Origin of the sequence: Janthinobacterium longum (assembly GCF_051380735.1) — a bacterium.
Taxonomy (GTDB): domain Bacteria; phylum Pseudomonadota; class Gammaproteobacteria; order Burkholderiales; family Burkholderiaceae_D; genus Janthinobacterium.
This window is the reverse complement of the sequence record NZ_JBNYXQ010000002.1, coordinates 57,180-113,126: the sequence shown is the minus strand read 5'-3', so window position 1 is coordinate 113,126 and position 55,947 is coordinate 57,180. Positions and strand designations below refer to the sequence as shown.

At 60.5% G+C, this 55,947-nt stretch carries 55 protein-coding genes and 1 pseudogene (2 of these 56 running past the window's edge); 19 read left to right on the top strand and 37 right to left on the bottom strand.

Annotation, left to right across the window (positions count from 1 at the left end):
- Positions 1–197: the 3' portion of a DUF6650 family protein gene (locus tag ACQ4WM_RS08760; protein WP_436546322.1), read on the top strand. Its footprint begins 295 nt before the window's first position; only the last 197 of its 492 coding nucleotides appear in the window; its start codon lies beyond the left edge, outside the window; its stop codon occupies positions 195–197.
- Positions 198–238: 41 nt separating this feature from the next.
- Here the strand turns inward: ACQ4WM_RS08760 and ACQ4WM_RS08755 are convergent, their stop codons facing one another.
- From ACQ4WM_RS08755 to ACQ4WM_RS08725, 6 genes and pseudogenes are all read right to left on the bottom strand, one after another.
- Positions 239–673, bottom strand: coding sequence for a hypothetical protein (locus tag ACQ4WM_RS08755; protein ID WP_436546321.1), 435 nt, complete (start codon positions 671–673; stop codon positions 239–241).
- Positions 674–1,614: 941 nt separating this feature from the next.
- A pseudogene (locus ACQ4WM_RS08750) lies at positions 1,615–1,941 on the bottom strand (helix-turn-helix domain-containing protein); the annotation flags it as partial.
- Positions 1,942–2,233: 292 nt separating this feature from the next.
- Positions 2,234–2,749 (bottom strand): hypothetical protein, encoded by a 516-nt coding sequence (locus tag ACQ4WM_RS08745; RefSeq protein WP_436546320.1) that lies wholly within the window; start codon positions 2,747–2,749, stop codon positions 2,234–2,236.
- A gap of 569 nt (positions 2,750–3,318) precedes the next feature.
- Positions 3,319–3,561 carry a hypothetical protein gene (locus tag ACQ4WM_RS08740; protein WP_436546319.1) on the bottom strand — a complete coding sequence of 81 codons (243 nt, stop codon included), beginning with the start codon at positions 3,559–3,561 and terminating at the stop codon, positions 3,319–3,321.
- Between the two features lie 558 nt (positions 3,562–4,119).
- Positions 4,120–5,517 (bottom strand): UvrD-helicase domain-containing protein, encoded by a 1,398-nt coding sequence (locus tag ACQ4WM_RS08730; protein WP_436546318.1) that lies wholly within the window; start codon positions 5,515–5,517, stop codon positions 4,120–4,122.
- Positions 5,510–7,243 (bottom strand): ATP-dependent nuclease, encoded by a 1,734-nt coding sequence (locus tag ACQ4WM_RS08725; RefSeq protein WP_436546317.1) that lies wholly within the window; start codon positions 7,241–7,243, stop codon positions 5,510–5,512. The genes ACQ4WM_RS08730 and ACQ4WM_RS08725 overlap by 8 nt, the downstream gene beginning before the upstream one ends.
- Positions 7,244–7,801: 558 nt before the next feature.
- Between ACQ4WM_RS08725 and ACQ4WM_RS08720 the strand changes: the two genes are divergently transcribed.
- The 3 genes from ACQ4WM_RS08720 (at position 7,802) to ACQ4WM_RS08710 (ending at position 8,939) form a co-directional block, all read left to right on the top strand.
- Positions 7,802–8,083 (top strand): hypothetical protein, encoded by a 282-nt coding sequence (locus ACQ4WM_RS08720; protein WP_436546316.1) that lies wholly within the window; start codon positions 7,802–7,804, stop codon positions 8,081–8,083.
- A gap of 16 nt (positions 8,084–8,099) precedes the next feature.
- On the top strand, positions 8,100–8,324 hold the full coding sequence (locus tag ACQ4WM_RS08715) for a hypothetical protein (protein ID WP_436546315.1): 225 nt from the start codon (positions 8,100–8,102) through the stop codon (positions 8,322–8,324).
- 189 nt (positions 8,325–8,513) lie between these two features.
- On the top strand, positions 8,514–8,939 hold the full coding sequence (locus ACQ4WM_RS08710; protein ID WP_436546314.1) for a hypothetical protein: 426 nt from the start codon (positions 8,514–8,516) through the stop codon (positions 8,937–8,939).
- Between the two features lie 437 nt (positions 8,940–9,376).
- Here the strand turns inward: ACQ4WM_RS08710 and ACQ4WM_RS08705 are convergent, their stop codons facing one another.
- Positions 9,377–10,714: a tyrosine-type recombinase/integrase gene (locus tag ACQ4WM_RS08705; RefSeq protein WP_436546313.1), complete on the bottom strand. Its 1,338-nt coding sequence runs from the start codon at positions 10,712–10,714 to the stop codon at positions 9,377–9,379.
- Positions 10,715–10,857: 143 nt separating this feature from the next.
- Positions 10,858–11,160, bottom strand: a complete 303-nt coding sequence (locus tag ACQ4WM_RS08700; protein WP_436546312.1) for a hypothetical protein — start codon at positions 11,158–11,160, stop codon at positions 10,858–10,860.
- Between ACQ4WM_RS08700 and ACQ4WM_RS08695 the strand changes: the two genes are divergently transcribed.
- From ACQ4WM_RS08695 to ACQ4WM_RS08670, 6 genes are all read left to right on the top strand, one after another.
- Positions 11,141–11,404 carry a helix-turn-helix domain-containing protein gene (locus ACQ4WM_RS08695; RefSeq protein WP_436546311.1) on the top strand — a complete coding sequence of 88 codons (264 nt, stop codon included), beginning with the start codon at positions 11,141–11,143 and terminating at the stop codon, positions 11,402–11,404. The genes ACQ4WM_RS08700 and ACQ4WM_RS08695 overlap by 20 nt on opposite strands.
- Before the next feature lie 239 nt (positions 11,405–11,643).
- A complete protein-coding gene (locus ACQ4WM_RS08690; protein WP_436546310.1) occupies positions 11,644–13,662 on the top strand; it encodes a DKNYY domain-containing protein in 2,019 nt (672 codons plus the stop codon).
- Positions 13,663–13,785: 123 nt separating this feature from the next.
- Positions 13,786–14,637 (top strand): AraC family transcriptional regulator, encoded by an 852-nt coding sequence (locus ACQ4WM_RS08685; RefSeq protein ID WP_436546666.1) that lies wholly within the window; start codon positions 13,786–13,788, stop codon positions 14,635–14,637.
- Positions 14,638–15,040: 403 nt separating this feature from the next.
- Positions 15,041–17,119 (top strand): TonB-dependent siderophore receptor, encoded by a 2,079-nt coding sequence (locus tag ACQ4WM_RS08680; protein WP_436546309.1) that lies wholly within the window; start codon positions 15,041–15,043, stop codon positions 17,117–17,119.
- Positions 17,120–17,204: 85 nt separating this feature from the next.
- Entirely contained in the window at positions 17,205–17,618 is a 414-nt protein-coding gene (locus ACQ4WM_RS08675) for a hypothetical protein (protein ID WP_436546308.1), read from the top strand.
- The gene (locus ACQ4WM_RS08670; protein WP_436546307.1) at positions 17,605–17,997 is read left to right on the top strand and encodes a hypothetical protein; all 393 of its coding nucleotides are present in this window, start codon (positions 17,605–17,607) and stop codon (positions 17,995–17,997) included. Before ACQ4WM_RS08675 ends, ACQ4WM_RS08670 begins: the two co-directional genes overlap by 14 nt.
- A gap of 297 nt (positions 17,998–18,294) precedes the next feature.
- Here ACQ4WM_RS08670 and ACQ4WM_RS08665 read toward each other — a convergent pair whose 3' ends face one another.
- Entirely contained in the window at positions 18,295–18,423 is a 129-nt protein-coding gene (locus ACQ4WM_RS08665; RefSeq protein WP_436546306.1) for a hypothetical protein, read from the bottom strand.
- Between the two features lie 177 nt (positions 18,424–18,600).
- On the opposite strand from ACQ4WM_RS08665, the gene ACQ4WM_RS08660 reads away from it, so the two are divergent.
- Positions 18,601–19,419, top strand: coding sequence for a hypothetical protein (locus ACQ4WM_RS08660; protein WP_436546305.1), 819 nt, complete (start codon positions 18,601–18,603; stop codon positions 19,417–19,419).
- Positions 19,420–19,435: 16 nt separating this feature from the next.
- On the opposite strand, the gene ACQ4WM_RS08655 is transcribed toward ACQ4WM_RS08660, so the two are convergent.
- Positions 19,436–20,707 (bottom strand): cytochrome-c peroxidase, encoded by a 1,272-nt coding sequence (locus ACQ4WM_RS08655; RefSeq protein WP_436546665.1) that lies wholly within the window; start codon positions 20,705–20,707, stop codon positions 19,436–19,438.
- Positions 20,708–20,900: 193 nt separating this feature from the next.
- Here ACQ4WM_RS08655 and acpA point away from each other — a divergent pair, with 193 nt between their 5' ends.
- Positions 20,901–23,048 (top strand): acid phosphatase, encoded by a 2,148-nt coding sequence (gene acpA / locus ACQ4WM_RS08650; protein ID WP_436546304.1) that lies wholly within the window; start codon positions 20,901–20,903, stop codon positions 23,046–23,048.
- 3 nt (positions 23,049–23,051) lie between these two features.
- Here acpA and ACQ4WM_RS08645 read toward each other — a convergent pair whose 3' ends face one another.
- From ACQ4WM_RS08645 to ACQ4WM_RS08575, 15 genes are all read right to left on the bottom strand, one after another.
- Complete coding sequence (locus tag ACQ4WM_RS08645) at positions 23,052–23,351, bottom strand: hypothetical protein (RefSeq protein WP_436546303.1); 300 nt, start codon at positions 23,349–23,351, stop codon at positions 23,052–23,054.
- Positions 23,352–23,369: 18 nt separating this feature from the next.
- On the bottom strand, positions 23,370–23,993 hold the full coding sequence (locus tag ACQ4WM_RS08640; RefSeq protein ID WP_436546302.1) for a LytR C-terminal domain-containing protein: 624 nt from the start codon (positions 23,991–23,993) through the stop codon (positions 23,370–23,372).
- Positions 23,994–24,004: 11 nt separating this feature from the next.
- Positions 24,005–24,943 carry a type II secretion system F family protein gene (locus ACQ4WM_RS08635; protein ID WP_436546301.1) on the bottom strand — a complete coding sequence of 313 codons (939 nt, stop codon included), beginning with the start codon at positions 24,941–24,943 and terminating at the stop codon, positions 24,005–24,007.
- Positions 24,944–24,957: 14 nt separating this feature from the next.
- Positions 24,958–25,935, bottom strand: a complete 978-nt coding sequence (locus tag ACQ4WM_RS08630; RefSeq protein WP_436546300.1) for a type II secretion system F family protein — start codon at positions 25,933–25,935, stop codon at positions 24,958–24,960.
- Between the two features lie 8 nt (positions 25,936–25,943).
- Positions 25,944–27,290, bottom strand: a complete 1,347-nt coding sequence (locus ACQ4WM_RS08625; protein WP_436546299.1) for a TadA family conjugal transfer-associated ATPase — start codon at positions 27,288–27,290, stop codon at positions 25,944–25,946.
- 21 nt (positions 27,291–27,311) lie between these two features.
- On the bottom strand, positions 27,312–28,481 hold the full coding sequence (locus tag ACQ4WM_RS08620) for a CpaE/TadZ family protein (protein ID WP_436546664.1): 1,170 nt from the start codon (positions 28,479–28,481) through the stop codon (positions 27,312–27,314).
- A 29-nt stretch (positions 28,482–28,510) separates the two neighbouring features.
- Entirely contained in the window at positions 28,511–29,122 is a 612-nt protein-coding gene (locus ACQ4WM_RS08615; RefSeq protein WP_436546298.1) for a TadE/TadG family type IV pilus assembly protein, read from the bottom strand.
- The gene (locus ACQ4WM_RS08610) at positions 29,112–29,600 is read right to left on the bottom strand and encodes a TadE/TadG family type IV pilus assembly protein (RefSeq protein ID WP_436546297.1); all 489 of its coding nucleotides are present in this window, start codon (positions 29,598–29,600) and stop codon (positions 29,112–29,114) included. The genes ACQ4WM_RS08615 and ACQ4WM_RS08610 overlap by 11 nt, the downstream gene beginning before the upstream one ends.
- The gene (locus tag ACQ4WM_RS08605) at positions 29,597–31,006 is read right to left on the bottom strand and encodes a pilus assembly protein TadG-related protein (RefSeq protein ID WP_436546296.1); all 1,410 of its coding nucleotides are present in this window, start codon (positions 31,004–31,006) and stop codon (positions 29,597–29,599) included. Before ACQ4WM_RS08605 ends, ACQ4WM_RS08610 begins: the two co-directional genes overlap by 4 nt.
- Before the next feature lie 28 nt (positions 31,007–31,034).
- Positions 31,035–31,346 (bottom strand): hypothetical protein, encoded by a 312-nt coding sequence (locus ACQ4WM_RS08600; RefSeq protein WP_436546295.1) that lies wholly within the window; start codon positions 31,344–31,346, stop codon positions 31,035–31,037.
- 16 nt (positions 31,347–31,362) lie between these two features.
- Positions 31,363–32,781 (bottom strand): type II and III secretion system protein family protein, encoded by a 1,419-nt coding sequence (locus ACQ4WM_RS08595; protein WP_436546294.1) that lies wholly within the window; start codon positions 32,779–32,781, stop codon positions 31,363–31,365.
- Positions 32,782–32,811: 30 nt separating this feature from the next.
- Positions 32,812–33,672, bottom strand: a complete 861-nt coding sequence (gene cpaB, locus ACQ4WM_RS08590; RefSeq protein WP_436546293.1) for a Flp pilus assembly protein CpaB — start codon at positions 33,670–33,672, stop codon at positions 32,812–32,814.
- Positions 33,669–35,039, bottom strand: a complete 1,371-nt coding sequence (locus tag ACQ4WM_RS08585) for a DUF8689 domain-containing protein (RefSeq protein ID WP_436546292.1) — start codon at positions 35,037–35,039, stop codon at positions 33,669–33,671. Before ACQ4WM_RS08585 ends, cpaB begins: the two co-directional genes overlap by 4 nt.
- Before the next feature lie 94 nt (positions 35,040–35,133).
- Positions 35,134–35,637: an A24 family peptidase gene (locus tag ACQ4WM_RS08580; protein ID WP_436546291.1), complete on the bottom strand. Its 504-nt coding sequence runs from the start codon at positions 35,635–35,637 to the stop codon at positions 35,134–35,136.
- Positions 35,638–35,689: 52 nt separating this feature from the next.
- Positions 35,690–35,872, bottom strand: coding sequence for a Flp family type IVb pilin (locus ACQ4WM_RS08575; RefSeq protein WP_436546290.1), 183 nt, complete (start codon positions 35,870–35,872; stop codon positions 35,690–35,692).
- 447 nt (positions 35,873–36,319) lie between these two features.
- Here ACQ4WM_RS08575 and ACQ4WM_RS08570 point away from each other — a divergent pair, with 447 nt between their 5' ends.
- A complete protein-coding gene (locus ACQ4WM_RS08570; protein WP_436546289.1) occupies positions 36,320–37,366 on the top strand; it encodes a GGDEF domain-containing protein in 1,047 nt (348 codons plus the stop codon).
- Here the strand turns inward: ACQ4WM_RS08570 and ACQ4WM_RS08565 are convergent.
- Positions 37,363–38,589 (bottom strand): HD-GYP domain-containing protein, encoded by a 1,227-nt coding sequence (locus ACQ4WM_RS08565; protein ID WP_436546288.1) that lies wholly within the window; start codon positions 38,587–38,589, stop codon positions 37,363–37,365. The genes ACQ4WM_RS08570 and ACQ4WM_RS08565 overlap by 4 nt on opposite strands.
- 150 nt (positions 38,590–38,739) lie before the next feature.
- Here ACQ4WM_RS08565 and ACQ4WM_RS08560 point away from each other — a divergent pair, with 150 nt between their 5' ends.
- Both ACQ4WM_RS08560 and ACQ4WM_RS08555 read left to right on the top strand, forming a co-directional pair.
- Positions 38,740–39,681, top strand: a complete 942-nt coding sequence (locus ACQ4WM_RS08560; protein WP_436546287.1) for a LysR substrate-binding domain-containing protein — start codon at positions 38,740–38,742, stop codon at positions 39,679–39,681.
- A 163-nt stretch (positions 39,682–39,844) separates the two neighbouring features.
- Positions 39,845–43,432 carry an indolepyruvate ferredoxin oxidoreductase family protein gene (locus ACQ4WM_RS08555; RefSeq protein WP_436546286.1) on the top strand — a complete coding sequence of 1,196 codons (3,588 nt, stop codon included), beginning with the start codon at positions 39,845–39,847 and terminating at the stop codon, positions 43,430–43,432.
- A 37-nt stretch (positions 43,433–43,469) separates the two neighbouring features.
- Here the strand turns inward: ACQ4WM_RS08555 and ACQ4WM_RS08550 are convergent, their stop codons facing one another.
- The gene (locus ACQ4WM_RS08550) at positions 43,470–44,480 is read right to left on the bottom strand and encodes a substrate-binding domain-containing protein (protein ID WP_436546285.1); all 1,011 of its coding nucleotides are present in this window, start codon (positions 44,478–44,480) and stop codon (positions 43,470–43,472) included.
- A gap of 277 nt (positions 44,481–44,757) precedes the next feature.
- On the opposite strand from ACQ4WM_RS08550, the gene ACQ4WM_RS08545 reads away from it, so the two are divergent.
- A complete protein-coding gene (locus ACQ4WM_RS08545; RefSeq protein WP_436546284.1) occupies positions 44,758–45,087 on the top strand; it encodes a hypothetical protein in 330 nt (109 codons plus the stop codon).
- 25 nt (positions 45,088–45,112) lie between these two features.
- Here ACQ4WM_RS08545 and ACQ4WM_RS08540 read toward each other — a convergent pair whose 3' ends face one another.
- Positions 45,113–46,177: an MBL fold metallo-hydrolase gene (locus tag ACQ4WM_RS08540; protein ID WP_436546283.1), complete on the bottom strand. Its 1,065-nt coding sequence runs from the start codon at positions 46,175–46,177 to the stop codon at positions 45,113–45,115.
- Between the two features lie 150 nt (positions 46,178–46,327).
- Between ACQ4WM_RS08540 and ACQ4WM_RS08535 the strand changes: the two genes are divergently transcribed.
- The 3 genes from ACQ4WM_RS08535 (at position 46,328) to ACQ4WM_RS08525 (ending at position 47,669) form a co-directional block, all read left to right on the top strand.
- Positions 46,328–46,948, top strand: coding sequence for a TetR/AcrR family transcriptional regulator (locus tag ACQ4WM_RS08535; protein ID WP_436546282.1), 621 nt, complete (start codon positions 46,328–46,330; stop codon positions 46,946–46,948).
- Between the two features lie 13 nt (positions 46,949–46,961).
- The gene (locus tag ACQ4WM_RS08530) at positions 46,962–47,267 is read left to right on the top strand and encodes a hypothetical protein (RefSeq protein ID WP_436546281.1); all 306 of its coding nucleotides are present in this window, start codon (positions 46,962–46,964) and stop codon (positions 47,265–47,267) included.
- A gap of 63 nt (positions 47,268–47,330) precedes the next feature.
- Positions 47,331–47,669 carry a helix-turn-helix transcriptional regulator gene (locus ACQ4WM_RS08525; protein ID WP_436546280.1) on the top strand — a complete coding sequence of 113 codons (339 nt, stop codon included), beginning with the start codon at positions 47,331–47,333 and terminating at the stop codon, positions 47,667–47,669.
- Here the strand turns inward: ACQ4WM_RS08525 and ACQ4WM_RS08520 are convergent.
- The 9 genes from ACQ4WM_RS08520 to ACQ4WM_RS08480 all read right to left on the bottom strand — a co-directional run.
- Positions 47,635–47,916, bottom strand: a complete 282-nt coding sequence (locus ACQ4WM_RS08520; protein WP_436546279.1) for a 2Fe-2S iron-sulfur cluster-binding protein — start codon at positions 47,914–47,916, stop codon at positions 47,635–47,637. The genes ACQ4WM_RS08525 and ACQ4WM_RS08520 overlap by 35 nt on opposite strands.
- Before the next feature lie 18 nt (positions 47,917–47,934).
- Positions 47,935–49,083, bottom strand: coding sequence for a Gfo/Idh/MocA family protein (locus ACQ4WM_RS08515; protein ID WP_436546278.1), 1,149 nt, complete (start codon positions 49,081–49,083; stop codon positions 47,935–47,937).
- 1 nt (position 49,084) lies between these two features.
- Entirely contained in the window at positions 49,085–50,146 is a 1,062-nt protein-coding gene (locus ACQ4WM_RS08510) for a sugar phosphate isomerase/epimerase family protein (RefSeq protein WP_436546277.1), read from the bottom strand.
- 93 nt (positions 50,147–50,239) lie between these two features.
- Positions 50,240–51,178 (bottom strand): substrate-binding domain-containing protein, encoded by a 939-nt coding sequence (locus tag ACQ4WM_RS08505; protein ID WP_436546663.1) that lies wholly within the window; start codon positions 51,176–51,178, stop codon positions 50,240–50,242.
- A gap of 89 nt (positions 51,179–51,267) precedes the next feature.
- Complete coding sequence (locus ACQ4WM_RS08500) at positions 51,268–52,275, bottom strand: ABC transporter permease (protein WP_436546276.1); 1,008 nt, start codon at positions 52,273–52,275, stop codon at positions 51,268–51,270.
- Entirely contained in the window at positions 52,256–53,743 is a 1,488-nt protein-coding gene (locus ACQ4WM_RS08495; protein ID WP_436546275.1) for a sugar ABC transporter ATP-binding protein, read from the bottom strand. The genes ACQ4WM_RS08500 and ACQ4WM_RS08495 overlap by 20 nt, the downstream gene beginning before the upstream one ends.
- On the bottom strand, positions 53,743–54,771 hold the full coding sequence (locus ACQ4WM_RS08490; RefSeq protein ID WP_436546274.1) for a LacI family DNA-binding transcriptional regulator: 1,029 nt from the start codon (positions 54,769–54,771) through the stop codon (positions 53,743–53,745). Before ACQ4WM_RS08490 ends, ACQ4WM_RS08495 begins: the two co-directional genes overlap by 1 nt.
- Positions 54,772–54,893: 122 nt before the next feature.
- Positions 54,894–55,475 carry a hypothetical protein gene (locus tag ACQ4WM_RS08485; protein ID WP_436546273.1) on the bottom strand — a complete coding sequence of 194 codons (582 nt, stop codon included), beginning with the start codon at positions 55,473–55,475 and terminating at the stop codon, positions 54,894–54,896.
- Positions 55,476–55,610: 135 nt separating this feature from the next.
- A protein-coding gene (locus tag ACQ4WM_RS08480; RefSeq protein WP_436546272.1) for a glycerophosphodiester phosphodiesterase crosses the window boundary here: on the bottom strand, positions 55,611–55,947 show its 3' portion. 590 nt of this gene lie beyond the right edge of the window; 337 of the gene's 927 nt are visible here — the last part of the coding sequence; the start codon falls outside the window, past its right edge; the stop codon is at positions 55,611–55,613.

The following is a 55,947-nucleotide window of genomic DNA, read 5'->3' as shown; positions in this document are numbered from 1 at the left end:
TGAGCACAAAATTGCAAACCCTGCATGGCGTCGATGGCACACATGCACGCGGAAAATATCAGATGTACTTGGCATTGCAAAGCACGCGCTTCGAACTAGCGCGCGCGCTTGCAATGCTATGTGCGGCCTTTGAAATTGAGCCGAGCAGCCCAAAGATGAAATCGTTTGTCCTCGACTTCGCTGTTCGGCCGCGATGACGTGTACAGATCGACTTGCCGGCTTCTACGGCAGGTAAGCTCTATTTCTTTCGCTGCGATCCTGTGTCAATCAGAGCGTGGAGGTCGCGAGGGAGGAGTAGAAACGTATCAAGCTCATCGAACTGTTGTGCTCTGACTTTTTCAAGTTCTTCTTGGAGTGCTAGATTCTTGGCTTCCAATTCCGCTATTCGACTTTGCAAGATTGCGCGTGCAGAGGTGGCATATTTGGGGAGGCTCTCGTGCTGAAGTCGTTTCTGCACTTCCTTTGCTTGGCTAAAAGCTTCTGCGATCAGCCTCCGTCCGTTCCAGGACTTTTGGCTAAGTGTTTGACGGTTGAAGCTATGCCCGACTGTTCTCGTTGCGTGAGCCATGATGTTTTCCCAGGTCACGGCAATTCCGGTATCCGGCATACGAACAATCATTTTGGAAATTTGCTTGGCCATCCGTTCCGTCAGCAATTCTTTGCGACCTGGCATAGTCATTCTCCGTCATCATCATCAGCTTCAATCAGATATCGTTCATCTTGCAGGCCTAGGAAGGTCTGAGCGAATATAGGAAATTTTTCGACTAGTGCCCGCTCTTCATTACACACTTGCTCTCGCCCTCCGCGTGAGTCGAGGGCCATTTCTAGTCCAGGAGCGGCATGTTGCTTTGGATTGTGGTACTTCATCAGTGCTCCGGTTGCGACGTTGTCATTGTCGAGTAGTTTCACATAACTGCGTGCCACGAATGCTTCTTCCAAACGCTTGCGTAGTAACTTGTCTTTGATTTGATCCTTTACCTCATTGAAGTCATTGATCAAATGATCGGCCATCTGGTGCGGACATAACCCGCGCTCAATGAGCGCCGCGATGTGAGCGGCCAACGCATCCTGGCAATCGGCGACACCTCGATTGTGAGCAACCACCAGCGCTTCAACCTGACGCACGATCATAGATGCCAATAGTGTTTCGTCCTCGCGAATTGCATGGTTAGTTGGTAGATGGCCCTTCACACAAACATTTTCATTACATGTCAGACACCGCCCGTATCTTCTACATGGAGTCGTGTGATGTTGATGTAGACAGACACCATAGATACTGGGGTAGACAATGATAATTTGTTCGCTGGTCTTTGCAATTGGACGGTCGTCAACAGCATCGAGAACGCGTTGGAGACTGGTGACGCTAATTCCCGCGTCATGAACGACTACTATGTCAGTCTTTATACCGTAAGTTTCTTCGAGTTTTTGGGCTTGTGCCAGACCATTTGATAGATCCTTCAAATCCGAGATGTCAGGCATCTTCGAGAAAGTGGCAAGCTCCTCTTGGCTCCTGAAGTCATAGGACTTAAGCTGACTGAGTGATAAGCGATTTGCCCATTTATTGATGAGCACTGTTCGTTTGCTCGCAGAATTGACCCACTCTGTTTGACCCGCCTTCCACTGCCTGGCAAACGCTGCCACGCGGTCGTATGACCCTGCATAGCCCAGCTCTTTCAGGTCCTCATGGATCTGCTTCAAATTGCGCCGCTGCTTACGCGGCTTAGTCGTCTCGGCCTTGAGCCACCCAGATAGCTGCACTGAGTATTTGTCTAATCCGCTAACTGACCGCCGCTCCGCATAGGAGGGCTCAGTGGTTTCCGATCGCAGGTAGCGTCGGACGGTATTGCGCGAGATATCCAGTCGCCTGGCGATTTCTCGTATTGGGATCTGGTCACGAAGGTGCCAGCGTCGAATGATGCCGAGTAGAGCCACGTCGATCACTCCGATCTCCTGCCGATAAGACAGGTGGAATTGTGCTACTAACGTGGGTCAGATTCCATTGCAAATTCGTGGGGAAAGTGGGTCAATTTTCAATGCAACTTAACAACGCGGATTTTTTTACATCTTCGCTAGAAAACCGCCATTCCAGGCCCATCATGTGGGCCGTGGGGTGTTGCTGTGTGTTTTCCTATCGGTTATAGTTGCAGGCGTAGCGTTCACATATTGGTTTTGGCGGCTCTTGCGTAGTCTCAAGCTTTGCATAAAGATGGTCCTGAAGTAGCACCGGAATACTTTAAAAACCGATCCGAACCTGTTGATACATTGGCATCGCAAGCACTTCGCCCGTTGTCACATGCGCGATAAGTTTGTTCGCCGTCTCCATGATATTGACCAGTGACCATTCGATGACGGGTTGAGGCATATTGATAGCACCGAAAACGTCAGTTGGCGAAACCATTGACAAGCTTTTGCCATTGATCGAATAATGTTCGATAACGATATCGCTGGCTTGGCGCTTGGTAAGCTGTACCAGTTTCCCTTTTCTTGCTCCTAGACCTAAGAACTCTAAGAGCGCCCTGGCATGCAGAAAACCGATGTCGATCAACGGGTCTGCGAAAGTTGACAAGTTCAGATTCATTGCTGGCTTACCAGCAATGGTGATGCTGCTGGGCGTAGAGTCGTCGAATTCCTCACACAAATTTAGGACCGATAACGTTCCCTCGAGGGCATTGACCCGGCGGGGAAGCCAGACAGCTAAAACTTGGTCTAAGCTCAGAGGTTGACTGCGTAAGTCTTGGCGCGCTTCCATCGATATTCCTTGGTACGGCTTTCGCACGCGAAAGTAAATTTTTGCCGGCGCCGGACAGTTTCGCGCACCGCTAAGTCCCCACACTGCTTCCATCGTCTATTTTCCTCAGCCGCATCTGTCGGCGTCTTCGACCTAAAACGCTGTCAACGTGCGATTGCACCTTTCAAGAGCCACATTTTCTGCGCGACGACCAGCATTGGGGGCGCTGCTGAGTTTGGGATATGATCCAATTTCTTTGAAATATGAGACGCCTCTCTTGACGCATGCATCGACCGAGTCGCCGGAGGAATTGGATGCGTCTTGCGACTGAGCTTTTCTTCCCACGCCGCTCGACGGTACCGCTCCCTGCTTCTCTCCACACCCCGCGAGCGCAAGCGTCAATAGCCCTGGCACGAGATAGAATTTGATCTGCATATCTACGCTTCCTAATATTGTCCTAACGTTCTGGTCAAAGCCGACCAAGTTGAATATGCGCGCATTTTGGCCGGGGTCTCCCATGCGCAAAGTAATTCGAACCATTCCAAATCTCACCGATCCTTGCGCTGCAATCATCTCGAAGCACAGCCACCTTAGTATGGGTTGTCCTCACGCATGCGTTCCCGACATTGCTGTAAAGCACTGATGAGCATGTCGAGTTGGGACCGGCGCGTAGCAAGGGGGTACTCCGCTACTGCAGATCTCAAAATATCATGATGATCAATCCGCAACAGCCCATCAGTTTCGAGGAATTTCTGATACTCGTCATCTGACATTCGTGCCATGGTAGGGATGTCTACCGCCTCGATCTCGATAGTGCCTTTGTAGGTTGACATTGATGCCTTCGGTAGGTTGATTAAGAATCGCGAAAATAATATGTTTGCCTCGGCTTACGTTATTCGACTGTCTTATTGATTGTACTGTGCTTCCGCTTCGGTAGCGACGGGCGTCGTCGGCGCAGGAGCTTCGCTGGCCTCCGCATTACCGCCACCCTCAGGCTGGTTAGTCAGATACCACTGCGTGAACACCACCTTGAAGATGAACCACAAAGTGTAAAGTCCGACGAGGGTATGGCAGTTCGTAGATGTCGCTAGGCCGTGCGCGATGTCGTTTCTGAAGTCTGGACCGACCTGGGAGCACATCAGGGCGCGGATGCCGAATGTCAGGTTTTCCGATCAAGTGCGAGCGGCGCGCAGGGCTTCAATGGCTTTCTTTACGCCAGGTGCGTTCGGGTCCAGATTCCAGTCTTCTGTAGCGTTACTGTATTTTCCTCATTGGCCAAGCACAGCACTCGACCTTCTCATTGAACCTGGCCCGTCGATGCGGGCCGTGGGGTGCTGCTGGGCGATTTCCTTAGCCACGATCGCGGTTGATCGCAGCGTTCGCCGCCTTGTTCACAAGTTCGGGATTGGAAATCGGATATAGCGGTCCGGCGAGGTGATTGATAGCGACCGGGTCGCCCGAGAGATCGCTACATAGAAGAGCTTCGCGTGGGCGGTGCTCTCTTTAAGAAAATGCGAAGCATCCGGAATTAGAACGTGGTCGAATTCCAAACCTTTCAGCAGCAGCGGCGTGGAAATGGTTCGCTTTTGGGTCGCGCGACCGGACTGCGAAGTCCGCTGCCGGATAGTATCCACCGCGTCGGTCAATGAGGCAGAGCGACCAGTGCTTACCTCAGAAAACGCCTTGTTCGCGTCGCGCCACAGTTCGCCTCGGAACAAGCGCCATCGTGGATGCTTCCGTGCCAGACTGAAAATCGATTTGATGTGCGAAAGTTCGCCTGTTCGTTTGTAACGATCGCCAAAGGATTTCAGATCAGCGATGACCAACACGTCTTCATCGGCATCCACTTCGCCAGCGGCCAGTTCTTTTTGAGCGAAACAATCAGCATGCAGTGATCGCAGAGCCACCAGTCGCGCCGGAAGCGTGGCCGCCTGATCCCAGTCGAGAGCGAATTGGCGAAGGCGTTTGGCAGCGATTTCCTCGATCGATTGGAAGGCGCCGCGCGTGGCCTTAGCAAGCTTGTCGCACATGCCGCGTCGGCAGTGAATCGCTGCCATCGAACCTTCGCGCTCAATAAATCCTTCGAAAAATGCCTCCATGGCAAAGGCATCGGGCGCTTGGATGAAATGGACAGGCCCGGATTGCAGATCGATCAGCTCACCACGCATCAACTTACTTCGGGTCTCTGCGATCCAAGCGCCCAGCGCAGGGTCCTTGCCCTCCCACCGGCGCGGAACGAGAAGCTCAGCCGCCAAGGGGAAGTGAGGTTCGACATGTTCTGTCCAGCGGATCGAGTCGCCCGTGAATTCAAAAATGCCCTGCATCGGATCGCCAAAGACGACGGTGGGAAGAATGCTCGATAGAGTTAACACCAGCGCGTGATGCAGCTCGCCGCAGTCTTGGTATTCATCGACAAAAATCCGGTCGTAGGAACAGGCGATAATGTGCCGTACCGCTTTAAGCGACATCACCTTGACGGCGCCGCGCGAGATACGCTCCCAGTCTTCGGGAAGGGTCGGGAGACCTTTCGGCGGATCGCCTGCCGTCGGGAAAGCGTTCGCGTATTTCATGGACCAGCCGGCGATGGTTTCCACTGCGGCGGCACTCGCCGGCACGCCAAGGCGCCGAAGGCGCGATCGCAATGCGTGAACGCCGGCATGAGTGTGGGTCAGGATCAATGATCGGCGTCCAATCTGCGCTGCCTTCACGATTGTCTCTGTCTTGCCGTGGCCTGCCGGCGCCAAGACCGATCCGAGCCTGCACGCCGCAATAATCACCGCCTCAGGCATACAGCCACTCCTCGACCTTTTTCAAGCAACGGGCTAGCTCTGAGTGTGGCGCAGCGCGAGCAATGCGCCAAATGATAGGTGCCAATTCCCGGCCCGTACTGAGCTCCTTAAACCAACTCTGCTTTGACGCGGCTTGGCCCAAGTTGGCACGCAAAATACGAGGGTCTAAATTTGTTTCTGCCTGCCAAGCTGAAAAGGGCAGGCTAAACACTTCCTTAGCGACATTGGGCATGACTTTCGCCAAGCTCGCCAACACCGAGTCCGCAGATTTCTTTGTCCTGGCCAGGTCCAGCAGTTCTTGGACCGTGGCGTCATCGGCGTCGAAAAACACGGCGAGCTCCGTGTGCATTTCCGACTCGTATTCGAATACCTCAATGGCCGGAAGGCCTGCGGCGGTGAAAGCAGCTAATTTGTCCGCAGGTATCTTCCGATCAGAATCGCGGAAAATGGCCACCGAATAGCCCATGGAGCGCAGCGCGACCGCCAAGTTGGGTGCCTCACTGCCGTTGCCATCGGCGATGGCCGATCCCATTTGCTCGACCGGCGCACCGTCATGCTCTGCTGGCCAGAGCTCCCGCAGACCCAGCAAGAGACCCTGTTCCGTCACCCCCTCGCACAGCAGGATTCGACGGGCGAAGAGCGCCCTAGGCGTCTTCTTCATCAGCTTTTCAAATTCAGCGGAGCTGCCCGGCTCATGTACTGTCACGACCTTCGTAGTTTTGTCCCGGCGCACAGCGACCACATTCGAAGCGGCTGCTTCAGAGAGCGCCACGTCGGAATGGGTAGTCAAGAAAAGTTGGCCGACAGGTCGGCCAACCTTGCGCGCCTCGGACTGCCGCTTCTTGAGTTGGGCCAGCGCGCCGATGATGCGATGCGGCTCGAGGCCATGCTCGATCTCGTCAACCAGAATGATGGCGCCGGCGTAAATCGCTGCGTTTTGGATTCCCAACGTGGCCAGCCTGCGGCTTCCAAGTCCGGCCAAGCGCAGAGGCACGTCGGCATCGTGCAAGGTGATGGAGCTGGTGGAGAAACCACCCCGCGCGAGTTCCAATCCGGGTCGATACCCTTCCTCAATATAGGCGCCCAACGCTTTGGCTTCGTCTTCTGCGTAGCCTGCAGCATCCATCAGCGTTTGGATCTTGTCGAGGCCGGCCGAATTTTTAGCCGCCTTGTAGGCTGCCGCCAGGCGCTCGGCAGCGTTTCCATTATCGTCCGTCATTTTTGAGAGACCAGATCCCTGCGCCCAAGAGGTGTGCCGGGCTTCGTCGCCATTAAGGCGGGTGAGGCCGAAGTGAGAGCGCTCTCGGTTTGACAGATAGCGCGAGGTCTCAGACCGATCGCAATAGGCTTCCCAGACCGGCTCCATGGTCGCGTCCACACTCAGGCGCACCGTGATAACTGGCTCGTCTTCATCCTCCGGCTCGTCATGGATCTCTGTCCCGGTCCAGCCACGGATAAACAGGCCCAAGCGCTCGTCGGACATCAAGACATCTGGTAGCTCGCCCACCGTCACCTCAATTTGGATTGGCTGGACCGTGTCCGCGCCGAAGAAGTCGCTTTCCACGAACGAAAACCAGCGCGAAGACAGCGCCGCCTCAATGGCATCAAGGATGGTTGATTTGCCGGAATCCCCCGGGCCAATCACGAAACACAAGGCGACGTCGGGACACCACTCCAAGTTGCGAATACCGCGAAAGTGCGAAATGCTGATTTTTCTAATTTGCATGCTGTACTTTCTGGCCAAGCTGCGGACGGCCTCATCTGGCTTGATGTATTATTCACAATGCAATGATCATACCTGATTGCCATGTGGAATGGACAATGATGACCAAGGGACGAAGGTGGTACTGTCAGCTAGGCTGCAGATCGGGAACTTAGACCCGATGACTTTCGCGCGCGAAAGTCAAGCGTCAATCAAAGTAATTCTACGAACAACGTAGCTCGACCGTCCACCGTCAGGGTCGCATCCGGTCTCTCATGAGCCTGCCCGCGGAAGGTGCTTTTTCTTACCTGTCCCACAAATACGCCACACATTGGTCATCAGCTAGCTCGCAAGGGGCAGCTCGTTGCTGTTCGTCCGATTAGTCCGGATAGCGCTACGAACTGACAAAGGAGCTGCCGACGAATGGCATTTTTGCTCCACGAGCCGGGGCATTTTGCCTCAACGAACGGCTGGTGGATGCGGGGCAACCACGCCACATAGCCGCAACTTGGAAAAATATAATTAAAATTATATTGATCTAACAACCTCATGCATGAGATTATTCATTTTTAGGAGGTTGCGATGGTTGCTTCAAGGGAATACAAGGCTCTGCTGTTGAATAAATTGAACCAGCTGTGGTTTCAAGGCTATGTGACCTTCGAAAGGTGGGAGCTGTTGTCCTGGTATGGCAAGGATAGGATTACGGCCGTGGTATGGCGTGATCTCGAGGAGAACTGGACAGCTTTTTACCCGGACGGTGACGCTCCCGAACTTGGGATCATCAAATGCGACGACTCGACGACACCCCAGAAGTACGTGGTATTGAACAGATCAGCAGTCCTTGCAATGGAAACGCTTACTTAACAATCAGGAATAATTCATGGCACATGAAGTCACATTGGCGCTAAATTCAAAATTTGTTCTCAACAAGGACGTCGAAGTAGCGGTGAAGGCGGACGGAAAATCCTTGGGCACGTTGCTGATCAGTAAAGGAAACATCGAATGGCGACCGAGCAAAAACTCCGTCAACAAGAAGCGCATGAGCTGGACGAAATTTGCTCAGCTGATGAAGGACGAAGGAGAAACCGTTCTAATAGCAAAATGATCTAGGCCGATCACCCCAGCAAGCGGAATCCCAGCATCTAGACCTGATCATGCACGATATGATCGACATGGATATCAAATCTGCGGGACGGTAGGTTAGCGGATCACTAGCGGCCTTGTTAATGCTTCGCCATCGTTTTTTTCGCTGACTCATGGAGTCACGGTTTGGACACTGTCCACAGAGAGCAAGATGAAAATTAGAAAACAGGACCTTCGTTATGGCGCTGTCCTCAACCAACTAGCCGCACATATTAAAACTCCCGTTATTCATAAGTACCGCGAGAAAGAGGGCCTTTACCTCATCGACACCGACTTAAAGCTATTTATTCTGTATGCGGACGACGAAGGTCCAATCTGGAAGTTCAAAGTTACCGTTGATGACCTCGAATATATGTACTCCAACGGGCATGTCGCGTTGAATTGCGGTAATCAGTCGGTCTGCGGCCTGAGTTGCTATTGGCTGCGCAGCATCCTGAATATGGATGCTCGGCGCACCCAAACTTTTATTGTCGAATCGCGAAAAAAATCGGGCATGTTTTTGTCCGGGGTGAAGGGCCACTTGGGCTTTCCTCTCCTCCCAGACGAGTATCCGGAAACGCTGCTTTATCAGACTTAAACACAGCATGCTGTCCCTGCCAAACGCTGACTGATCGGGTCTACTCGCTCGCAAGTGCCAGCTATTGATTCTCCTCGCACCCTTATAGCTAGGTGCTCTAGGAACGCTGGCCAGTGCAACCTTAGCAATTGTTGGCAACATTAGTAACCGCTTTGGGTCGATTATGGCCGGCCGTGGCAGTCCGTGAATTCTCCAGCTAGGCACCTGTTATGCTGGTTGCAACGGCGAGGTTCAACCATAATTGATCGAGTATAAGGTCACGAAACTTATTATCAAAGTTCGTGATATAACAAAATAGCTTGCATACATTTTCGTCGGAAAAGCCAGCAGCAGCAATTTCAAACAGTCACATGGATGTGCGGTCAACTCTCCGTAACCTCCACCTAGGAATGCTCAGACGGACAGGTAAAAAGCTGCAAGCGCCACCCACTGCCCGACTAAGCGCCCACAACGCGCAATACTGCCGACAAAGATACAAACTCCACACCCGCCTGCTCAAGAATCCAGGTTTCAATCTTCGCGTGCCAGACACGAAGCAGGTCTAGCGGTCGACGAATGTAATTTTGTTCTCGTACCCCTTGCGGCGCGTGTCCTTGAATCTGCGCGGCGATACCGTTCGGCATCTCGATCCACTCGCTTAATGTGGCAAATGATCGTCGCAAGCCGTGCAGCGTGAGTTGCGGCAAATTCGCCACGGCGACGGCATCGTTATGTGCGATTCGTGGCTCAGCGATATGTCCCGATGCGGAAGCGGGACTGGAGAAGACAAAGGCATTCCTGCGCGGCAGGTTGGCCAGGAGCTGAGCAACAAAGGGCGTCAGCGGAACCATTCGAAAGTCTTCGACCTTGTCGGACAGTTTGATACTGCCCCACTGAAAATTCACGTCTGTCCACTTCAGTGCAGCGAGCTCCTCGCGCCTGGCGCCCGTGAGCAGCAGAACTTGCAGGTAGGCTGCAATGACCGGGTTTCCGATCTTCCGCACTGCGCTGAACCATGACTCCAGCATCTCCCGTTGAAGAACGTCATGGCGCCGCTTCTCTTTACCCAGGCTCTCGCGCACTCGCGCGCTCTTTGTCGGATTGCTAGTGACCATGCTCGAATACGTCTTGTGCGAAGCGCACCAGTTCATGAAGGCTTTGAGCAGTCGCCATGCCAGCCGTGCGCTGGATGGACGGGTCTTCGCTTCCTCTCTCGCCCATGCTTCCACGCGCTCATTTGTCAGGTCGATGAGTCGGAGCGAGGATAAGGACCAGAGCGGACCGGCTTTCGTCAGGGCTGGACTGCGTTTCCGAGGCTGGCCACCATCCTGAATGATCTTGCGATGCGCGGCAATATGATGTTCTGACCAGCCGGCTTCTCGCGTGGCAATGCGATCAGCAATATACTCAGGCCAGACGCCGCCCAGGGTCACGGACTCCCGCAGTTGCTTTTCCTGTTCCGCCACAATGACAGCTTCCTGCAATGCGCGCGCGTCTCGCTCTGCAGCGAGCGCATCGTCGCGCACCTTTCTTGGATCCTGCCCGTTATCGAGCAAGACCTTCAGTCGCCGTGCTTCGGCCTGGGCCTTAGCAATGTCCCATGTACGAGGATCACCGATCGTCAGCCGGATGGTGGCGCCGTCCAGCTTGCCCTGAAAAATATAGGACTTTGCGCCCTTCGACGTCACCCGCAAACCGAGGCCTGGTGAAGCGGTATCCCAAAGGAATGACTGACTTTTTCCACCCTCACAGGCGAACTCTTCTACCCTACCCGCCGCGAACTTTATTTTTTTCACTATTACCTCAAGAAGACGTTCTGTGTAAGCGCCATGTAACCGCCATGTAACCCAAATGGTAGCATAACGATCAACACACATCTGCATGAAATAAAAACGAAAACTACTTAAGTAATTGATTTATAAGAATATACCAGAAAATCTCAACGCTCTTCAACAGTCCTGAATACCGACATGCGATGATTTGTAATCATCAGGTGGCCAGTTCGAAACCGGCAGTCGGCACCAGAATTCAGCAGTAAAATCAAAGGGTTACATGCTTCGGCTTGTAACCCTTTTTTGTTTTCGCCGACATCCTTTTGCTGTGCAGTCAATGGAACCGCTTTATCTTCCTCCCAGACATCTACGAGATATCCGATATTCAGATATATTGAATTTATCTGCTTTTCAGATAATATCCATATGTCTGAATAACGGATACCAAACATGCCTTCATCGCCCACCACCCAACGTCTCCTCACGGCGTCGCAGCTCGGCCAGTTGCTCACTTCGACGCGCAAACGGCACAAAATGACTCAGGCGGCTGTGGGCATTCGGGTCGGCTTGAGCCAGAATCGCATCTCCCACCTGGAGAGCCATGCTGACGAAATCAGCGTCAAGCAGTTGCTCAGCTGGTGCTCCGCACTCGAACTGGAGCTGCAGTTGGGCGAGCACGATACGTCCGCCGCAAGCAATTCGGCCGAGTGGTAGCCATGGCTCACCGCTCACACAGCCAGACGCTCCATCTTTGGGCAAATGGCGACTATGCAGGACGCTGGACGGTCAAGGGCATAGGCATGCTAACTCGGTTAAAACCCCATTTCAAACGCGAGCCGTTACGCCTGCCTGGACAGCAGGCATAAAAGCGATAATCGGACCATTGCACCTGCAGGGTGCGGCTTTTCTTGCAAAAAGTTTATGCTGCCAACTTATTATCCTGGAATGCAACGATGACGACGCCAGATGCAGATATTACGCAGTGGGAGCCACTTGACCTCGAATGGCACGGGGATTTCGCGTTTATGGACGGGGCGTTACTGGGGGACGAGAGCGCACGCGATATATACATCATGCTCGAGCCTGCAGGAAAGCAGCCTTTTGAAATCGCTCAAGAGGCAAGTGCCAGGCATTTTCCGCCGTCGCCATTGTGCGTTGGGCAAATAGTCTGGCGCCATCGAACCCATGCGGGTTTGTTGCGCGATAGTCAGCGTGATTACTACCTGCTGCCGCAATACCTGGCGCGATATGGCTACCATGCGGTGCAGGCGTTGCCGTTTCGTTTCAACGGCACGCTGGAAAAACTGGGCTACCGTTACTGGCGTGATCAGTCCGGCGCCTATTGGTTTGATGATTATTCGGTGACCGTGATGGTGGATGTAAAGCATCACGATCTTGCTTTGCTCGGGCCGGCGCCAGATTTTGTATCAGCCGATTGCGCGCTGTTCAGCGATGGCGTGAATGTCTTTCTGTATGGAAAAGTGATCGCGCGTGCGCATGACCAGATCCGTTATACCAATCACCCGGCTTACCGGGTGATCAACGGGCAAGTCTACAGAGGATACAAGCGACTGCACCAGAAGGACGGCACACCTTTGCCGATCGCCAATCCGGACGGCTTTCAGATGCTTGCGCGGCGCTGGGGGACGGATGGAGAGTCGATTATCGTGCAAGCACAGCAGGGATCAAGCATTGCATACGAATACTTTTACCGCATTGACAATGCCGATCTGGACACATTCACCGTACTCAACGAACGTTATGCCAGGGATAAGCAACGGGCACACTATTTGACGGGAAAGTCCATTCGCTATACAGGCGATTTCCATTTGCTCAAATGCCGGCAACCGCAATTTGATGAGGCCGGCCGGGTGGTGTCTGCGAGCGAATATCAGCACGAGTATATTGCCGTGGATGATCAGTTTGTTTACGCAGCAGGAACGCGTGTGCGTGGCGCTCACGGCCCCAGCTTTCAACACCTAGGATTCGACTATTACCGCGATCACCAGCGCGCTTACTATCGCAACAAACCGCTGCATGTGGACGTAGACAGTTTCGTCGTGGCGCAGCTATACCATGCAGAACGCGATTACTCGCCGATACTGGTGGGCGACCGAAATGGACCGCTGGGCAGCGACGGTGTACTCGACGAGGCCATGCGGCTGGAATGGGCGCCATTTTTCGAGGCGCATCCGCACCTGACGGATTACTGGTGGCACCGCTTGCAGGCACAGGAAGAGGCGCAGGCGGCGCCACCGGAAGAAATCTCGATGCGACATGACATCGGTCTTGGCTTCGAACTGGGCCGGCAGGTGTACTTTCATGGAAGGCCTATCATCGGATTGGATGCGGCCAGTTTCAAGTTAGTGGGTGAACATCTGTGCGGCGATGTCAATGGCTTGTATCTGATCCCTTATCATCGCCCTGACAGTGCCGTGCCTGAACGATTTTCTACCGAGTCTGTGGAACATTTCAACGCATTCGATTCGACCTACCTCAGTGATGGCAAAACAGTATATTGCCACCGGGTTTTCTATCACTGTCCCGAGCCCATTTCCAAGGCTGACATTGCCACCTTCGTAAGCTGCGGATATGGCTGGGCCAAGGATAGCCGAGCCGTTTACTACCTGGGGCAGGCAAAAAAATACCTCGATCCCGAAAATACACAGATACTCGGCACTTATGCGTTCAGTTCCACGTTGATACTGTCCAATGGCAAGCCACTGGATGTCAAGTTCAGCCCGGAAGAAGTCTCGGTGCCGCATCCTCATTTTCTGCAACTGGGCACGCGTAAATTGTTTTATGGCCGAAAAGCGCTGAGCGCGAAGCGCATAGACTTGGCCACGTTGGAGTTTCTCGGTGATTTCCATGCGCGCGACAAGCAACGGTTCTACCGCCACGACGGCCTTTGCGGACTGAGTGAGGTGAGCGAAGAGGACTACCTGCTGTGCTCAGATACACTCAGTGCCTAATGTCTTTTCGCAGGTGCAGTCAGGCCATGGCCACCGTCTAATCGCTGGACGTGCTTGAGCAAGTTGATCATAATATTTGCAATCAGGCCACGGCCTCATCTTCCCTCCGAGGCGCTGCACATCATGTCGAGTATTGCCATCACCGATCTAATTGTGTCCAGGGACGTCGACAGCGTCTCGCGCGCCGTTGTGGCATTGAGTGCCACATCGGTCAGCAAGGAGTGGGAAAATGCGCGGCATCAGCACCGCAAGGCGCAGCTGATTTACTCCGCGCGCGGCATCCTCAACTGCGAAATCGAAGACGGCGTCTGGATCGTGCCGCCCCAGTGCGCCATCTGGATACCGGGAGACTTGCCCCACTCGGCACGGGGGGCGGGCGACACGGAATGCTATTGCCTGTTCGTCGAGCCCGACGCCGCGCCGGACCTGCCGAAAACCTGTTGCACGATTTCGGTATCGCCATTGCTGCGCGAGTTGCTGCTGAAGGCGGCCAGTATTCCTCAGTTGTACACGCTGGGAGGGCGGGAAGACCGGTTAATTGCCGCATTGCTCGATGAATTGGTGGCGGCGCCAGTGGAAGACCTGCATCTGCCCATGCCGCGCGATCCCCGATTGCGCCGCCTCGCGGAAATGATGCTGGCCGACCCCACGGATAAAACCGCGAAGGCCGATTGGGCTACCCGGATAGGCATGAGCGAACGCAGCATGAGCCGTCTTCTGCTGCACGAAATTGGCATGAGCTTCGGGCGCTGGCGCCGGCAGCTGCATGTGATCCTTGCGCTTCAACGCCTGACCAAGGGCGACAGCGTGCAAACGGTGGCGTTGGAGCTGGGGTATGAAAACGCCAGTGGCTTTGTCACCATGTTCCGCAAGGCGGTGGGCAAGCCTCCGGCACGCTACCTCTCGGATCGCACCAGCGGCGCAGAGCTTGCTCCGGTGCCCGGCATCATGCTCACCGACAGCATCCCAATCTGACTGCATCAGGCGGTCCTGCCCCGGGGCCATCGCCTGCCGCCTGTCGCATTGCCAAATCAGGTCAAAAGATTACGCAATACGGCCAGCATGCCGGGAATCATCACGCTTGGCCTAAACGAATAACAATCTGGCCTGGCTTCACTATTGCCCCCTCTTGTCTCTGTTGTTAAATATGGCATCTAAATGCAAATGAGTCTTGTTTATGCCTATTTACACACATGCTGGAAAGTCACGTTGGCCTATCACTACGGGCACAGGACCCGTCTTCTATCCTCACCTGCCCCGCACCGTGCTTAGCTCGGCAGTTGCGGCGGCAGTTCTCATCAGTGCGCAGGGTGCATTCGCCGCGGAGTCAGGGCAGATACAAACCAGGGCAGCGGGGACGACTGAAGAGGAGATAGCTTTGCCAGCCATCACCGTCACGGGCCGCATGGATACAGCGACCACCGAAGGTACAGGCTCCTACACCACGGGCCAGACGGCGGCGGCGACGCGCCTGCCGCTGTCGCTGCAGGAAACACCACAGGCGGTGACGGTGATCACGCGCCAGCGCATGGATGACCAGCAATTGAATTCGGTGCAAGGCGTGCTGGAGAACACTACCGGCATCACGTCGTACCAGTCTGACAGCGAACGGACGAGTTTTTACTCGCGTGGTTTCCTGATCAACAACGTTCAGTACGATGGCATCCCCACCGTCGTTGGCAATATCGTCAACGGGAGCGGCATCGGTTCTCTCGATACCGCTTTCTATGATCGTGTCGAGGTCGTGCGCGGCGGCTCCGGCTTGCTGACCGGCACCGGCAATCCCTCGGCCGCCATCAACCTGGTGCGCAAACGCCCGACCCGTGAATTCTCGGCAGCTGCGTCCCTTGGTGTCGGAAGTTGGGACACCAAGCGGGGCACGGGCGACATCTCGACGCCGCTGACCGAGGACGGCCGCATCCGCGCACGCATGGTGGGGACGTACCAGGACGGACACTCGTATATCGACGGCTACAAGCCGAAAAGAAAGTCGTTCTACGGCATCATCGAGGCAGACCTGACACCAGACACGACGGTGAGCCTGGGCTATGACTACCAGGACATCACGCCGAAGGGCGCCACTTGGGGCGGTTTGCCGCTATGGTTCAGCGACGGTACGCAGGCGCAGTATCCACGCTCCAGCAACTACGCGCAGGACTGGAGCCATTGGGACACTACCCTCAAGACGGCGTTTGCCGAAATCGAACACCGATTCGACAACGGCTGGAAGCTGCGCGGCGTCGCCAACCAGTACCGCACGCAATACGATGCCGAACTGCTCGGCCTGGTCGGCCGCCCCGATCGCGCCACGGGACTGGGTTCCTTTCCCTTCGGAGCCTTTCCGGTAGCGCTGGCGGCCGAAGGTCGCAGCCGCCAGAACACCGTCGATGTGATGGCAAGCGGCCCCTTCCAGCTGCTGGGTCGTCAGCATGACCTGGTGGTGGGGGCAACCAGTTCGCGCCGCACGGCCAGCCAGGACGATATCGCACCGTTCTTTGCAGGCTTTGCGCCGGTCAATATCCATGACCTGAGCCCGGCCTTTCCCCGCCCCAACTTCGATGCCATGGCGTCGATACCGACCCACACTCAAGTCAAGCAGAGCGGCGTCTACGGCGCAGCCCGGTTTTCGCTGGCTGACCCTCTGAAACTCATCGTTGGCGGCCGTTTCAGCAATGTTGAAATCGACGACAACGTCAGTGGCACGTCGTTGCACTACAAAAAAAGCGGTGAATTCACGCCATATGCCGGCCTGATCTACGACATCGACAAGACCTATTCGGCCTACGCCAGCTACACGGGCATCTTCAATCCGCAAACCGACTATCGCGACAGCAGGGGCAACGTGCTCACGCCGTCGAAGGGAAACACCACGGAACTCGGCCTCAAAGGCGCTTACCTGGACGGGCGCCTGAATGCGTCGCTGGCCTTGTTCGAGACCAGGTTGGACAATGCGGCACAGATGATCGCCGGAACTACTACGCCAGGCGGCGCCCAAGCCTATATAGGTGCAGATGGGACGAAATCGCGCGGGGTCGAGCTCGATGTGCAGGGCGAGCTGGCGCGCGGCTGGAACCTCTATGCAGGTGTCGCCCACTTCACGGCGCACGATGGCATGGGCGTTCGCTTCAATTCGCAGCTACCGCGCTCCACCGCCCAGCTTTCCACCACCTGGCAGTTGCCCGGAGACTGGAGCAAGTTGACGCTCGGCGCAGGCGTCAATTGGCAAAGCCGCTTCTACCAGGCGCCCAACACTGGCACCAGTTCGCTGGGTGGCGAACAGGGTTCTTATGCCCTGGCATCACTGATGGGGCGTTACTTCATCAACAACAAGACCAGCGTGGCCGTCAACGTCAACAACCTGTTCGACAGGAATTACGCGCTGCAGAAGGGTGATTTCGACACCGTGAGTTACGGCGCACCACGCAACGTGATGGTGACACTGAACTACAAGTATTGATTTGCCCGCAGAAATACATCCATTGATTATCGAGAAAGTTACTATGCCCCTTCAGCCCTCCCCTAGCCCCGCACAGGACACGGCCATGAACAGCCCCGGCAAGGTCGCCATGTACTGGCTGACGACAGCCGCCGGCGCCGTGCTTTTTGTAACCTTCCAGCTGTTCTTCTACGTAAACGACTTTGTGAGAGCGCACGGAACGGCACCGGCGATCACGTTTGATCCCGACATATTGTGGATGTTCTCCGCATACTATGGCTGCTGGATCGTCACGGTGCTGCTCGCCTTGACCGGCACCCGTACGACTCAGTGGCTGGTCCTGGTCCTCGGCAGCCTGCTGGTCGTCCTCAATACCCTCGGAGGGATTGCCGACGGCTTGCGCGACGGCTGGCATATTATCTTCTCGGCAGTATTCTTCATCACCTTACCCGGCGTGTTCTCCATCGCGGCCACCTGGCGTCGCATCAAAAGCAAAGGCAACAACCATGTCTATCAATAGTTCCAACTTTCCCCTGGTCTGGATGAATCTTGCGCAAGAACCGGGGCATGATCACCAGAAGGACTTCGACGAATTCGATGCCAATTTGCAGCGCGGAGAGCCTTTTGTACTCTTGACCGATACCGTACCTGCCGAAGACCATGAGCACTCGCCGGAAGAAAAAAAACGCACTGCGCTCTGGATGAAAAAGCACAAGATTGCATTGCGAAAGCTGGTGCTGGCAATGATCATGATCGAACCCAACGCGGCCAAACGGCTTGGTTTCAAGGCGTTTGCGGTGGTTTTTGCCAAGTTCTGGGGCTACCCTCTGCTGCTTGCCACTTCACGCGAGCAGGCAATCGAGATGGCAACAGAGCTGCTGCCCAAAGCTGGAAAGTGAATCGCTGCGGCTATTCAAGCCGCGCGTCTTCCACGGAGTATGGCGATGTATCAACTCTGCCTTGTACTGGCCGTTGATGCAAGGAGAAAAAATCAAGCGCGTGGTCGTGACGGAGGTATATCCGTTTTAAATCGCCGTTGACAACGTGGCAACTGCGATTCTATCGTGCTTGAAAATGACCTTGCATCAACTTCGCGTATTGGCCACACGGCAGACTTGTTCCTGAATGCCATGAGCGAAAAAAGTCCGGCTTAGCTACAGGCAGGCTGCAAACAGTCGCGCCGGACGCGAAACTCTTTATTTCAGCTTCTCTTGCCGATATTGTTTGACGAGAAATAGCGCCATCGCTGCAGAAGCAAGCAGCACGACAACGCTCGCTGCATCGACGTCCACATTGACGCGGACATCCACTTTAACGTCCTTCATTTTGGCTCCTTTTCAATTTTCATGATGACAATACGCCTGGAAAATGATAAACCAAAGAAGGGCAAAGTACGTCGATGGCGAGTCGCTACCGTGCGTCAGCCCACCGCTGCGCCTGGCGTTCGAAAGCGCTGTTAAGCTGCGCTGTCAAGCTGTTATCTTCCACTCTGGAGTATTGCCATGTCGATCTCGATCAAATCATCTCCACCGAGCAGCCCGGCACATATTCCTGTGCAGGAAAACTTACGGCCAGGAAATTCAGTTACTTCTTCGCCAGGCAATACCGGTTTCAGCACTGCCGAAACCGTCTCGATATCGAACTCGGCACGGGCACTTTACAGCCTCGGCAATGCTGGCGAGCAGCCCGCATCGGCATCCGGCAACGAGGCGAAGGCGGCGTACGCAAAAGGACAGCGCGATATTTATGATTTCGGGCAGCTGATTGGGGAAGGCAACTACAACAAGCAAGACCTGCTGCCAAAGACCGATGACCCTGATCGCCTGGCCCTGGGCCAGCAGTCGCTCGATTATGCGATTGGCCTGTCGCGGCAGCCCCCCAAACATGCTCCGAATCCGTTTGAGGGCCTGGCGCGCAACAGCCTGAGCGCCGTGGTCTACGATGACACGGGCGCCTATACCGAAGCCGAGCGCTATGCCGCGTATGGGGAATTGCAGCGGCAGGACGAAACCTATTTTTCCAGCCTGTACGCCAAAATCACGAATGGCGGCGACAACCGTCAGATATTCAAGGGCATCCTCGACTATTTCGATGACCTGCCTGTGGTGGAAAAATCGGCCTACCCCGATGGCTTCAGGGACAGTATCGGCGGCCTTTACCGGGAACAGCTGGAACAATGGGGACCGCTGGCGCTGATCAGGCAAGTTGCCGAGCCCGACTTCGAGAAGCGCCTGGACAGCGCTGACAAGCCGGGGCAATCTGCGGATAAAACCTTGCAGGCGGTGCTGGAAAAAGTCATCGCGCTGTCCAGCGCAAAATAAAAGGCCATGTCACAGCTCAGGCGCCGTGATTTTTCACCTGCTGCTGCGGCACCTTGTAGCCATCGGTCAGGGTCTTCAGGAACACGATCACATCGGCAATTTCCTGTTCATTCAAGGCCGGCGCCTGGCCACGCTGGCGGTCGAATGGCGCCTCGACATTGACGTTAGCCTCCAGCCCCGGTGGCAGGTCGTCGTACTTGTGCACGCTGCCATCGGGGTTCTTCGGATACCACTTTTGCGGCGCCGTATCGCGCTGCACATAGAAGCGCAGCACCTGCTCCAGGCTGTTGAAGCTGCCGTTGTGGAAAAAGCTCTTGCGCAGCGCCACATTGCGCAAGGTAGGCGTCTTGAAGCTGCCGCAGTATTGCTTGTGGTCCTGCAAGTCCTTGCGGTCGGGGCCACACAAGCCCATGTCGAAATAACTTGGGTCGGCGTTGACGGGCAGCTTGTTGTTGCGCGGCACGCCGATATTGATCAGGCCGTAGTCGGTAAATTGCGGAAAGGCGCCGCCAGCGGTGATCTGGCTGATATGGCAGGAGGCGCAATTGCCCTTGGTTTCGTCATTGAACAGGGCCAGGCCGCGCAGCTCCCGCGGGCTCAACTCGACCTGCTTGCGCAGGAAAGCGTCGTACTTGCTGGTGTAGGGATAAAAATCGGCCGGGCTTTCCTGGAACACTTCCAGCGACATCAGGGCCCAGCGCAAGGCCTGTTCGGGCTGCTCGAATATCTTGTCGCCATAGATCTTGCGAAACTGCGCCGCCAACGGGCCGTGCTGCAATTTTTCCACCACGGCGGCGGGATCAGCGTTGCCCATCTCGTGTTTTGACAGCAGCGGCGTCAATGCCTGTTCATGACCCGACTGGGCGCGACCATCCCAGTTGCGCCCGCCCGTCGGCCCTGCATCGATGCTGTCGTCGCCATCGTCGTCATGGTAGTGCTCGGTGAAGGCCGGGGCATTTTGCAGATAGCGCAGCGACGGCGCGGCGCGCGTGCCCATGTCTTTCAGCTGCGGGCCACCTAGCTGCACCGCCAGCGCATTCGGCGGGCCATATGCATGGTCGGGGCTGTGGCAGCTGGCGCACGACAGCTTGCCCGATACCGACAGGCCAGGCTCGAAAAACATGGCGCGGCCGATGGCCGTCATGTCGGCCACCGAAGGCTGATGCCGGGCCGGTGCATAGGCTGCGTTCAGATAAGCTGGTGTGGCGGCTGGGGTGGGCGGGGTGGGCGGAGCGACCTGCTGCGGCTGGCAGGCGGCCAGCAACAGCAAAAACGGCGTGAACTTCATCATGGCGGCAATCGAGCATCTGTGAACATGGTCGGGCAGCGTAGCAACGCCATATGACCGCTGCGTGACAAACCGGGCACAAACAGGGCGCGAACATTACCGCATGTATCGCATGTAACGGAACATGGACATGTCACGCAGCGGACATATTGCCTGCCTAGCATCCCAGCTTTTCCACCCATAAGGCATGAGCATGAAACCGCACGCAAGACCTGTATTACGCCCGCTCCGATTACGCCCCCTCCCCGTATTCCTGTCGCTTGCCCTGGGCGCCGGCCTGGTGGCCTGTGGCAGCAATTACGCCCTGGCGCCTACTACCAAAGGCCAGGTAATCGGCAGCTACTATGAAAACGCCCAGGTCTGCCTGGAAAGCAGCACCGCCAAGCTGACCTGCGCCAGCGATACGGCGCCGGTGCGCACTGCCGCTGACGGCAGCTTCACGGTGATGGGCGAAGGCGCCGTGCTGGCCATCGTCGACACGGACGCAGTCCGCCACGACGCGCTCGGCGACGCAGGCAGCAAGGTCACGCAAAAACTGCTGTTGCGCGCACCGGCCGGCCATGCGGCTTTTGTCAGCGCGCTGTCGACCGAACTGGCGCAGGTGATGGATGGCAATGGCGGTGACTTTGCCGGCGCCAGCAGCAAGCTGGCCGCGCGCATCGGCGTGTCCGAAGCGGCTCTGGCATCGGACTTCAACAAGGCCAGCGGCGACGACCTGGCGAAACTGAAAGCGGAAAATACCAGCGTCACGGCGGTGATCGCCGGCGCCAGCGCGCAGGCGGCGCCGGCCGATGCACTGGCCGCCCTGAACAGCGGCCTGGCACTGAACAATATCCAGACCATCGTCGTGATCTACGCGGAAAACCGCGGCTTCGACAATCTATACGGCCTGTTCCCGGGCGCCAATGGCGTACCCGGCGTCAACCCGACTTCAACGTCCAGCTATGTGCCGCAAAAGGATATCGACGGCAGCATCTTGCCGGTGCTGCCGCCGACCTGGGGCGGCATGACAGCCGCCGGCCAGAGCACGGTGGTGACGCAGGCGCAATCGGCCAACCTGCCCAACAAACCGTTCCAGATCGACGATGCCAACAGCCCGATCAGCCTGCCGCAATCGGTGGTCACGCGCGACCTGGTGCACCGCTACTACAACAACCAGATGCAGATCAACGGCGGCGCCAACGACAAGTTCGCAGCCTATTCCGATGCCGGCGGCCTGTCCATGGGTTACTACGACGGCAGCAAGATGAAGCTGTGGGATATCGCAAAACAATATGCGCTGGCCGACAACCTGTTTATCGGCGCCTTCGGCGGCTCGTTCCTGACGCACCAGTATCTGATCTGCGCCTGCGCACCGACCTATCCGAACGCCGACACGTCGGTAGCCAAGGGATCGATCTCGAAGATCGATGTCGACGCCAAGGGCAACTTCGTGCGCCTGACGCCGGCAGCGACGTCACCGGCCACGGTATTGAATGGTGCGCCCGTGTACGCCAACGACGGCACGCTGACACCTGCCGACAGCACGGGCATGTTCTACGCCGTCAACACCATGCAGCCGGCCTTCCAGCCGAGCAGCAATGCGCCGGCCAGCAATGACAGCAGCAAGCTGTATGCCGACACCAGCAAGGCCAATACCTTGCCGCCACAGACGCAGACGAATATCGGCGACCTGCTCTCTGGCAAGAACATCGACTGGGCCTGGTATGCGGGCGCCTGGAAAGACACCACGGCGCTGGCCACGGCCAGTGCGCGCGGCAGCAGTTTCCCCAACCCGCCGAACTTCCAGTTCCACCACCAGCCGTTCAATTACTTTGCCAGCATGGACCCGGTCAAGGCGCCAGCCTACCGCGCCGCGCACCTGCGCGACTTCGACAGCCAGTTCATGACCGATGCGGCGGCCGGCAAGCTGCCGCCCGTCACCTTCTACAAGCCGCAGGGCAATCTGAACCAGCATGCCGGCTACGCCAGCGTGGCCGATGGCGACGCACATATCGCCAGCGTCATCGCACAACTGAAACAGAGCCCGCAGTGGAAGAACATGCTGGTGATCGTCACCTACGATGAAAACGGCGGCTTCTATGACCACGCCGCGCCGCCAAAAGGCGATCGCTGGGGCCCGGGCACGCGCGTGCCGGCGATTCTGGTGTCGCCGTACGTGAAGAAAGGGCTGGTCGACCATACGCAGTACGACTCGGCCTCGATCCTGCGCGCCATCACGCACCGCTTCTCGCTGCCGGTACTCGATGGTTTGAGCACGCGCGACAAGGCACTGGTGGCCAATGGCGGCAAGCCGATGGGCGACTTCAGCGCAGCGCTGGCGCTGGTGCCGCAGGAGTAATCGTCAGTCCTTGCGGCTGTCGAGCCAGTCCTGGCCGCCAGCCGCGAGGGCGGTCGCGATCACTTGCTCGGGCAGGCTGTAGACGGTGGCCCAGCTGGCGCGGCCGTCTGCCGTGTTGGCCGGAAAGCTGTGCGTTTCAATCGGCCAGTGATATTTGCGCTTCAGGGCCTTGACGATGGCGGCCAGCGAGACGCGGCCCTGCAGCGGTTCGGCGCCGGCCTGGTCGCGGTTCGACAGCAGCACGGCCAGGACCTGGCCACGGCCCGTGCGCAGGCCGGGATAGGCGGGAGTTTTTTTTGCCATCCCCCATTTTTGCACAGATCAACCAAGCCGCGCCAGCGCCTGGCGCGCCAGTTGCAACTGCAGCAGATAATAACGATGCAGCATGGCCGGATCAAAGTCGCGCCCCAGTATCAGGCGCAGTTCGCTGTTTGGGCAATCGGCAGGCACCACGTCGATGGCCGGACCTAGCTGGCGCGCCATTTGTCGCGCCGCCTGCGCCTGCGCCGGGCGATACTGGAGGCGCGTGCGCGCCACCTGGAACGAGGGCGCATTGCCGATACGCGTAACCCGCACAGCACTGCCAACCAGGCTACGCGCCAGGGTGCCCGCCATGCCGGGCCGGCCATTGCCGTTCAGGATTTCAAGACGCACCTGCTGCAGCTGTGGCAGCGCTGCCGCTGCCGGCACGCGCCGTAAAAACGCCATGCCGTCACTTTGGGTGATTTCAATACGGTCCATGCCGGCAGGCTCTGGCGCGCGCACGGTAGCGATGACTGGATGCGGAGCCAGTGTAGCCACGGGCGGCAAACGCGGCAGAGTCGGCAGGCAGGATTTTTCCAGCATCGCCAGCGATGCCGGCAAGGGACCGGCGACAGGGCTGGCGCAGGCGCCCAGCATCAGGCAGGCACTGGCCACGGCCAGGCGAGATAGCGGAGATGACATGGAAGGTCCTTTCATCGGTTGGCCATGGCCGGCACCAGCACGCGGTAGACTTCGATGACGGCAGGGCCCATCAGCACCAGCATCAGGGTGGGAAACACGCAGAAGATCAGCGGGAACAGCAGCTTCAAGGCGATTTTTGCGGCCGCCTCTTCGGCCAGCAGGCTGCGCTTGCCGCGCAGATTGTCGGAATGCACACGCAGCGAATCGCCCATGCTGGTGCCGAAGCGCTCGGACTGTATCAGCATCGCCACCAGCACATCGACATCCTCCACGCCACTGCGCAGGGCCAGGTTGCGCAGCGCTTTTTCCTTGCTGAAGCCGGCGCGCATTTCCATCAGCACCAGTTGCAGTTCCTGCGCCAGCACCACGCTCTTGATATGGATTTCACCGGACACTTTCACCAGCGCGCGTTCCAGGCTCAGGCCCGCTTCGACGCAGACGGTCAGCAAGTCGAGCGCGTCGGGGATGTTCTCGAAGATGTCGCGCTGGCGCCGCCTGGCCGTGCTGGCCAGGATCAGGTTCGGCAGGTAATAGCCGGCGGTGGCGCTGATGCACAGGAAAAACAATAAAACGCTGCGCATGCCGGCCGCCATGCTGCTGGCCGCATACAGACCCAGCAAGGCGGGAAACAACAGGGCCAGCACCGACTTGGCGGCAAAATACAGGGCCGGCGCGCTGGCCTGGCGCCAGCCGGCATTCATGAAGCGGGTGCGCAGCGGCGAGCGCTCCCAGCCTTCCTCGGGCAGCGACAACTTCGAGAACGGCCTGGCCACACGCGCCACCCGTTCCACCCAGCCATGCTCCAGCGCCACTACACTGGCCACCGGCACGGTGGCGCCGAACAGGCGCCGGCGCAAGCTGCCGGGAAAGAAAATCAGCGAGGCCGCCACCGCCAGGCCCGCCACCACGGCAAATACGATCAACAAAAAAAGCACTTGCTGGCCAGTCATGCTGTTCTCCCGGTTCAGATTCTGATACGGATTACCTTGCGCATCCACACCACGCCCAGCACCACCATGCCGGCCGCATACCACAACAGGCGGATGCCGACCGGGTCTAGCCACAACAGGCTGATGTATTGCGGGTTGACCACCGACATCACGACTATCATCACCACCGGCATCAGGCCCAGCACCCAGGCCGACATGCGCCCTTCTGCCGACAGCACCCGCACCTGTCCCAGCAGTTTCAAACGGGCGCGGATAATGCGCGCAATGCTCACCAGCACTTCTGCCAGGTTGCCGCCCGATTCGCGCTGCACCAGTACGGCGATCACCAGGTAGCGCAAGTCCGTCAGCGGAATGCGCAAGGCCAGGTTCTGCAGCGCTTCATTCATCGGCACGCCGTAATTGATCTCTTCATGGGCCAGCTTGAATTCGCCGCTGATCGGTTCATTCAATTCGTCGCCCACCATTTGCAGCACGTTTGAAAACGAGTGGCCGGCACGCAGCGCACGGGCCAGGAAATCGGCCGCTTCCGGCAACTGCGCCTCGATCTTCTGCAGCCGCGCCGTGCGCGCGCGCAGCAGGAACAACAGCGGCCCGCCAGCGGCCAGCGCCAGCAGCAGCAACACGCCCGGCAAGGGCATCGGCCAAGCCGCCAGCACCAGCAGTGCGGCCAGCAGCACGCCACCGGCAATGGCCAGGAATTGCGCCACCGACCACGATAGGCCTGTCTGCAGCAGCAAGCGGTCAAGCGCCGCGCATTGCGGTATCTTGCGCAGCCAGCGCTCCAGGCCAGGTGCGCGCGCGTAGCGGCGCTGCTTGAGGATGGAGACCCGTTCGCTGCCCGCCTCGCCTCGCTCGGCCATCAGGTGCAGGCGCCGGCTGATGCGCCGCGCAGCGCTGCCATGCGTGCCCGACCACCACAGCCAGACGCCTTCCACCATCAGGATGCAGGCGGCGAACAAGACGATGGCAAAACCATAGAACACCTGGTCCATGATGGCTCCTATTCGTAGATGCGGTCGGGGTCAAACACGCTGTCAGGGACCGGCGCGCCGAACATGCGCAAGCGCTCCGTGAAGCGCGGCCGCACGCCGGTGGCGCAGAAGTGGCCCAGCACGCGGCCATTGGCATCCACGCCGGTCTGCTCGAAGCGGAAGATTTCATGCATGGCGATGACCTCGCCTTCCATGCCCGTCACTTCCTGCAGGCTGACCAGCTTGCGCGCTCCGTCGGTCAGGCGCGACACCTGCATCACTACCGTCACGGCTGCACAGATCTGCTGGCGCGTGGCGCGTGGTGTCAGGTTCACATTGGCCATGCCGACCATGTTTTCCAGCCGCGCCAGCGCGTCGCGCGCGGTGTTCGAGTGGATCGTTGCCAGCGAGCCTTCATGGCCGGTGTTCATCGCCTGCAGCATGTCGAGCGCCTCGGCGCCGCGCACCTCGCCCAGGATGATGCGGTCGGGCCGCATGCGCAGCGCGTTGCGTACCAGCGCGCGCTGGCTCACTTCGCCCTTGCCCTCGATATTCGGCGGGCGCGTTTCCAGGCGCACCACGTGCGGCTGGCGCAGCGCCAGTTCGGCCGCGTCCTCGATGGTGACGATGCGCTCGCTGCCGGGAATAAAGCCGGACAGCACATTGAGCAGGGTCGTCTTGCCGCTGCCGGTGCCGCCAGAGATCAGGATATTGATCTTGGACTGGCCCAGCGCCTGCAGTACCTGCACCATCGGCGGCGTCAGGCTTTTATAGTCAAGCAGGTTGGCGATGGTCAAAGGCTGCACCGCGAAGCGGCGGATCGACAGGATGGGGCCATCGACCGCCAGCGGCGGAATAATGGCGTTGACCCTGGAGCCGTCGGGCAGGCGCGCATCGACCATCGGACTCGATTCGTCGACCCGGCGACCAACCCGCGAGACGATCTTTTCAATGATCTTCATCAGATGGGCATTGTCATGAAACGTGATGTCGGTCAACTCCAGGCGCCCGCCACGCTCGACATACACCTTGTTGCAGGTATTGACCAGGATATCGGATACGCCGGGGTCGGCCAGCAGCGGCTCCAGCGGGCCAAAGCCCAGCATCTCGTGCTGGATATCGAGCACCAGGCTGTGTCGTTCGTGCTGGTTCAGCACGATGCGTTCCTCCTCGATCACGCGCTGCACCAGCAGCGCCAGCTCGTGCTTGAACTGCTCGGCCGTCAGGCGCTTCAGGCGCTCCAGGTCGATACGGTCGAGTATTGTCTGGTGCATGGTTTTTTTCAGCTGCTGGTAGGCGTGCAGCGCCAGCGCGCCAGGTCCATGGATGGCCGGACGCGGTGCTTCGTTGGCCGCCAGGCGTTCGCGTAGTGTCATCTCGTCTCCCTTGAAGGTCGGTCAGGTATCGCTGCGGCTGAACAGGCGGTCGAACAGGCCGCGGCTTTCCGTCACCCGGCGCCTGGTTACCTGTTCCACCAGGTCGGCCAGGCTGCGCGCCACCGCGCTGGTGCGCGACAGCTGCAGCAGCGGTATGCCCTGGTTGACCGAGTCGGTGGCCGCCAGATAATCGTTCGGCACCGTGTGCATCACGGAAGCCCCCAGCGCCTGCTCCAGGTCGGCCAGGCGCAAGCGGCCGCCTTTTTCGTAGCGGTTGACGATCAGCCGCAGCCGTTCGCCCGGATAGCCGAGCGAACGGAAGATGTCGAGCAGGCGGCGCCCGTCGCGGATGTCCGGCAGCGCCAGTTGCAGCACCGGGTAGATGGCGTCGGCGCTGTCGAGCGCGCGCAGCGACAGCGCATCGATCTGGCGCCCCACGTCGAGCACGATGTAGTCGTAGTGCTGGCGCGCCACGGCCAGGATGCGGTCCATGTGCTCGGGCTGCATGTCGACCTTGTGCGCCGGATCGTCGGCCGCCGCCAGTACGCCGAAGTCCGGCGTCACATGCACCAGGCAGGAGGCCAGGAAGGCGCCGTCCATACGCGAGATCTGGGCGCAGATATCGGACAAGGTCATGGCCGGCTTCTGGTCCGATACATACAGGGTGGCGTCGCCGAACTGGCCGTGCAGGTCGATCAGCAGCACCTTGCAGCCGGCCAGCGCGGCCAGCGCGTAGGCAAAATTGGTCGACAAGAAGGTGGCGCCGCTGCCGCCCTTGCAGGAGATAAAGGCCAGCACCTTGCCGTCGCGCATATGCGTCACGCCGGCCTGGATATCGACCCGGTCCATCGCCTCGTGGAAGGCCTTGTGCACCAGGGGCAACTGCAGCACTTCACGCATGCCGGCCCGCATCGCACGGATCAGCACATCCTGCTGCTGGCCGCGCGTAAGCAGCATCAGCACGGCCGCCGGATACTGGCGTGCCAGCCGTTCGAGCAGGTCGGCCTCGTCGGCGTCGATGCCGCTGGCGTCGACGATCACCAGTTCGGGTGCCTCGGCCAGCATGCGCTCGACAGCGTCGCGCAAGCCGCTGCGGCGCTCCAGAATGCGCAGCACCGGCATGCGCGCAGCACCCTGGGCGGCGATTTCATCGTGCAGCTGGACGTCACGGCTGATCATCAAGGCTCTCATCATGCTTCCTCAGGCTAACGGTATGGCGGTCAATTGCAAAAGGCAGGGTTGTCCTGGTAGCCGAGCGACTCGGCCACCGCCAGCGTGACGCCGCTGGGCAGGCGCACCGCCTGCGCGCCCGAGGGAAACAGCATCTCCAGCAGCGGCAGGATCGGGCGGTAGGGCACCCGCTCGCAACTGCCGCCTGCAGCAGGTACGCACAGCTGCGCCCGCACGAAGCGGATGCAACTGGCGCCGTGCGGATCGTCCAGGCAGTTGATGCGGTTGCGTTGCGGACAAGCCGGCATCACGCCCACCGGCAGCGCCGCCGGCACGCCACCACCGGACGACTGCGACAGGTAATCGATGCGTACATAGGCGTCGCTGATGGCGCCGCCCAGCGGCAAGCGGCCGGGTGCCGAGCGCAAAATGGCCAGCTCGCGCACCGCCTGCACCGCGCTGGCATTGCTGAAGTCGGTGACGGCGGCGGCGCGCGCGGCGCGCCGGGTAATTTCCGGCACCAGGTTCCACAGGTAGACGGCGCGCGCCACTTCCAGCAGCGCAAACAGGAAAATGAAAAACAACGTCGCCAGCATGGCGAATTCGACGGCAAACACGCCGCCTTGGCGCCGCTGGCGGGCATAGACGGGCTCAATTCGCATAGCGCAGCACCGCATTGGCATTCAATGAAATCGGCGCCAGCTCCGGCAGCCAGCGCATGGTCAGGTCGGGCAGGAAAGCGATCGGCAGCTCGGCGACAAATTTCACGCTCACCTGCAGCGGCCGCGTAACATACGAGCCGCAGGGATACTCGCCGCTGGCATACACGCATTCGATGCGGATACGGTTGGCATTGAGCACCGGCCCCGTCTCGGCCAGCGCCTGCTGCACCAGCTGCCTGGCAAACGCGGCGGCCTGGTTGGCGGTGTCATCATTAGTCATCTGCTGCAGCGGCAAGGTGGCCATGTAGCGCGCCGCGTCCTGTGCACTTTTCTGCACCACCGTGTATATGAACAGGGCGCGTCCAAACAACAGCACGATAGGCAACAGGCCCATGAAAAACAGCATGATCAGCGCCAGTTCGATCGCCGCCACGCCCTGCTGTCGTGCCTCGGCGCGGCGATGGCAAGCGCGCCTCATTGCAGCAGCTCCGCCGGGCCAGCCAACGACAGCTCGTCTGCCATGCCGGCAAATTCGCCGCTCAAGGCACTGCTGGTGGCGGGCGCTGTCATGAAGAAGCGGCCGATGCCCAGCACGTTGGCCAGCACGTCGCTGCCGGCCGGCACAGGGCAGGCCAGCAAGGCGATATGCAGCACGCGGCGCTGCGCCACGCCCGCGTTGCCGACGGGCGCCGTCAGGAAGGCGGGCAACGCATACGGCGTACCGCTGGCGGGATAAAAGCTGTTGCTGGCAGGCGCCGTGGGCAAGCCCGGATACAGGCTGGCCCAGGCGCTGTTGGGAAAGGCCGTGTAGTCGCCGGCCGGCTTGGGATCGGCATATTGCACCGCCTTGGCAAACGACCATAGCGGCCCATAGCTGGCGCGCGCAATGCTGGCCGGCATGCCGGCAGCCGGCGGTGGCAGGTCGGCCACCGTCAGCAGGGGCGTGCCACTGCTGGCCAGCGCATTCGGGCCGGACGGTACGTTCATCCACCAGTTCGACAAGGCGTTCGGAAAGGTGCGGATATTCGTATCGGGCGGCGCCGTCACGGGGTTGCAGCGGTTGGCGCCATATTGGTTGAAGCGTGCATTGAAGGCCGGCCACAGCGCGGTAGGAAACGGCCGGTGCACGTGCATGGGCGTGGTACCAATTGCCGTGTGCAGCACGCTGCCGCTGCAAATAAACGGCTCAACGCTGGCGTCGCTCAATTGCGCCGAGCTGCCGATGGCGCCCGGCAGGCCGAGCGGATTGAGCAAAAAATGCTCGGGCGGCGCCCCATGCGGATTGAGCTTGAACAGGTTGTAGGCCACGCCGCGCCGAAAACCGAATTCCAGCGCTTCGCGGCGCTCGGGCGGGCCCGGATTGGTGCGCAAGGATGCCGGCGCCGCCGACAGCGCGCAGATCGCCAGCGGCGTGATGCGCAGACTGCTGCGCCCCGCCACCGCGCGTGCGCTGGTGTCGAGCGTACGCAGGGCCGGCGACCAGGCGCTCAGGAAAGCGGTCGCCACCTGCCCCAGCGCTGGCTGGTTGTCGCGCGTGTCGACCCGCACGAACAGTGCCCTGGCCGGATCGGCTACGGCGCCGGCGGCATGCCAGGCGCCGGCCGGCGCGTCGGCCGCGCTGGCAAAGCGGATGCTGTCGTCGGAAAGCAGCGCGCCCTGCAGGCGGCGCCGGTACGGGCTTTGGCCGGCCGCGCTGGCTTTTGCCCTGGTGACGGCATTGGCCAGCCCAGTGGCGGTGCCCACCAGTTCGGGCGCGGCCGCCAGCGCCGCATTGTCGGCCAGGTTCTGCAATTCGGTCTTGCGGCCGATGACCTGGCCGACGTCAAGCGCCAGGCCGATAAACCCCAGCACCACGATCAGCATGATGGAGAACATGATCAGCATCGCCCCCCGCTGATGCTGAAGCTGGCGTCTATTTTCCACCGCCGCCTCCCAGCATGAAAGACACCGGCTGCGCCACCTGCCCGTTCGGTTCGGCAAACGAGGCGCGGTAGCGTTCCATCGCGGCGCGCGCGCTGGCGCCGTCCAGGCCGTTTACCGGCGCGGTATTGCCTGCGGCTCCCGGGTCCAGCACCTGCTGCGCCATGGCCAGGCGCGTCGCCTCGCCGAAGCGCGCGTCGAAGCGCGGCGTGCTGCCGCTGCTGCAGCCGGCCAGTTGCAGCAGCGGCGCCAACAGTGCCAACCGCGCCAGCAGACGTATCAAGGTGGGTGAAATTGATCGCATGGCATGGCTCCCTGGCTTAGTGCAATTCGAAGCCGCCGGCGGTGCGCGGCGCGCCTTCCATCTTGCCGTTCAACATCAGATCCGTCCTCGATGGCGGCGCCAGCTGCGCCGTCGGCAACACTGCGCCGCCGGGCGGCAGCGGCTTGACCAGGTGGGCCGTGATAACGAACAGCAGCTCGGTACGGTCATGCTGGAAATCGGTGCTGCGAAACAGCGCCCCGAGCACCGGCAACTCGCTGAGCCAGGGCAGGCCGGTGACGTTGCTGACCTGGTTGTTCTTGATCAGGCCGCCAATCGCATAGCTCTGGCCGTCGTACAGCTGCACCGTGGTCGAAGCGCGCCGCGTCGTGATCACCGGCAAGATGGAACGGCCGCTGACGCCGGCGCTGGAAATGCCCACCCCTTCGCGCGACAGCTCCGACACTTCCGGCGCCACCTTCAGGTTGATGCGTCCGCCCGACAGCACGGTCGGCGTGAAACGCAGGCCGACGCCATACTCGCGCTCTTCCAGGGTGACCTTGTTGTTGTCCTGGCCGACCGGAATGAAAATCTTGCCGCCGGCCAGGAAGCTGCCTTCCTGGCCGCTGATCGCCATCACGGTCGGCTCGGCCAGGATGCGTATCAGCCCATCCTGTTTCTGCGCTTCGATGGTCAGCTGCTGGCCGTTCGACTTGCGCAGGTCGAGCATGCCGTTGGCCGCACCGGTCAGGAAATTGGACAGCAAGGTGGTGGCCCAGCTGCCCGAGGCAAAGCGCAAGGTGGCGCCCACTTCCAGGCGTTCGAGCAGCGACTTCGATACTTCGGCGATCTGCACCGCCAGCATCACCTGCTGCGGCGCACTGACGTTGAGCATATTGATGATGCGGCTGGCGGCCCCGCCGGCGCCGGCGACAGCCGTTGCTGCGGCCGGAGCGGTGCTGCCGTCGGCCGGTTTCGGCAGCGCCAGCGGCGTGGTGGCGCGCCGCACATAGGCTTGCGCCAGCTCGATGGCGCGCAGCACGGCGTCCGCATCCTGTACCGTGCCCGACAGCACCAGGGTATCGGCGGCGGCCGTGACGCGGATGGCTTTTTCTTCCGGCATCAGTTCGGCCAGGGTCGCACGCAAGCCGGCCGGGTCCATGCTGACGGTGACGTTGACCACGCTGCACACGCCGCTTTTACCCTGGATAATCATGTTGGTGCTGCCAATATCGGCCCCCACCACATACAAGGTATCGGGCGCGACCAGCATGGCTTGCACCACCGCAGGATTGCCGACGCTGCGCTGCAGCACCGGCTCGGGCAGGCGCAGCATGCTTGACTTGCCCACCTCGAGTTGCAAATGGCCGGGCGTGGCGGCAGCGCCGCCGCAGCGCGGAGCACTGTCGGCGGCGGCCAGCGGTGGCGGCGCCAGCATCAGCAAGAGCGGGCACAGGATCGACAGGGCGCGTTTCATAGCAAGATATCCATGGTTGGGGGCGGGCAGCTAGAAGCATTCGCGCGAGGCGCGCGTGCCGTCGATCCGGCCGCTGCAATACAGTGGCGGCGCCACCGCCGCCACGCGACGCGGCGTGGCTGGCTTGACGGCAGGGGCCGGCGCGGCAGCCACCGGGGACGCGGCCGCAGGCTCGGGCGAAGGTGCGCCCAGCAGTGTCAATTTGGTGGCGCCGCCGGTGACGCCAGGCTGCGGGTCGACCTGGTTGCGCAAGACCAGCGACAAGCTGCCCACGCTGCGCGCCAGGTCCAGGTTTTCCGCTTGCGCCGGTGTCACTTCCAGCGTCACCGCATTGACCACGCGCGGCTTGGTCTCGTCGCGCCCCACTTCCTGCGCCACCGCCAGCACCAGTATGCGTTCGAGCACGATCTTGGAGATATTGCGGCTTTGCGGATAGCTGCGCTCGCCCGCATCCTGCTGCGTGCTGACGATGATGTCGACATAATTGCCCGGCAAGGCAAAGCCGGCCACGCCGATTACGTCGTTGACGCGCACGGTGATGGCGCGCCGCCCTTGCGTGATCAGGGCCGACAAACCTCCCAGGGTGCCGGCCGGCGCCAGCTTCGCCTCGCTCAGCGGTTCACCGCGCAGCACGCTGCTTTTCAGCACCCGTCCCGACAGTTTCAAGGGGTCTTGCAGCGCGCCTTCCGGCAGGCTTTCCGCCGGCCATTCGGCCAGCCGCAGCATGTCCGGGCTCAGGCGCTGGCCCAGGTTGACGTCGGCTGCGGCGACCACGATCTTGCCCTTGCCGGCAGGGCTCTGGCGCAGCAGCCAGTGCGAGGCCAGCAGCACCGCCAGCAAGCCCAGCACGATGGCCAGCGCCATCATCACCAGTGCGCGGCGGTTTTTCATGCGATGCTCTCGTGCTGCGCGGCGTCAGGCGCATCGCAGCTGGCAAACAGGCTGCTCCAGGCCTGCTCCAGCGTCGCCACTGTCAATTGCGCTTCGCTGCCGGCAAAACCGGCAAAGTCGGCGATGCGGTCCAGCAATTCACGCGGCGTGCTGGCCAGCAGCGGCCGGCCGCTGGCGCCGTGTAGCTGGTGCAGCAAATGGTGCAGCACCGCCTCGTCAAACGCGATGCCGGTAGCGCGGCATTGCTGGCGGAACAGCAGGCGGTAGGCGCTCTCGCCCAGCGGACCGATCCGCACCTTGTAACCGATGCGGCGCAGCAGGGTGGCATCAAACAGGCTGGCCGGCGCTACGTTGGTGACCAGCAACAGGGCATTGTCGAATGGCATGCTGATGCTGGCGCCACCACTCAGGCCCAGTTGATCGATGCCGCTAGCGGCCGGCTGCAGCAGCCGTGTCAGCAATTGAGGCGCCGGCAGGCGCTGGCAGCCCAGGTCGTCGATGATCAGCATGCCATTGTTGGCGCGCACATGGGGCGGTGCCTGGTAGCAGCCGCCAGCTTCGTCATGGCGCAGTTCCAGCATGCTGGCGTCAAACCCGGCGCCCACCTGGATCACGGGACGCTGGCACAGCACCCAGCGGATATCGGTGCTGCGCCGCTCAAGCGACTGGCGCGCATGGTTGCCATGCTGCGGCGCCGGCGGCAAATGCACCGCCGGGTCATACAGGGAAATGATATCGCGCCCGACCACCACCGCATACGGCACCGCCACCAGGCCATGCAGCAACTTGCCCAGTTGCAGCGCCAGCGCAGACTTGCCGCTGCCTGGCGGGCCATACAGCAACAGCGAACGCCCGGAATACAGGGCCGCGCCGACGGTATCGAGCAGGCCCGGCCCGGCGTGTGCGCCGCACAGCACCAGCGCCAGGTCGTCGCTGTCCACGCGCGGTTCCTGCGCCCGCCAGGACTGGCGCGCCACCATCGCGCGGTAGGAGGCCAGAGTGACGGGGGCCGCGCCCAGGTAGGCGCAGCGCGCCATGAAACCAGCGGCATGCTGCTTGCCGGCGCCGGTCAGCTGATATTGCACGTCGATCTCGGATTCACCACGCCAGGCCACTTCGGCCAGTTGCTCGCCCACCATGAAGTCCAGCACCTCGCGCAGCACATTGATCGACAGCCGCAGCCGCGTGGCAAGCACCGACAAATGACTCTTGCCGGCCACCAGCATGGCCTTGGCGATCAGTTCCACCACCAACTGGCGCTCCAGGCCCGTTTCATGCAGGCTTTTTGGCTGAGGCGGCAAGGGCGGCATCAGCGCCGCATCGGCCGGACGGCTGGTCGCGGCAGTGTAATAATCGACTTCGGTCATGCGATTTCTCCCGAACTTGGCCAGCTTGCGAAAGACAGAATTTCATTCTAGCGAGCAACTTCAAAGCGATATTGATTCGAAGCAATGATATGTTTCAGCAGTAATTCCGGCCCTGTACCAGCAAGGTGCCCAATGCGATCGCCAGGCCATACGGCATATTGCCGACGCTGGCGTGGCTGGCGGGCGGCGACGCCAGCGGCCACAGCAACTGGTGCAGATTGCGCACACACACACGCCAGCTGCCTTGCCAGGTCACGATCAGCAGGGCCATCAGGCCACCTAGCACAAACGTGGCAAAGCAGATCAACAGGGTTGGCCAGGGACCGACAAAGGCGCCGACCATGGCGATCAGCTTGACGTCGCCGGCGGCCATGCCGCGCAGCAAATACAGGGGCAGAAACAGGAAGAAACCGGTGGCCATGCCGCCCAGGCTGTTCCATAACCAGGATGGCGCCGCCAGCGCGCCATGCAGGCAAAACGCGGCGAGCAGGCCCGCCAGGACCAGCCGGTTGGGAATCTTGCGGCGGCTCAGATCGCTGACGGCGGCGGCCGTCACGAAGACCAGCAGCAGCAGGTCGCACAGCACGCTTGCAGACATGAAGACACTCCGTAAAAAACCCGCCACCGGTTGCCCGGCGACGGGCGCCCGCTTAAGGCGTCAACACCAGATTGGTCGAAATTTCGGTGAGGACAGCCAGCAGGTTGGTCTTGATCAGCAAGAAACCGGCCGTGATGGCAGTTGCCATCAAAGCCGCAATCAGGCCGTATTCGATTGCCGTAATGCCATCCTCATCCTTGACAAACTGCTGTACTGCCGACAGGAAGGTATTCATGACAGGCTCCCAAAAAGTGAAACACAAGTCCCTGGCGCAATCGGTTGTGAAACATTGTTCATTCCTGCTACTATGTTTCTTGCCGTAAATTTCTGCACCATCGCAATGACTATAAGACGCGGGCAATTTGCCAAGTTGACGTACCACAAGTTTCTAAATGGAAATTGTCAAGCGCGCGTGAAATGGGGGAAGATCGCAGACGACCGGCCAACGATATCGACAGCAACTTGGGCCAGGATGCATGAATCTCATGTATTTACATGAAATATTGCTTACGTAATTGCCTATCAGGCAAAAAAACATTATCCTGCCTAGCTCTTCTTTGGAAAGGCACCTCGCCGTTGCTGAGTGCCACCAAATAATCCTTGGCCCCTTGTAACGGACGTATATTGCTGGACGCAATGTTGGTATGAAGAATCTTGTGTGACCACTTTCCAGAGAATGACGATGGATTCGCTACTGAAACACATGGTGGACATGACCGGCCACCGCGATCACACCATGCTCGACGTCTCGGTGATCTCGGCGGTCCAGGAACTCGCTTGCGCGACCCAAACGCGCGTGCTGGCGCTGAGCAGCGCGCGTGGCCAGGTGTTTGTGCGGGCGCGGGCCATTATCGTGGCGGGCAGTCCGGCGCGCATGGAAGACAATCTCGATCCCGCGCTGCCGGGCGAACCGCTGTCGGACTATCCGGCGCTGGCGGCCTGCATCGCGCGCCATGAAACCAGCTGCGATACGCTGTGCAGCGATGGCCGTCACCTGCTGTGGCTGCCGATCTGGATCGGCGACCAGGTCACTACCTGCCTGGAAATCACCAATCCCACGCCGTACACTGGCGCCACCATCCAGGTAATCGGCGGCATCGTCAGCGTGTACCGCAATTTCCAGAACCTGCTCGATTACAGCGAACGCGATTCGCTGACCGGTTTGCTGAACCGCAAAACCTTCGACGACCAGCTGGCCAAGCTGCTGCAATCGCGCGGCGAGCTTGAGAACGAAACGGCGCGCCCCGTCAACGCCGAGCGCCGTCATCACGGCAAAACCGAACAGCAATGGCTGGCGGTGGTCGATGTCGATCATTTCAAGCTGGTCAACGACAAGTTTGGCCACCTGTATGGCGATGAAGTGCTGATCCTGATCGCCAACCTGCTGCAATCGTCGTTCCGCACGCAAGACCGCATCTTCCGCTTTGGTGGCGAAGAATTCGTCGTGCTGCTACGCTCGATCACCCTGGAAAATGCCCAGAAAATCATCGATCGTTTCCGCATCAACGTCGAAACCCATGATTTTCCGCAAGTGGGCCGGGTCACCGTCAGCGTCGGTTTCGTCAGCATCAACGCCTTCGAGGCGCCCGTCATCATCTTGGGCCGCGCCGACCAGGCGCTGTACTACGCGAAAAGCCACGGCCGCAACCTGGCCTGCCACTACGACGAGCTGGTGGAAAAAGGCATGTTGACAGCGGTCGCCTCGAACGATACGGCCGAGTTTTTTTAAGCGTCTGCCAGCGCCAGAAAACGCATCGGATCGACCTGCCACCTGGCAGCCGATTCGTGGCCGACGATCTTGTCGCCGCCACCAAAACCGAGCCCGCGCGACAAGTCGACCGTCTCTGGCTTGATATAGGCATTGCTCTTGGTGCTGAAGAATACATTGACCTTGGGCGCCAGCAAATTGCTCTCGTTCGCCTCGATCACCACCGCCAGGCGGCCAGACTCCAGCTTGACCAGCGTGCCGACCGGATAGATACCGACACAGCGCATGAAGTCCTGCACCAGAATGGGACTGAAGTGGAATTTGCTCCATTCATAAAGCTTGCGCAGCGCGTCGGCCGCAGGAATCCCCCTGTGATAGCAGCGCTCGGACGTCAGCGCGTCATACACATCGACGATGGCTGCCATCTGCGCCAGTTCGCCGATGGCGTCACCGACCAGGCCATCGGGATAGCCACTGCCATCGCGCCGCTCATGGTGATGCAAGGTGATATCGAGCGGGATCGGTCCCAGGTCTGGCGTTTGCAGCAGGATGGTATGGCCATCGCGCGGATGGCGTTTGATCAGATCAAATTCTTCCGCCGTAAGGCGGCCAGGCTTGTTGAGGATGGCGTCGGGCACCAGCGCCTTGCCGGTGTCGTGCAGCAGGCCGCCCAGCCCGGCCTGGTAAGCAGTGGCCACGTCCATCCCGCGCGAGCGACAGAATGCCACCATCAGTGCGCAGACGCTGACAGAATGCAAAAAAGTATAGTCATCCTTGGTCTTGATGCGCAGCAGCCCCGTCAGGGCGCCCGGATTGCGCAGGATCGATTCGGTAATATCGTGCACCATGGCGCGCACCCGGTTGATTTCCAGCGCATTGCCCATACGCACGTCTGCCATTACCGTGCGCACCATGCCAGCGGCCTGGCGGCGCAGCTGGGTGGCACGCGCCAGCTCCATGCTCAGCGCGATGCGCGTGACAGGCTGCGGCGCGCTGACGATCTGCACCAGCTCGCGCTCGATGTCGGCGGCGGCCTGCGCCACGCTGGGTGCATCCTGCACGTCCAGGCCCTTGCTGTTGTCGATCACCACGTCGTGGATGCCGGCCTGGACAATCTTGCGGATTTCCTCGTCGCTGCGCAACAGGAAACGGTTGCGCATGAAGGGATGCGTCATCCAGTCGCAGCTCAGATCATGGACATACATACCCACCTTTAACTGCGAAGAATCGACTTTTTTTAACATGCTTTATCCTACAGGTCCGTCGGCGTGCGCGCCGGGGCGCATCAGAAGCGCTAGAATGAGTATAGCAAAATTGCAAGGCCCGGCCACGCCGATGCCAGCGCATAATTTTTGTGCCACCAGCCCTGTTTTCCCTCACCAGATTGCCTGTTCATGGAATTGCGTCAACTTCGTTATTTTGTTGCCATCGTCGACCACGGTTCGCTGTCGCGCGCGGCCCTGACCCTGCACGTGGCACAGCCAGCCCTGACGCAACAGCTGCGCCAGCTGGAAGAGGAACTGGGCGTGCAACTGCTGCACCGCTCGGCACAGGGCGTGCTCAGCACCGACGCCGGCAAGATCTTTTACGAACACGCCCAGGCCATCCTGAAACAGGTGGCCGATGCCCGCTCGGCCGTCACGCAAAGCGCCACGCGTCCGTCCGGCAATGTCACCCTGGGCCTGCCGCACAGTATTTCCGGCGCACTGGCCCTGCCGCTGTTGCTGGCCGCGCGCGAACAGTATCCCGAGATCACCCTGCAACTGACCGAGGAAATCACCGGCAACCTGACCGAGCAGCTGAAATCGGGCCGCATCAACCTGGCCGTGCTGTTCGACGACGGGCAGCTGGCGCCGTTTGCCAGCAGTGCGCTGGTGGAAGAGGAGATGCGCTTCATCTGCCGCAGCGATGCGCCGTTTGCGCCCGACGGCCCGGCCATCTCGTTCCGGCAGGCACTGGCTACCACCCTGATCCTGCCCGGCCCCCAGCATGGGGTACGCCCGCGCATCGACAGTCGCGCACGCGCTGCCGGGCTGACGGCCGCGCATGTGATCGAAATCAATTCGATCGCCATCCTGAAATCGGCAATTCTTGCCGGCATGGGCGCGACCATCCTGCCGGCCGCTCCCATGCTGGCCGAGCTCGACAGCGGCGTCATGCAAGGCTACGCCATCCATAGCCCGGCCCTGACGCGCACGGTCGCCCTGTGCGCATCGAAAAACATTCCCCTCACGAATGCCGGCGCGGCAGTGAAACAGCTGGTGCGGCAAGTGGCAGCGCAGTTGTGCGACAGCGGCCGCTGGCAAGGCGCACACATGCTGACGCCCACCACATAAGATTTTCTTATAGCCCCATCGCCAAGGCGTATTTGCCGCGCCTGCCTGCCCGCCCTACACTGAGGCAGCCGCATACACGCGGCCATCCCGTCTGCCCAGCGCGCGCCTTACCGGGCGCCGCCGCTTCGCACACGTCATCTGAGCCACCCTTTTGGAGACAGCCATGTCCGTGACCACGGAAAACGGCTCCGCAGCGTTCGTCAGAAACGCCGGTACCGCGCCATCTACGCCGATCGAACTTTCCCGTTTGACCACCGTCAGCCTCGACGACAAATATACAGCCACCAGCGGCACGATCTTCCTGTCCGGCATTCAGGCTCTGGTACGCCTGCCGATGATGCAGCGCCTGCGCGACCAGGCCGAAGGCCTGAACACGGCCGGCTTTATTTCCGGCTACCGCGGCTCGCCCCTGGGCGGCCTGGACGAAAACCTGTGGAAAGCGAAAAAGCAGCTGGAAGCGCATCACGTGCAGTTCGTGCCCGGCGTCAATGAAGACCTGGCTGCAACCGCCGTCTGGGGTTCGCAGCAGGTCGACCTGATCGGCCCGGCCAAATACGATGGCGTGTTCGCCATGTGGTACGGCAAAGGACCCGGCGTGGACCGCTGCGGCGATGTTTTCAAGCACATGAACCATGCCGGCACGGCCAGGCATGGCGGGGTGCTGCTGGTGGCCGGCGACGATCACGGCGCGTATTCCTCGACCCTGCCGCACCAGTCCGACCATCTGTTTTCGGCCTCGATGATCCCGCTGCTGTACCCGTGCAATGTGCAGGAATACCTGGACCTGGGCATCCACGGCTGGGCCATGTCGCGTTTTTCCGGCTGCACCGTTGCCTTCAAGGCACTGGCCGATACAGTCGAATCGTCTGCATCGGTCGATGCAGATCCGTTCCGCGTGACAGTCAAAATCCCGCAGGATTTCCAGATGCCCGAAGGCGGCCTGAACGCGCGCCTGTCGAATATTCCGCTGGGCCAGCAAGCGCGCAACCAGGAAGCGCTGATGCAGGACTATAAAATCTATGCGGCACTGGCGTATGCACGCGAGAACAAGCTCAACCACACCACCATCGACAGCCCTAACGCACGGCTGGGCATCATTGCCTCCGGCAAGTCCTACCTGGACGTACTGGAAGCGCTGGAAGAACTCGGCATCGACGAAACCATGGCGGCCGGGGTCGGCCTGCGCCTGTTCAAGGTGGCCATGCCGTGGCCGCTGGAACCGGACAGCGTGCGCGAATTCGCCCAGGGACTCGATGAAATCCTGGTGGTCGAGGAAAAGCGGCAAATCGTCGAATACCAATTGAAAGAACAGTTGTACAACTGGCGTGACGACGTGCGCCCGCGCGTGATCGGCAAGTTCGACGAAAAAGGCGAATGGGTGGCGCCGCGCGGCGAATGGCTGCTGACCTCCAAGGCTGACTTTTCCGTCTCGCAAGTGGCCAGAGTGATCGCCAGCCGCATCGCACGGCTCATTTCCGATCCGCTCACCTGCGACCTGATCAAGGCACGATTGAGCTTTCTGGACGCCAAGGATGCGGTGCTGAAAAAAGCCGTCAACACGCCGTTCCGCCCGGCCTTCTATTGCTCGGGTTGCCCGCACAATACCTCGACCAAAGTGCCTGAAGGCAGCCTGGCGCTGGCCGGCATCGGCTGCCACGTGATGGCAACCTCGATCTATCCGGAAATGAACAAGCTGACCACCCACATGGGCGGCGAAGGCGCGCCATGGATAGGCCAGGCGGCGTTTTCCACCCTGCCCCATGTGTTCCAGAACCTCGGCGACGGCACGTATTTCCATTCGGGCTACCTGGCAATACGCGCCGCGCAGGCCGCCAGGGTCAATATCACCTACAAGATCCTGTACAACGATGCGGTGGCGATGACGGGCGGCCAGCCGGTCGACGGCCTGATCACCGTGCCGATGATGGCGCAGCAGGTGGCGGCCGAAGGCGTGGCCCGTATCGCACTGGTGACCGAAGACCTGTCGCGCTATGCGGACCGCGCCAACTTGCCGGCGCACCTGACCTTGCACGACCGCAAGGATATGGATGCGGTGCAGCGCGAACTGCGGGAAATACCTGGCGTGTCGGTACTGATCTACGACCAGACCTGCGCCGCCGAAAAACGCCGGCGCCGCAAAAAAGGCGAGTATCCAGACCTTGCCAAGCGCATGGTCATCAACGACGCCGTCTGCGAAGGCTGTGGCGACTGCGGCGTGCAGTCGAACTGCGTGTCCATCCTGCCGAAAGAAACGCCATTTGGCCGCAAGCGCACCATTGACCAGTCGTCATGCAACAAGGATTATTCCTGCGTCAAGGGCTTTTGCCCCAGCTTTGTGACGGTCGAGGGCGGCAGCCTGAAAAAGACCAAGACCGGCACCAGCAAGCAGGACGATTTCGGCCCGCTGCCGGAACCCGTGCTGCCGGCCTGCAACACCCCGTACAACGTCCTCATCAACGGCATCGGCGGCACCGGCGTGATCACCGTCGGCGCGCTGATGGGCATGGCCGCGCATCTCGAGGGCAAGGGTGCCTCCGTGCTGGACATGACGGGTATGTCGCAAAAGAATGGCTCCGTCACCTCGCACGTGAAGATCGCCGGCACGCCCGCGCAGATCCGCGCCCAGCGCATCGCCACCGGCGAAGCCGACCTGATACTGGGCTGCGACATGCTGACGGCCGGCGCCCACGACGCCATCTCGAAAATGCGCCCGGGCCGCAGCCTGGCCGTGGTGAATCTGCATGAACAGCCGCCAGGCACGTTTGCGCAAAACGCCGACTGGCAATACCCGACCGCGCAGGTACGCCAGCTGATCGAGGAATCGGTGGGCGGGCCTGAGGCGGCCGACTTTATCGATGCGACCAAACTGGCCACCGCGCTGATGGGCGACTCGATCGCCGCCAACCTGTTCATGCTTGGCTACGCCTGGCAAAAGGGCCGCATTCCGCTCACCGAAGCGGCGCTGCTGCGCGCGATCGAATTGAATGGCGTGGGCATCGAGTCGAACAAAAAAAGTTTCCTGTGGGGCCGGCGCGCCGCCGTCGACTTGCGCAAGGTGACGCAGATCGCCACGCCGTCGCAGGCGATCGTGATGCAAATGCCGCAAAGCCTGGACGCCGTGGTCAAGCAGCGCGTGGAGTTTCTCACCGCCTACCAGGACGCGACCTATGCGCAGGGCTACCAGACGCTGGTCAACCAGGTGCGCGACCGCGAAAACGTGCTGGGACTGGGCCAGAAACTGTCGATGGCGGTGGCGAAAAGCTACTTCAAGCTGCTGGCCTACAAGGATGAATATGAAGTCGCCCGCCTGTACACGGACGGCCGTTTCGTGGAGCAACTGCAGCAGCAGTTCGAAGGCAATTTCTCGATCAAGTTCAACCTGGCGCCGCCGCTGTTTGCGAAAAAGGACGCGAAGGGACATTTGGTCAAAGCCGAGTTCGGTTCATGGATGTGGCATGGCTTCAAATGGCTGGCCAAGGCCAGGGGCTTGCGCGGCGGCCCCTTTGACCTGTTCGGCTATACGGCCGAGCGCAAGATGGAACGGGCCCTGATCGTCGAGTACCGCGAGCTGCTGGCCAATCTGCTGGTGAACCTGACGGCTGACAATCTGGCCACCTGCGTGGAACTGGCCGCCCTGCCCGAAAAAATCCGCGGCTTTGGTCATGTGAAGGAACAGGCAGTCGCCAACTGGCGCCAGGAGCAGGCACGGCTGCTGGCGATGCTGGCGGCAGGCAGCAAGCACGCTGCCTGAGCACATCAGAACGCAGCGACTGGTCGCTGCGTTTTTTTCACTGCAGGCAGCGCGCCACCGTTGCCCCCGGCAGCAACACCGGCTGCCAGATTTCCTGCAGTTTTTCCGGTGGCGCGCCGGCCAGCAAGGCTTGCAGCATTTCGACCATCTTGGCACCGGCGCGGCGCAAATCGGGTTGGTCTATGGTGGTAACGTCGATACCGATCAGGCTGTCTTCCACATTGCCCCAGACGATCACCGAGATTTCCTTGCCAATGGCAATGCCGGCGTCCAGCAGGGCACGCACCACGCCGACGCCGGACAAATGGTTGTCGACGATAACGGCGGTGGGACGCGGCGTTGCGGCCAGCAGTTGTTGCATGGCCTGGTAGCCGCTGCGCCGGTCCAGTGCCTGGTCCAGCACATGGCGCGGGTCGGCCTGCAAGCCCGCCCGCGCCATGCAGCGCAGGAAGCTTTGCTTGCGCTGATGGGCAAAATGCAGGTCAAGCGGCGCGCTCAGCAGGGCGATGCGCTGGTGGCCATGGGCCAGCAGGAACGCTACGGCCAGGTCGATACCGGTGTCGTGGTCGTAGTCAAAATACGCATATGGCTCGTCGGTGCAGGTACGGCCATGGGCGACGAAGGGAAAGCCGGCCTGCATCAGGCAGGCGATGCGTTCGTCCTTCACCTTGGTACGCCCGACCACCAGGCCATCGACCTGATGGCTGCGCATCATGGTTTCGTAAGACGGCAGTTCGTTTTGCGGCGACACGGGAGAAATGATCAGACTCATTTTCGACGCTTCCACCGCCTCGGACATGCCATTGACCACCGACAGGAAAACGCTGTCGCCCAGGTCCTCGGGCAGCAGCGGAAAAATCATGCCCAGCACATTGCTGCGGCCGACAGCCAGGCTGCGCGCCAGCGGATTGGGCCGGTAGCCGACCTTCTTGGCGGCCGCCAGGACGATTTCACGGGTGCGGGAATTGACTTCCGGATAGCCATTCAAGGCTCTGCTGACTGTCGTTTTGGACATGCCCAGGGCGATGGCGAGGCTCTTGAGATTCATGTTTACTACCTGCCTGCAAGGGGCAAGCTCAAGCTGTCATAGCCGTCGATTATAGCCTAGAGCAGCGGGCAAACGGCTGCAACACAACAGAAAATGATGCAAAAAAAATATCGAAGGTAATACTTAAACGACATCTAAACAGCGCAACTCGCCATGCCAGGCCGCGCACCGCTGAATTATCAAGAATGCACAGATTACTGGCGATATGCGAAAATTTGTCCTACGCTTGATTAAAGTAAAACTGTTTCCACCTATCCATGCTCACAAGGTGACTATCGTGGCCTCACTCTCCTCCATCAATTCCCTGCAAGCCGGCCTGGCAACGGCGCAACGGCGCGTCGAACAAGGCCAAAACCAGGTGCAGCGCGACAGCGAGCAACTGGCAAGCAGCCAGCGCCAGCTGGTCAAGGAAAAGGAACAGCTGAGCGACACCCAGCGCAGCACGCAACAGGCGCAGGCGAACAGCCAGGCACCAGTCAAAGTGCCGCAGCTGGACCAGGCGATCAAGGTGGCGGTGCCCTCGCAACTGGGCCTGAACCAGCCGGTACAGCCTCAGCTGAACAGTTTCGGGCAATCGATAGGCCGCCTGATCAACACGACGGCCTGAAACATTCGGCTGCGTATCAGATTGCTTATTGCTGCATCTCCTGCTCCACCACTGACAACCACCATTTCTCGCCCGCCTTGGGCTGGCGCAAGTCGACGGCTTCCCCCATCTGCGGCGTGGCCAATGGGACGCCGCGCTTGAGGGCCAGCGCCGCGATGCGGTCGAATGGCTCATGCCAGGCGTGCAGCCCCAGGTCAAACGTGCCGTTATGCACCGGCATCAGCCACTTGCCCTTCAGGTCCAGATGGGCCTGCAAGGTCTGTTCGGGCTGCATGTGCACGTCGGGCCACAGCTTGTCATAGGCACCCGTTTCGATCATGGTCACATCGAATGGTCCGTATTGTTCGCCGATCTGCTTGAAGCCGTCGAAATAGCCGGTGTCGCCGCTGAAAAACACGCGCAATTCAGGCGCCTCGATTACCCAAGAAGCCCACAGGGTCTTGTTGCCATCGAACAGGCCACGTCCCGAAAAATGCTGCGACGGCGTCGCCACCAGGCGCACGCCATCGAATGTGATGCCCTGCCACCAGTCAAACTGCTGCACCTTGGCCTTGTCGATCCCCCATTCCACCAAAGTATCGCCCACGCCCAACGGCGTGACGAAATGCTCGGTCTTGGCCGCCAGCGCCAGCACGGCCGCATGGTCGAGGTGGTCGTAATGGTCGTGCGACAGGATCACGGCCTTGATCGGTGGCAATTCCGCTATGCTGATAGGCGGCTGGTGGAAGCGCTTCGGCCCGGCCCATTGCACGGGCGAAGCACGTTCGGAAAATACCGGGTCGGTCAGGAAAAAATGGCCATTGAGTTTCAGCAGCAGGGTCGAGTGGCCGAGGCGAAACAGGGTATTGTCGGGTGCGGCCAGCAGTTGCACGCGCGTCAGCGCTTGTACCGGTACCGGCCTGGTCGGCACCGTGCCGGCTGGTTTGCCGGCGGCAAAAGCCCACATCAGCTTGATGGTGTCGAGTCCACCCAATTTGTGCATGGCGACCGGATTGCGGAACTTGCCGTCCACACGCTGCAAGACGGTAGGGGCGGCAGGCGCGCCGGTATCGGCAGGCTGCGCGCGCAGGGTGCAGGAACTGATGCTCATCAAGACTCCCAGAAAGATAATGTGATGCAAGGACATATGCGGCCCGTCGTGTCAAATACAAGGAAAATTTACACTACACAGTGTAGTTCTGATTCGAAGCAAAGTAAACCAGGAGGTGTAAAATATTGTTTTCAAAGGAGATTTGCAGCCATGGCCTCACCGCAACGCTTGACCGACCGCAAGCGCGTCGCCATCGTCGATGCCGCCATCGCCGAGTTCCGCGAGCACGGTTTCGATGCGACCAGCATGGACAAGATTGCCGCCACGGCCGCTGTTTCCAAGCGTACCGTCTACAACCATTTCCCCAGCAAGGACGAGCTGTTCTCGGAAATCCTGCAGCGCATGTGGGAAAGCAGCGCGGCGCAACCGGCCGTGCCCTACTTGGCCGACCAGCCGCTGCGCCCGCAAGTACTGGCCCTGATAGAGCAGAAAATGGTGCTGCTGTGCGACGCCGCCTTTATCGATCTGGCGCGCGTGGTGTTTGGCGAAACCATCCATTCGCCTGCGCGTGCGCAAGCGATGGTGGCGCGCCTGAATGAAAAGGAAACCGGCCTCAATATCTGGATCCGCGCGGCCCAGCAGGATGGCCGCATCAAGGCCGGCGACACGCTCGACGTGGCGCACCTGTTGATGTCGCCATTGAAAACCTTTGCCTTCTGGCCGCAGATCACGCTCGGTGAGCCGCTGCTTGCCCCGGCGCGCCGGCGCGAAGTGACGGAACTGGCGGTCGATATTTTCCTGTGCTACTACGCCATCACGAAACCGGACTGAAACAGGAGCGCGCATGACGATCACCCCGGAACAACTGGCCCTGCTGATGCAGGAAGTGGAAGTGGCCGATCCGATTGACTTTGCCGACCTGCCCTTCAACGAGCAGGAATTGCGCGGCCTGATCGCCAATCATCTGTGCGAAATGGCCGACGCCATGGAAAGCTTCACGCCGGAAGACCGCAACCTGGCCCTGCTGGCCGTGGCTGCCAAGCTGGTGCTGGAAAACCTGGTGCTGCATGTGCAACTGCTGCGCCGCCACGGCCTGCCGGTCAGCGACGGCGTGGAAGCGCTGCTGCAGCGCTTGCAGAACAAGCGTTAAAGCACTGGCGCCGGCGGGAAATCGACGACGGTATCGTTGACGCGGTTGAACAGATTGGTAAATGTGATCGCACTGATGGCCATGCTGATGCGCGCCTGGCTGGACTGGCATCTGTCCAGCCAGGCCGCGACCTGCCATATGTCGCGTGCCAATTTCGCCCGCGTGTTCCGCCAGGTGGCGGGCACCACGCCGGCCGCGCTGCTGCAGCAACTGCGCATGGCGCAGGCGGCGCAATGGCTGCGCCAGGATGGCCGCCCGGTGGCCGAGATCGGCGAACAGGCAGGCTACCAGTCCGAAGCGGCCTTCAACCGCGTCTTCAAACGCCATTTCGGCGTGGGGCCGGGAAAATACCGGCGCATGGCCACGCTCAAGGCCGGCGCACCGCCCGCGCCTGCAGCGTGACGTCGCTTTCCGCCACCGCCACGCACGGCAAAATATAGCCGTCCAGGCGCTCGTCGGGGCTGACGCCGGGCCAGTCCACCGTGTAGCGCACCTTGCCTTGCGGCATGTGGCACAAACAGCTGCGGCAAGTGCCATTGCGGCAGGAACTGAGCAGGCGGATGCCGGCCAGTTCGGCGGCGGCCAGCAGGGTAGTATCAGGGCTGGCGGAAAATTGCCAGCCCTGCGGGAGTATGGTGACGGTAGGCATCCGTCCAGTCTAGCAGCCTCAAGCGTCTAAAGTGGTCCACTGTGCGCCCGCCGCATGGCTGCGCAGCACGGCTTCGGCAAACGCCAGCCCGGCCACGCCATCGATCACGGTCGGCAGCAGGCGAGCCGCCTCGGGAATCGCCTCGCCCGCCTGCAGCGCACGGATGGCGAGCGCGGCATCCAGGTACAGCTGGGCAAACGCTTCCAGATAGCCTTCCGGATGGCCGGCCGGCACGCGCGTGGCGTGCTGGGCGGCGGCGCTGTTGACACGGCCCGGACGCAGCAACTGGCGGTTGCCGCCCTGGGGCGTGAACCACAGTGCGTTCGGCTGTTCCTGGTCAAAGTCGAGCTGGGCCTTGCTGCCGAACAGGCGCAGGCGCACCGTGTTTTCGCAGCCGGTCGCCACCTGGCTGGCCCACAGCGTACCTCTGGCGCCATTCGCATAGCGCAGCATCACCTGCACATGGTCGTCCAGCGTGCGCTTCGGTACAAAGGTCGACAGTTCGGCCAGCAGTTGCTGCGGCGTCTGTCCGCTGACGAACTGCGCCATGTGATAGGCATGCACGCCCACATCGAGCAGGGTACCGCCCGGGCCGGCTTTGGCCGGATCGTTATGCCAGTTGCCCTCTGCCATGCCGCCGCTGGCAATCGCCCCGGCCAGCCAGTCCTGCGAGTATTCCACCTGTACCAGGCGCAGCTGGCCGATCTCGCCGGCCTCGACCATGGCTTTCGCATGGCGCAGCAGCGGATAGCCGCTGTAGGTATGGGTCAGGGCAAACAACAGATTCTTTTGCTTTGCCAGCGCCGCCAGCGCCTTGCCTTCTTCCAGCGAAATGGCCAGCGGCTTGTCGCAGATCACGTGGATGCCCGCTTCCAGGAAGGCCGTGGCGACCGGCGCGTGCAAGTAGTTGGGCGTGACGATGGCCACCGCCTCGATGCCATCGGCGCGCGCGCTTTCCACCTGCGCCATTGTGCGGTAGTCGCTGTAGCTGCGCTGCGCTGCGATATGCAGCGCCTGACCGCTCTCTTGCGCACGCACAGGATCGGATGATAGTGCCCCGGCCACCAGTTCGTACTGGTCATCGATGCGCGCCGCAATCCGGTGCACGGCGCCGATAAACGCGCCCTGCCCGCCACCCACCATGCCCAGCCGTATTCTGCGTTGCATCTCAAGCTCCTTGTTTCAGGCCCAGCAGTTGATTGATCTGGCCCTGGTCGACCGCGCTGCCGGCAAAGTCATCAAAAGCATGTTCGGCCACGCGGATGATGTGATCCGTGATAAAGCGCGCACCTTCGGCCGCGCCATCTTCGGGGTGCTTCAGGCAGCACTCCCATTCCAGCACCGCCCAGCCGGGAAAATCGTACTGCGCCATCTTCGAGAAGATGGCCTTGAAATCGATCTGGCCGTCGCCCAGCGAGCGGAAGCGCCCGGCCCGGTCCTGCCAGTCGCTGTAGCCGCCGTACACGCCCTGGCGCCCGTTCGGACGGAACTCGGCGTCCTTGACGTGAAACGCCTTGATGCGCTCGTGATAGATATCGATAAAGGCCAGGTAGTCGAGCTGCTGCAGCACGAAGTGGCTGGGGTCGTACAAAATCGAAGCACGCGGATGTTGATTCACCGCATCGAGAAAGCGCTCGAACGTGACGCCATCATGCAGGTCTTCGCCCGGATGCAGTTCATAGCAGAGGTCCACGCCGGCCGCGTCGAACGCATCAAGGACAGGCAGCCAGCGTCTGGCCAGCTCGGCAAACGCGGTCTCCACCAGGCCGGCAGGGCGCTGCGGCCACGGGTACAGATACGGCCAGGCCAGTGCGCCCGAAAACGTCACGTGGGCCGTCAAGCCCAGCCGTTGCGAAGCGGTGGCGGCCCACAACAGTTGCTGCGTGGCCCAGGCCGTGCGCGCGGCCGGGTCGCCCTTGACATGCGCGGGCGCAAAGCCGTCGAACAGCGCGTCATAGGCGGGATGGACGGCAATCAGCTGGCCCTGCAGATGGGTCGACAGTTCCGTCACCTGCAGGCCGTAACGCGCCAGCAGCGCGACCACGTCGTCGCAATACTGCTGGCTGGCGGCCGCCTGCTCCAGGTCGAACAGCCGTGGCGCGGTCGGCAGCTGCAAGCCCTTGTAGCCCAGCCCGGCGGCCCACTGCGCCAGGTGTTCCAGCGTATCGAACGGCGGCTCCTCGCCGAGAAACTGGGCCAGGAAAATGGCCGGGCCCTGGATGGTTTTCATATCAATATCCTGTTTGCTAAAGCCGGGGTCAGACCCTCAATACCGCTAACGCAAAAGTCATTGCTGGCGGACGAGGGGGTCTGACCCCAGAATTTAAAAAGGCGACTTTGGAAAGTAAAACTGTTTGGCATTCTCGCGCGTAATCAGTACCGATGGGATGATCGTGTTGGCAGGCAGTTTTTCGCCTTTCAAACGCGCTTCCGTGGTCAGCTTGATGGCGTCGTACATGAACTTCGGCGAGTAGGATACATTGGCGACGACTTGCGGGTCGGAACCGTCCATGATCTTCTTCACCGCACCCTTGGCGCCGGCGCCGCCGAACACCTGCTTGATGTCGGTACGCTTGGCCTGCGCGATGGCTTTCTGCACGCCGATGGCCATATCGTCATCGGCCGCCCATACGGCGTCGATCTGCTTGAAGCGGGTCAGGTAATCCTGCATGACCTTGAAGGCATCGTCGCGGTTCCAGTTGCCGTATTTGGCATCGAGAATCTTGATCTCCGGGTGGCCCTTCATGACGGCGTTGAAGGCGTCGAAGCGCTCGTTGTCGAGCGTGGTCGGCATGCCGCGCAGCACCACGATATTGCCCTTGCCGTTCAGGCTTTTCGCCAGGTACTCGGCCGGCAACTTGCCAAAGGCCGTATTGTCGCCGGCGATATAGGCATCCTGCGCCTGGGTATTGGTCAGGCCACGGTCGACCACGGTCACATAGACACCCTTGTTCTTCACCTGCGCCACCGGCTGCGTGAGCGACGCCGATTCGATCGGGAAAATCACCAGGGTGTTGATCTTGTTGACCGTCAACATGTCCTGCAACTGGTTGGCCTGCTCGGGCGCGGTGGCGGCTGTCTTGACGATGATTTTCACGCCAGGATGGGCTTTTTCCAGCTCCGTCTTGGCCTGGTTGGCCCACCATACGATGCCCGACGTAAAGCTGTGGGTGGCGGTCGGAATTGCCACGCCTACGACTAATTTGTCGGCAGCCTGCGCCGCCATCGGCACGGCCCACGCCTGCATCACCAGTACTGCCATCCCTGCTACACGAATAAAGCTGTTCATGCTGCTCTCCTCCAAGGTTATGGACGGCCTGCGGGCCGCCCTTTCAGAACGCCGCTGTGTTTTTATTTGCGGCCTCGCTGCAGGAAGGCGACGGCGATAATCACCACGCCTTGCACTGCGGCATTCAGGTAGACACTGATAATGCTGGTCAAATTCAGGATATTGCTGATCACGGACAGCAAGATGGCGCCGATTACGGTGCCGACGATGCGTCCTTCGCCGCCCTTCAGGGCCGTACCGCCGACCACGACGGCAGCAATCGCTTCGAGTTCCCACAACAGGCCGGTGGTCGGCGTGGCCGAACCGAGGCGCGGCACATACAGCACCGTGGCGATGCCGACGCATACGCCAAGCAGCATGTAGGTGGCGATCTTCACGCGGTCGACGTTGATCGCTGCATAGCGCGCCACTTGCTCGTTCGAGCCGATGGCCTGCACATGGCGGCCAAAGGTGGTGCGATTGAGAATGATGGCGCCAGCCGCTGCAACGAACAAAAAGATCCAGATCGGAATCGGCGCACCGAGCACGCTGGTGTAATACACGGGGCTGTACAGGTCGGACAAGGTGGAATCGAGGGTCAGCGCGCCGCCGTCGGCCAGATAAGTCAAGACGGCGCGAAAGATGCCGAGCGTGCCCAGCGTCACAATGAAGGGCTCGATATTGCCCTTGCTGATCAACAAGCCATGCATCAGGCCAAAACCGGCACCCAGCACCAGCGCCATACCGATACCGAGCACCAGCATGGTGATCGGCGCCAGGTCGCCGCCCGCGCCCATGGCCAGCTGGTTCATGAAATAAATCATGCAGCCGGCGATCAGCGCGGCCATCGAACCGACCGACAGATCGATGCCGCCCGAAATAATCACAAAGGTCATGCCGACTGCGATAATGCCGATAAAGGCCGTGCGTGTGAGCACGTTCATCAGGTTATCAAACGTGGCAAAGTCACCGTTGAGCAAGGTGCCCGCAATGCACAGGGCGATCAGGCCCAGCACGGGACCAAAGCCCTTGATGCGGCTGCCCAGTTTGGCCAATGAACTGCTGGTGGTATCAGTGCGTGCCGGTTGCATGAGCAATCAACTCCTCTTCGGTCAGGTGCTCGGCGCCGAGCGTGGTTTGTAAAGTGCCGGCACGCATCACCGCGACGCGGTGGCACAGGCCGATCAGTTCGATCAGTTCCGACGAGATCACGATCACGGCGCGCCCTTCGGCAGCCAGGCGGTGGATCAAAAAGTAGATGTCGCGCTTGGCGCCCACGTCCACGCCACGGCTCGGTTCGTCGAGCACGATCACGCGCGGATCGGAATGCAGGTATTTGGCCAGCGCCAGCTTTTGCTGGTTGCCGCCCGACAGCATGCGCGCACGGCTGCCTTGGTCGCCGGTGCGGATATTGAAGTCATCGACCGCCTGCGCCAGCGCCGCCTTTTCCTGCTTCAGATCGAGCCAGGGGCGCGCATAGCGCTCCATCGTCATCATGGTCAGGTTTTCACGCAGGCCCAGGTTCACGTGCAGGCCCTTGCCCTTGCGGTCTTCGCTCAGATATGTCATGCCATTGATCATCGCCTGGCGCGGCGTGCGGATATTGACCTGTTTGCCGTTCAGACTGATGGTGCCGGCGCTGCGTGGCCGCAAACCCAGCAGCGCCTCGAAGGACTCGGTGCGGCCGGCGCCGACCAACCCGGCAAAGCCCAGCACTTCGCCGGCGCGCACCTCGAACGACAGGTCCTTCGACCAGCCCGGCACGCACAAACCCTCGACCTTCAACAGCACCGGGGCGCTTGGTGCCAGCGGCACTTTTGCCGGGAACATGTCGGACAATTCGCGCCCTACCATCAGGTTGGCCATCTGCTGGCGCGTCAGGCTGGCCGTCAGTTCGCGCGTGACGAAACGGCCATCACGCATGACGATCACCTCGTCCGTATTGCGCTCGACTTCATCGAGCTTGTGCGAGATATACAGGATGGTCACGCCATCAAGCTTTAGCTGCGCCATCACCGCAAACAGGCGTCGGGTTTCCGACGAAGTCAGGGTCGCAGTCGGCTCGTCCATGATCAGGAAACGGGCGCGGCGCGACAGCGCCTTGGCGATCTCCACCAGCTGCTTTTCGGCCACGATCAGGTCGCGAATTTTCGTCTCGGGCACTACCTCCAGGCCGACCTGTTTCAGGTAGCGCGAAGCCTCTTCGTGCATGGCTTTTTCGTCGAGCAGCCAGCCGCGCGTTTTCTCGTGGCCCAGGAACATGTTCTGCGCCACCGTCAGGTGTTCGGCCAGGTTGAATTCCTGGTGGATCAGCACGATGCCGGCGCTTTCTGCCTCACGCGAACTGCCAAAGCGCTGCGGCTGTCCATCGATCAGCAACTGGCCTGCGCTGACGGCCTCGTAACCGGCCAGGATTTTCATCAGGGTCGACTTGCCGGCGCCGTTCTCGCCGAGCAAGCCATACACCCTCCCCGGCGACAGTTCAAAACTGACGCCATGCAGGACCCGCACCGGACCGAAGTCCTTGCAGATCGCTTCAAATCGGACGGCAACGCTCACTATGCGCTCCCCCGTAAAACCAGTTTGTGTTGCAGCAGCACCCCCGGCACTTGCGCTGCCGGGTCGGCCAGGCGCAGCAAGAGCAGGCGCGCTGCCGTCTCGCCCAGTTCGCGCATCGGCTGCGCGATGGTGCTCAAGCCCGGATCGATCTGGGCGGCGATGGCAATATCGTCGAAACCAATCACGGCCACGTCTTGCGGCACTCTTTTTTTCAGCTGGCGCAGCGCGCTCAACACGCCGATGGCCAGCGTATCGGAGACGGCGAAGATGGCCGTCGGCGCATCTGCTTGCGCCATCAGTTCCAGCGCCGCCTGCGTGCCGGCCTGGTAGTCCAGGCTCTGCACGGTGCGCATCCATTGCGGCTGCACCACTACGCCGGCACTGGCCAGGGTGTCCAGATAGCCCTGGCGGCGCTGGCGCGCATACAGATAGCGCTCGTCGGAATTGATCAGGCCAATGCGCGTATGCCCCTGCGCCAGCAAATGCGCCACCGCGTCGGACGCGGCCCGATGGTTGTCGATGCCGACATACGGCACGGCCACGCCAGGATCAAATTCGCAGCAGGCCACCCATGGCAGGCTGATCGATTCATGCAACAGCGCATGCTGCACCGTATCCGGGTCGAGGCAGATGGCGCCGTCGGCGCGGTGCATGCGCAGCAAGTCGAAATACGAACGTTCGCGGCCCTCGTCGGCGCCCGTGTCGCACAGCAGCACGAAATAACCATGCTCGCGCGCCACTGTGTCGATGCCACGCACGATCTGCGCATAAAAAGGATTGCCGACGTCGGGCACCATGGTCAGCAGCATGCGGCTCTCGGCCGTACGCAGGCTGCGCGCCAGGTGGTTCATGCGGTAGCCCAGGGCCGCTACGGAAGCGAGCACCTTGTCGCGCGTCAGCGCCCGCACGCCGCTTTGCTCGTTCATCACGCGCGAGACGGTCGCCACCGACACGCCTGCATGGGCGGCGACGGCGCTGATCGACACGGTGTTTTCTGGCGCTGGCGCGATGGGGACGATGGGCGGCATGGGCTTCTTCAAAAAATGTAATCGATTACATTTATAAGACAGCGCAGATCAGTATGCAAACATTTTCGATGCTGCGGTGCCGCAGAAAGGGCCCGTGGCAGGAGTGCCGCAGGCCCTGTTTTTCAGGGCTGGACGGGGCGCTGTTGCACGGCAAAACCGGCGCGCACGGCCGACAGCGCCGCCACCCACAGGATCAGGCCGGCGCCGAGGCAACCTACGGGGTCGAGCGGGCCCAACCGTACGCTCAAGGGGTAGCCGATGGCCCATACCGTCAGCGCCATGCCGATCGCCAGATGGCGGCGCGCCTTGAACACCCAGGCTAGCGGAAAGAAATGCAGGCCGACAATCAGGATAATGGCCGGAATAAACCACGCCTGCAGACCAATGTTCTTGAGTACATTGCCAACAATAAAAATGCTGATCCACTGACCTGCATTGATCAGGTTGAACCAGCGGCTGTTGCGCTTGTCCTGCGGCGTACCCGCCTGCGCCGCATGGGCGGCCCGGTGGCGGCGGAACTGGCGCCACGCCAGCATGAACAGAAAGGCGGCGATGGCGGCGATTGGCAGCAGCCGCAGCGGCTGTGCGCCATAGCGCAGCACGCACCAGCCGGCCACCCAGGCGCCGCCGAACAGGGAGTAGAACATGGCGCCGATGGCGCTGCCGGCAAGCGCGGCGGAGTTGGCAGGAACTGCGATCGTCATGGCGAAGATGGCTGGAAAAGTGGCTACGGCAGGCTGCGCCGCAATGTGAGCATGATGCCATGAACATCATGAGCATCATGAGCATAACCGCCGCCGGCATCACTTTATTTTGTATCAGGACGCGCGGCGGCCATGCTAGTCCAGCATGCCGCAAAACGTCTCGGGGCTGCCATCGAGTATCACCCCGCTGGGCCAGCGATGGCTGCGCTTTTGCGCCCGCAGCAACGACGCTGCCAGCGCCGAATCGCCATCGACTGCATATACGAACACCGGCATGCTCAGGCCGGCGGCGTCCGTCAGCAGGTCAGGATTGGCGTCCAGGCTGCGCGCGTCGACATGCACGCCGACCGGCATGCCGATCTGCTGCTGCACCCGCTGCAGCCAGGGCTTGTCGAGTTTGGGCGCGCGGGCATTTTTGGCGATAAAGCGGCTGACCCGGTTGGCGCCAGCCGCCTGCGCGTTGCGCGCGTCG

Bases quoted from the DNA above. Each gene is read 5' to 3' on its own strand.
- ACQ4WM_RS08755 (WP_436546321.1), bottom strand. From the start codon at position 673: ATGCCAGGTCGCAAAGAATTGCTGACGGAACGGATGGCCAAGCAAATT.
- ACQ4WM_RS08745 (WP_436546320.1), bottom strand. From the start codon at position 2,749: ATGGAAGCGCGCCAAGACTTACGCAGTCAACCTCTGAGCTTAGACCAA.
- ACQ4WM_RS08740 (WP_436546319.1), bottom strand. From the start codon at position 3,561: ATGTCAACCTACAAAGGCACTATCGAGATCGAGGCGGTAGACATCCCT.
- ACQ4WM_RS08730 (WP_436546318.1), bottom strand. From the start codon at position 5,517: ATGCCTGAGGCGGTGATTATTGCGGCGTGCAGGCTCGGATCGGTCTTG.
- ACQ4WM_RS08725 (WP_436546317.1), bottom strand. From the start codon at position 7,243: ATGCAAATTAGAAAAATCAGCATTTCGCACTTTCGCGGTATTCGCAAC.
- ACQ4WM_RS08720 (WP_436546316.1), top strand. From the start codon at position 7,802: ATGGTTGCTTCAAGGGAATACAAGGCTCTGCTGTTGAATAAATTGAAC.
- ACQ4WM_RS08715 (WP_436546315.1), top strand. From the start codon at position 8,100: ATGGCACATGAAGTCACATTGGCGCTAAATTCAAAATTTGTTCTCAAC.
- ACQ4WM_RS08710 (WP_436546314.1), top strand. From the start codon at position 8,514: ATGAAAATTAGAAAACAGGACCTTCGTTATGGCGCTGTCCTCAACCAA.
- ACQ4WM_RS08695 (WP_436546311.1), top strand. From the start codon at position 11,141: ATGCCTTCATCGCCCACCACCCAACGTCTCCTCACGGCGTCGCAGCTC.
- ACQ4WM_RS08690 (WP_436546310.1), top strand. From the start codon at position 11,644: ATGACGACGCCAGATGCAGATATTACGCAGTGGGAGCCACTTGACCTC.
- ACQ4WM_RS08685 (WP_436546666.1), top strand. From the start codon at position 13,786: ATGTCGAGTATTGCCATCACCGATCTAATTGTGTCCAGGGACGTCGAC.
- ACQ4WM_RS08675 (WP_436546308.1), top strand. From the start codon at position 17,205: ATGAACAGCCCCGGCAAGGTCGCCATGTACTGGCTGACGACAGCCGCC.
- ACQ4WM_RS08670 (WP_436546307.1), top strand. From the start codon at position 17,605: ATGTCTATCAATAGTTCCAACTTTCCCCTGGTCTGGATGAATCTTGCG.
- ACQ4WM_RS08665 (WP_436546306.1), bottom strand. From the start codon at position 18,423: ATGAAGGACGTTAAAGTGGATGTCCGCGTCAATGTGGACGTCGATGCA.
- ACQ4WM_RS08660 (WP_436546305.1), top strand. From the start codon at position 18,601: ATGTCGATCTCGATCAAATCATCTCCACCGAGCAGCCCGGCACATATT.
- ACQ4WM_RS08655 (WP_436546665.1), bottom strand. From the start codon at position 20,707: ATGAAGTTCACGCCGTTTTTGCTGTTGCTGGCCGCCTGCCAGCCGCAG.
- acpA (WP_436546304.1), top strand. From the start codon at position 20,901: ATGAAACCGCACGCAAGACCTGTATTACGCCCGCTCCGATTACGCCCC.
- ACQ4WM_RS08645 (WP_436546303.1), bottom strand. From the start codon at position 23,351: ATGGCAAAAAAAACTCCCGCCTATCCCGGCCTGCGCACGGGCCGTGGC.
- ACQ4WM_RS08640 (WP_436546302.1), bottom strand. From the start codon at position 23,993: ATGTCATCTCCGCTATCTCGCCTGGCCGTGGCCAGTGCCTGCCTGATG.
- ACQ4WM_RS08635 (WP_436546301.1), bottom strand. From the start codon at position 24,943: ATGACTGGCCAGCAAGTGCTTTTTTTGTTGATCGTATTTGCCGTGGTG.
- ACQ4WM_RS08630 (WP_436546300.1), bottom strand. From the start codon at position 25,935: ATGGACCAGGTGTTCTATGGTTTTGCCATCGTCTTGTTCGCCGCCTGC.
- ACQ4WM_RS08625 (WP_436546299.1), bottom strand. From the start codon at position 27,290: ATGACACTACGCGAACGCCTGGCGGCCAACGAAGCACCGCGTCCGGCC.
- ACQ4WM_RS08620 (WP_436546664.1), bottom strand. From the start codon at position 28,481: ATGAGAGCCTTGATGATCAGCCGTGACGTCCAGCTGCACGATGAAATC.
- ACQ4WM_RS08615 (WP_436546298.1), bottom strand. From the start codon at position 29,122: ATGCGAATTGAGCCCGTCTATGCCCGCCAGCGGCGCCAAGGCGGCGTG.
- ACQ4WM_RS08610 (WP_436546297.1), bottom strand. From the start codon at position 29,600: ATGAGGCGCGCTTGCCATCGCCGCGCCGAGGCACGACAGCAGGGCGTG.
- ACQ4WM_RS08605 (WP_436546296.1), bottom strand. From the start codon at position 31,006: ATGCTGATCATGTTCTCCATCATGCTGATCGTGGTGCTGGGGTTTATC.
- ACQ4WM_RS08600 (WP_436546295.1), bottom strand. From the start codon at position 31,346: ATGCGATCAATTTCACCCACCTTGATACGTCTGCTGGCGCGGTTGGCA.
- ACQ4WM_RS08595 (WP_436546294.1), bottom strand. From the start codon at position 32,781: ATGAAACGCGCCCTGTCGATCCTGTGCCCGCTCTTGCTGATGCTGGCG.
- cpaB (WP_436546293.1), bottom strand. From the start codon at position 33,672: ATGAAAAACCGCCGCGCACTGGTGATGATGGCGCTGGCCATCGTGCTG.
- ACQ4WM_RS08585 (WP_436546292.1), bottom strand. From the start codon at position 35,039: ATGACCGAAGTCGATTATTACACTGCCGCGACCAGCCGTCCGGCCGAT.
- ACQ4WM_RS08580 (WP_436546291.1), bottom strand. From the start codon at position 35,637: ATGTCTGCAAGCGTGCTGTGCGACCTGCTGCTGCTGGTCTTCGTGACG.
- ACQ4WM_RS08575 (WP_436546290.1), bottom strand. From the start codon at position 35,872: ATGAATACCTTCCTGTCGGCAGTACAGCAGTTTGTCAAGGATGAGGAT.
- ACQ4WM_RS08570 (WP_436546289.1), top strand. From the start codon at position 36,320: ATGGATTCGCTACTGAAACACATGGTGGACATGACCGGCCACCGCGAT.
- ACQ4WM_RS08565 (WP_436546288.1), bottom strand. From the start codon at position 38,589: ATGTTAAAAAAAGTCGATTCTTCGCAGTTAAAGGTGGGTATGTATGTC.
- ACQ4WM_RS08560 (WP_436546287.1), top strand. From the start codon at position 38,740: ATGGAATTGCGTCAACTTCGTTATTTTGTTGCCATCGTCGACCACGGT.
- ACQ4WM_RS08555 (WP_436546286.1), top strand. From the start codon at position 39,845: ATGTCCGTGACCACGGAAAACGGCTCCGCAGCGTTCGTCAGAAACGCC.
- ACQ4WM_RS08550 (WP_436546285.1), bottom strand. From the start codon at position 44,480: ATGAATCTCAAGAGCCTCGCCATCGCCCTGGGCATGTCCAAAACGACA.
- ACQ4WM_RS08540 (WP_436546283.1), bottom strand. From the start codon at position 46,177: ATGAGCATCAGTTCCTGCACCCTGCGCGCGCAGCCTGCCGATACCGGC.
- ACQ4WM_RS08535 (WP_436546282.1), top strand. From the start codon at position 46,328: ATGGCCTCACCGCAACGCTTGACCGACCGCAAGCGCGTCGCCATCGTC.
- ACQ4WM_RS08530 (WP_436546281.1), top strand. From the start codon at position 46,962: ATGACGATCACCCCGGAACAACTGGCCCTGCTGATGCAGGAAGTGGAA.
- ACQ4WM_RS08520 (WP_436546279.1), bottom strand. From the start codon at position 47,916: ATGCCTACCGTCACCATACTCCCGCAGGGCTGGCAATTTTCCGCCAGC.
- ACQ4WM_RS08515 (WP_436546278.1), bottom strand. From the start codon at position 49,083: ATGCAACGCAGAATACGGCTGGGCATGGTGGGTGGCGGGCAGGGCGCG.
- ACQ4WM_RS08510 (WP_436546277.1), bottom strand. From the start codon at position 50,146: ATGAAAACCATCCAGGGCCCGGCCATTTTCCTGGCCCAGTTTCTCGGC.
- ACQ4WM_RS08505 (WP_436546663.1), bottom strand. From the start codon at position 51,178: ATGGCAGTACTGGTGATGCAGGCGTGGGCCGTGCCGATGGCGGCGCAG.
- ACQ4WM_RS08500 (WP_436546276.1), bottom strand. From the start codon at position 52,275: ATGCAACCGGCACGCACTGATACCACCAGCAGTTCATTGGCCAAACTG.
- ACQ4WM_RS08490 (WP_436546274.1), bottom strand. From the start codon at position 54,771: ATGCCGCCCATCGTCCCCATCGCGCCAGCGCCAGAAAACACCGTGTCG.
- ACQ4WM_RS08485 (WP_436546273.1), bottom strand. From the start codon at position 55,475: ATGACGATCGCAGTTCCTGCCAACTCCGCCGCGCTTGCCGGCAGCGCC.